Annotated in this window: 33 protein-coding genes and 1 pseudogene (1 of these 34 running past the window's edge); 28 read left to right on the forward strand and 6 right to left on the reverse strand. The window is 67.1% G+C overall.

Annotation, left to right across the window (positions count from 1 at the left end):
• Nucleotides 1-646 precede the first annotated feature (646 nt).
• Nucleotides 647-1,777, forward strand: a complete 1,131-nt coding sequence (locus ABZU25_RS26055; protein WP_355031992.1) for a LacI family DNA-binding transcriptional regulator — start codon at nt 647-649, stop codon at nt 1,775-1,777.
• A 480-nt stretch (nt 1,778-2,257) separates the two neighbouring features.
• Nucleotides 2,258-3,136, forward strand: a pseudogene (locus tag ABZU25_RS26060) (glycoside hydrolase family 76 protein); the annotation flags it as partial.
• Nucleotides 3,137-3,307: 171 nt separating this feature from the next.
• Here the strand turns inward: ABZU25_RS26060 and ABZU25_RS26065 are convergent.
• The 4 genes from ABZU25_RS26065 to ABZU25_RS26080 all read right to left on the reverse strand — a co-directional run bounded on the left by ABZU25_RS26065 (nt 3,308) and on the right by ABZU25_RS26080 (nt 12,637).
• Nucleotides 3,308-3,748: a hypothetical protein gene (locus tag ABZU25_RS26065; RefSeq protein ID WP_355031993.1), complete on the reverse strand. Its 441-nt coding sequence runs from the start codon at nt 3,746-3,748 to the stop codon at nt 3,308-3,310.
• Nucleotides 3,749-3,909: 161 nt separating this feature from the next.
• Nucleotides 3,910-6,057 (reverse strand): glycoside hydrolase family 97 catalytic domain-containing protein, encoded by a 2,148-nt coding sequence (locus tag ABZU25_RS26070; RefSeq protein ID WP_355031994.1) that lies wholly within the window; start codon nt 6,055-6,057, stop codon nt 3,910-3,912.
• Between the two features lie 526 nt (nt 6,058-6,583).
• Complete coding sequence (locus ABZU25_RS26075; RefSeq protein ID WP_355031995.1) at nt 6,584-7,717, reverse strand: glycoside hydrolase family 76 protein; 1,134 nt, start codon at nt 7,715-7,717, stop codon at nt 6,584-6,586.
• A gap of 423 nt (nt 7,718-8,140) precedes the next feature.
• Complete coding sequence (locus tag ABZU25_RS26080; RefSeq protein WP_355031996.1) at nt 8,141-12,637, reverse strand: glycoside hydrolase family 2 TIM barrel-domain containing protein; 4,497 nt, start codon at nt 12,635-12,637, stop codon at nt 8,141-8,143.
• Nucleotides 12,638-13,030: 393 nt separating this feature from the next.
• Here ABZU25_RS26080 and ABZU25_RS26085 point away from each other — a divergent pair, with 393 nt between their 5' ends.
• From ABZU25_RS26085 to ABZU25_RS26135, 11 genes are all read left to right on the forward strand, one after another.
• Nucleotides 13,031-15,943 carry a GH92 family glycosyl hydrolase gene (locus tag ABZU25_RS26085; protein ID WP_355031997.1) on the forward strand — a complete coding sequence of 971 codons (2,913 nt, stop codon included), beginning with the start codon at nt 13,031-13,033 and terminating at the stop codon, nt 15,941-15,943.
• Nucleotides 15,944-16,701: 758 nt separating this feature from the next.
• Nucleotides 16,702-17,529: a substrate-binding domain-containing protein gene (locus ABZU25_RS26090; RefSeq protein WP_355031998.1), complete on the forward strand. Its 828-nt coding sequence runs from the start codon at nt 16,702-16,704 to the stop codon at nt 17,527-17,529.
• A gap of 110 nt (nt 17,530-17,639) precedes the next feature.
• Entirely contained in the window at nt 17,640-18,668 is a 1,029-nt protein-coding gene (locus ABZU25_RS26095; RefSeq protein WP_355031999.1) for a LacI family DNA-binding transcriptional regulator, read from the forward strand.
• Nucleotides 18,669-18,811: 143 nt separating this feature from the next.
• Nucleotides 18,812-21,943, forward strand: a complete 3,132-nt coding sequence (locus ABZU25_RS26100) for a GH92 family glycosyl hydrolase (RefSeq protein WP_355032000.1) — start codon at nt 18,812-18,814, stop codon at nt 21,941-21,943.
• A 351-nt stretch (nt 21,944-22,294) separates the two neighbouring features.
• A complete protein-coding gene (locus ABZU25_RS26105; RefSeq protein ID WP_355032001.1) occupies nt 22,295-23,851 on the forward strand; it encodes a ricin-type beta-trefoil lectin domain protein in 1,557 nt (518 codons plus the stop codon).
• Between the two features lie 199 nt (nt 23,852-24,050).
• Entirely contained in the window at nt 24,051-26,402 is a 2,352-nt protein-coding gene (locus ABZU25_RS26110) for a ricin-type beta-trefoil lectin domain protein (RefSeq protein WP_355032002.1), read from the forward strand.
• Nucleotides 26,403-26,775: 373 nt separating this feature from the next.
• Nucleotides 26,776-28,098, forward strand: coding sequence for a glycoside hydrolase family 76 protein (locus ABZU25_RS26115; protein ID WP_355032003.1), 1,323 nt, complete (start codon nt 26,776-26,778; stop codon nt 28,096-28,098).
• 561 nt (nt 28,099-28,659) lie between these two features.
• Complete coding sequence (locus tag ABZU25_RS26120) at nt 28,660-29,922, forward strand: ABC transporter substrate-binding protein (RefSeq protein ID WP_355032004.1); 1,263 nt, start codon at nt 28,660-28,662, stop codon at nt 29,920-29,922.
• Nucleotides 29,923-29,985: 63 nt separating this feature from the next.
• Nucleotides 29,986-30,882, forward strand: a complete 897-nt coding sequence (locus ABZU25_RS26125) for a sugar ABC transporter permease (protein ID WP_354970760.1) — start codon at nt 29,986-29,988, stop codon at nt 30,880-30,882.
• An 86-nt stretch (nt 30,883-30,968) separates the two neighbouring features.
• The gene (locus ABZU25_RS26130) at nt 30,969-31,781 is read left to right on the forward strand and encodes a carbohydrate ABC transporter permease (protein ID WP_355032005.1); all 813 of its coding nucleotides are present in this window, start codon (nt 30,969-30,971) and stop codon (nt 31,779-31,781) included.
• Nucleotides 31,782-32,216: 435 nt separating this feature from the next.
• Nucleotides 32,217-35,651 carry a discoidin domain-containing protein gene (locus ABZU25_RS26135; RefSeq protein WP_355032006.1) on the forward strand — a complete coding sequence of 1,145 codons (3,435 nt, stop codon included), beginning with the start codon at nt 32,217-32,219 and terminating at the stop codon, nt 35,649-35,651.
• A 156-nt stretch (nt 35,652-35,807) separates the two neighbouring features.
• On the opposite strand, the gene ABZU25_RS26140 is transcribed toward ABZU25_RS26135, so the two are convergent.
• On the reverse strand, nt 35,808-36,743 hold the full coding sequence (locus ABZU25_RS26140; protein WP_355032007.1) for a BadF/BadG/BcrA/BcrD ATPase family protein: 936 nt from the start codon (nt 36,741-36,743) through the stop codon (nt 35,808-35,810).
• 96 nt (nt 36,744-36,839) lie between these two features.
• Here ABZU25_RS26140 and ABZU25_RS26145 point away from each other — a divergent pair, with 96 nt between their 5' ends.
• The 6 genes from ABZU25_RS26145 to ABZU25_RS26170 all read left to right on the forward strand — a co-directional run bounded on the left by ABZU25_RS26145 (nt 36,840) and on the right by ABZU25_RS26170 (nt 42,973).
• Nucleotides 36,840-37,757 (forward strand): MurR/RpiR family transcriptional regulator, encoded by a 918-nt coding sequence (locus tag ABZU25_RS26145; RefSeq protein ID WP_355032008.1) that lies wholly within the window; start codon nt 36,840-36,842, stop codon nt 37,755-37,757.
• A complete protein-coding gene (locus tag ABZU25_RS26150) occupies nt 37,754-38,503 on the forward strand; it encodes an SIS domain-containing protein (protein ID WP_355032009.1) in 750 nt (249 codons plus the stop codon). Before ABZU25_RS26145 ends, ABZU25_RS26150 begins: the two co-directional genes overlap by 4 nt.
• Before the next feature lie 61 nt (nt 38,504-38,564).
• Complete coding sequence (ngcE, locus tag ABZU25_RS26155) at nt 38,565-39,944, forward strand: N-acetylglucosamine/diacetylchitobiose ABC transporter substrate-binding protein (RefSeq protein WP_355032010.1); 1,380 nt, start codon at nt 38,565-38,567, stop codon at nt 39,942-39,944.
• Nucleotides 39,944-40,852, forward strand: a complete 909-nt coding sequence (locus ABZU25_RS26160) for a sugar ABC transporter permease (protein WP_355032011.1) — start codon at nt 39,944-39,946, stop codon at nt 40,850-40,852. Before ngcE ends, ABZU25_RS26160 begins: the two co-directional genes overlap by 1 nt.
• Nucleotides 40,849-41,733: a carbohydrate ABC transporter permease gene (locus tag ABZU25_RS26165; protein WP_355032012.1), complete on the forward strand. Its 885-nt coding sequence runs from the start codon at nt 40,849-40,851 to the stop codon at nt 41,731-41,733. The genes ABZU25_RS26160 and ABZU25_RS26165 overlap by 4 nt, the downstream gene beginning before the upstream one ends.
• A 37-nt stretch (nt 41,734-41,770) precedes the next feature.
• Nucleotides 41,771-42,973: a glycosyl hydrolase gene (locus ABZU25_RS26170; RefSeq protein WP_355032013.1), complete on the forward strand. Its 1,203-nt coding sequence runs from the start codon at nt 41,771-41,773 to the stop codon at nt 42,971-42,973.
• A gap of 287 nt (nt 42,974-43,260) precedes the next feature.
• Here the strand turns inward: ABZU25_RS26170 and ABZU25_RS26175 are convergent, their stop codons facing one another.
• Complete coding sequence (locus tag ABZU25_RS26175; protein WP_355032029.1) at nt 43,261-44,883, reverse strand: beta-1,3-glucanase family protein; 1,623 nt, start codon at nt 44,881-44,883, stop codon at nt 43,261-43,263.
• Nucleotides 44,884-45,652: 769 nt separating this feature from the next.
• Between ABZU25_RS26175 and ABZU25_RS26180 the strand changes: the two genes are divergently transcribed.
• The 9 genes from ABZU25_RS26180 to ABZU25_RS26220 form a co-directional block, all read left to right on the forward strand.
• A complete protein-coding gene (locus tag ABZU25_RS26180) occupies nt 45,653-47,626 on the forward strand; it encodes a PQQ-dependent sugar dehydrogenase (protein WP_355032014.1) in 1,974 nt (657 codons plus the stop codon).
• Between the two features lie 214 nt (nt 47,627-47,840).
• Nucleotides 47,841-50,534 (forward strand): glycoside hydrolase family 2 TIM barrel-domain containing protein, encoded by a 2,694-nt coding sequence (locus ABZU25_RS26185; RefSeq protein WP_355032015.1) that lies wholly within the window; start codon nt 47,841-47,843, stop codon nt 50,532-50,534.
• A gap of 155 nt (nt 50,535-50,689) precedes the next feature.
• The gene (locus ABZU25_RS26190; protein WP_355032016.1) at nt 50,690-51,679 is read left to right on the forward strand and encodes a LacI family DNA-binding transcriptional regulator; all 990 of its coding nucleotides are present in this window, start codon (nt 50,690-50,692) and stop codon (nt 51,677-51,679) included.
• A gap of 276 nt (nt 51,680-51,955) precedes the next feature.
• Entirely contained in the window at nt 51,956-53,026 is a 1,071-nt protein-coding gene (locus tag ABZU25_RS26195) for an extracellular solute-binding protein (RefSeq protein ID WP_355032017.1), read from the forward strand.
• Nucleotides 53,027-53,053: 27 nt separating this feature from the next.
• Nucleotides 53,054-54,172 carry an ABC transporter ATP-binding protein gene (locus ABZU25_RS26200; RefSeq protein WP_355032018.1) on the forward strand — a complete coding sequence of 373 codons (1,119 nt, stop codon included), beginning with the start codon at nt 53,054-53,056 and terminating at the stop codon, nt 54,170-54,172.
• Complete coding sequence (locus ABZU25_RS26205) at nt 54,169-55,092, forward strand: sugar ABC transporter permease (RefSeq protein WP_355032019.1); 924 nt, start codon at nt 54,169-54,171, stop codon at nt 55,090-55,092. Before ABZU25_RS26200 ends, ABZU25_RS26205 begins: the two co-directional genes overlap by 4 nt.
• The gene (locus ABZU25_RS26210) at nt 55,089-55,949 is read left to right on the forward strand and encodes an ABC transporter permease subunit (RefSeq protein ID WP_355032020.1); all 861 of its coding nucleotides are present in this window, start codon (nt 55,089-55,091) and stop codon (nt 55,947-55,949) included. Before ABZU25_RS26205 ends, ABZU25_RS26210 begins: the two co-directional genes overlap by 4 nt.
• A 61-nt stretch (nt 55,950-56,010) precedes the next feature.
• Nucleotides 56,011-57,435, forward strand: coding sequence for a glucuronate isomerase (gene uxaC / locus ABZU25_RS26215; RefSeq protein ID WP_355032021.1), 1,425 nt, complete (start codon nt 56,011-56,013; stop codon nt 57,433-57,435).
• Nucleotides 57,435-57,671, forward strand: the beginning of a protein-coding gene (locus ABZU25_RS26220; protein ID WP_355032022.1) for an enolase C-terminal domain-like protein. It continues 1,068 nt past the right edge of the window; 237 of the gene's 1,305 nt are visible here — the first part of the coding sequence; its start codon is at nt 57,435-57,437; its stop codon lies beyond the right edge, outside the window. The genes uxaC and ABZU25_RS26220 overlap by 1 nt, the downstream gene beginning before the upstream one ends.

A 57,671-nucleotide genomic window follows, 5' to 3' on the forward strand; every position in this document is an offset into this window, starting at 1 on the left:
AGAGCGCCACGGTCGCGGCCAGCCCTCTGGCCCACGCCGACAATCGGCCACCCCAGCGGACGTTCGTACGATGCACGGTTACCTCCTGTGACTCATCCGCCAGCTTCTGCAACACCGGTTCAGGGCACAGCCTCAAGGCCGACACTCGAATCGATTCGACAATCTGCCGGCGTCGCCGACCACCCGGGAAGGGTGGTTGCGGCCAGATACATAGATATATATGTATTAATGAGCATATCGAGCGTGAAGTCAAGGTTTCAGGACGGTTACTTCCTGCTCCTGACGCCTCGCAAGCTTCGAGTGGCCGCCGACAAGTACGACCCTTCCGGAGCACGAGGGCAGCACGCTCAGGCATTCCGTGTCGCCGGCCCACCGACGCGGCGCCGATCGGATAGCGAACCGATTCGCCTCTGCGGCGCCCGGCCGCGTGACACGCTGAAGGCGTGGACAGCAGCACTGTGGTCTTCGGTGAAGTCGGCGGGCGGCCCGGCCTGATTTGTTCGGTTCGAAACTGGAGTTAGGGTGCTGGTAGGGAACGTGCTTCGCCAGCGTCACGGGCGGGTTGCGGGCTCTTAACGGTGAGTGTCTGACTGCGTAGACATGACCGCGCAATCATACAGGACTATGGCCGGCGATGGGAGGTGCCGTGACGCGACTGGCGAGGCCGGGTGAAAGCCCTCCGACGCCGCGCAGCGTGGACGTCGCGCGGCTGGCCGGCGTCTCCCAGAAGACGGTGTCCAGGGTCCTCAACGACGAGCCGTATGTCTCGGCCGACGTGCGCCGGCGGGTCCTGGACGCCGCCGAGGAGCTCGGCTACCGGCGCAACCAGGCGGCCCGGGCGCTGGCCTCCGGGCGGACCCGGTCGATCGGCGTGGTGACGCTCGGCAGCGCCTTGTACGGGCCGGCGTCGTGGCTCATGGGCATCGAGCGGGCGGTCCGGGAGGTGGGCTACACGCTGCGGGTGGCCGCCACGATCGAGGGCGACCCGGGCGGCATCGCGAGCGCCCTGGCGTCGCTGCTGGGCCAGGGCGTGGACGGCGTCGTCATCTCCGAGCCGATCGACGAGGGCGTCGGCCTCATCAGCGTCGACGTGCCGGTCCTGGTCCTCGGCGCGCCGCCCACCTTCGCCGCGCCGCAGGTGGTGACCGCCAGGGTCGGCGCGGGCCGGCTCGCGCGGGCCGCGACCGAGCACCTGCTGGAGCTGGGGCACGCGACCGTCCATCACCTGGCCGGCCCGCAGCGGTGGTATTCGGCACGGGACCGTCTCGCCGGCTGGCGCGAGGCGCTGCGAGCCCACGGCGCGGACGAGCCGCCGGTCGTCGAGGGCGACTGGTCGGCCGCGTCCGGCTACGCGGCGGGCCGGGAACTGGCCGGCGACAGCACCGTGACCGCGGTGTTCGCCGCGAACGACGACATGGCGATCGGTCTCATCCGCGCGCAGCTCGAGGCCGGGCGCCGCGTGCCCGAGGACATCAGCGTCGTCGGGTTCGACGACATCCCGGTCGCCGCCTACGTCACTCCCCCGCTCACCACCGTGCGGCAGCCGTTCGACGAGGTCACGCGGCAGGGCCTCGCGCTGCTGGTACAGGTCATCGAGAAGCCGGACGTCGAGCTTCCACCGGCGACCGACCATCCGGTCGAGCTCGTCGTCCGCGCCTCGACGGCGCCACCACCGCCCCGGCCGATCCCGGGACGTGGCCGCCGAGCGATCCCCCATGCCCACGGTGGCCCGCACGGTCAGCCCGCCGACAGCGAAGTCCCATCCACCCAGCCCTGATCAGCGTCGATCCGTCCACCTACGGCGGCACGTCACCCGAGACGCGCACCGGCCGTCGCTGACGAGCGGCGTAGCACCCGCGTACGGGCGAAGTTTCGTTGCGACAGCGATCGCCGAGGCCCTGATGCGCGAGTTTCTTGCCCTCGCTGCTTCGGCCGATCGAGTGCGTACGCGACGTGGCATCGTTCGTCCCCACGTTCGACCCGGGCCACGATCTCGTCGGCAGGCGAGCGCCGACTCGCAGACAGCGGGGCAAAGTCCTGCGCCGCCGCCGCCGCCGCCGACGGCCGGCTCGGCCTGACCCCGATCCCCACCGGCGTACGCACCGGCCGCACCGCCATGTACAACGTGGACAATTGGGCCACCAACCGCGTCGGAGCATTGCGCGCCTGCGGCAAGGCCGCTGACCGGCCCGAGACAGCCCGCACCGCGTAGGCCCGCTCGACCTGGAACGCCAGCAACCGCCGAACCGCCGCCACCACCGGGCTGATGATGAGCTACAACCTCGACACCGGCCTGTTCGACACGACCGGCTGGTGGAACTCCGCGAACGCGCTCACCGCCGTGATCGAGAACATCCGGGTGAGCGGGATGGGCAGCTACCGGTACGCGATCGCCAACACCTACGACCGCAACGTCAACAAGTGGCTCGGTCAATTCCGCAACGAGTACCTCGACGACACTGGCTGGTGGGCCATGGCCTGGATCGCCGCCTACGACCTGACCGGCGAGACGCGCTACCTGGCCACCGCCCGCGCCGCCGCCGATCACATGAGCGCCTACTGGGACAACCGGTGCGGCGGCGGCATCTGGTGGAGCACCGCCCGGGCCTACAAGGCGGCCATCGCCAACAGCCTTTACCTACAGGTGACCGCAGCGCTGCACAATCGCATCCCCGGCGACACCGCCTATCTCCAGCGGGCGCAGCAGGAGTGGGCCTGGTTCCAGAACACTGGCATGATCAACAGCTCGAACCTGGTGAACGACGGGATCAGCCTGTCGACCTGCCGCAACAACGGCAGCGCCGTGTGGTCGTATAACCAGGGTGTGCTGTTGGCAGGGTTGACCGAGCTGCACCGCGCCACCGGCGGCATCCTGCGCGATCCCTGCGAGCCGAACAACAACTGCGGGGCCGATGGCGCGTCCTTCAAGGGCCCGCACGTCCGTGGGCTCGGCCAGCTCAACGCCGCCCTCAGCGACCATCCGTACACCGGTTATCTGCGGATGCAGGCCGACACCGCATTCGCCAACAACCGCACCCCGCTGGACACCTACGGCCTGCGCTGGGCCGGACCGGTCGACGCCACCGACGCGGCCCGCCAGCACATAGCGGTAGACCTGCTCAACGCCGCCCCGTAGCCGGACAGGCACGAGGAGACCGGTGCGGATCGCTTGCATCTGCGCCGGCTCCCTGCCACCCCGACCGCTAAGACCCGACACCCAGATTAGGCAGCTCGCCGCCGCGCTTTAGGAGGAAGCCGACGGCCGATCGGCTTGGTGAGCAAGCCAGCGCCGGAATTGCCCCCCGGGTCACTCGTCGGTCGTCGTACCCGCGGCGTTCCACACCAGTACCGCCTCGCAGGAGCCACCATCGGTACGCCGCGCGGCGCAGGTCACGGCCCGGTCGTCCCGCAGCAACCGGGCCTCGCCGAGGAACTGCTCGTCCACCAGCCTGACCCGCAATCTGTCCCCGGCGACCGTCCGGCCCTGTGCGGTGATCGCCGAGTCAACCACCGGCGAGCAGCCGCCCCGCAGCTCCAACGACCAGGTCACCCGAGTGTCCTCGGCATCGTCGAGCGCGAACCCGGTGGTGACCGAACCGCCGCCGGGAACCGCCCACACCATCTGCCGGGGCGGGCAGTGGGCGACGCCCTGCTGGACGCAGATCGGACGATTGTGCTCGCGGAATCGGTCACCGGACTGGTAGGTCAGCCCCGGCGTCGGATCCGTGCTCTCGTCGTGCCAGTACATGGCGGCAGCGCGACACTGCCGGTGATTCGCCGACCGCCACAGCCCAGGACGGGGTCCGCCAATCTCGCTCCGCGCGCACCGCCAGCGCAGCTGACGCCAGCAGATCCGTGACGACTGACCTGCCCACGGGTACGTGGGCAGGCCATCCGTTCCGTCAGGTGTCAGGACCGTGACCACCTCTGATTACCGCCGCCGTTGCAGGGCCAGATCTGCAGCAGAGTTCCGTTGGCCGTCTCCGCACCGGTCGCGTCCAGGCACTTTCCGCTGGCGACGCCGACGACGGTGCCGTCAGTGTTGACGTTCCACTGCTGATGGGCGCCGCCGTTGCAGTCGAAGATGGTGACCCCTGCCCCGTCGGCGGTACTCGCGCCGTCCACCTCCAGGCACTTCGTGCCGTACACCCTGAGCTCCCGCGACGCTGTCGCCGCCCACGCCTGGTTGGCACCGCCGTGGCAGTCGAAGAGTTCGACACGGGTCCGGTTGGTCTGGCTGTTGAACGGCACGTCGACGCACCGCCCGGACGCCTGCCCCCGCAGGACCGCGCCGGTGTCGGATCCGCAGGTGGTCAGGCCCGTGGTGTACGGGCAGACGACGGAGGCGAAGCCGCCGCGCTCCAGCATCGCCACGGACAGGCTGGCGGTGTTGGTGACGACTCTGGTCTCGCGGACCAGCGCCGAGTTGGACCCGTCTCGGACGGTCTCCAACAGCCACTGACCGCCACCGAGGAAGTTCAGTGGTGTCGAGTAGGTCCTGGCGGACTGGGCGGAGATGCCGCCGAGGTACCACCTCCCGCCGTTGCGGCGGGCGAAGTACGCATCCTGACCGGGCCGGCCGCCGAGCAACCGGGTTTCGTCCCAGGCGGTGGGGATCTGGTTGAGGATGCGCAGTGCCTCGGGCCGGGCTTCGTAGCTTTCGGGGTTGTCGCCGAGGTGCTGCCAGCCGGACTCGAAGACGATCGACGTGGCGAGTTCGTGTGCCGGCGTGGTGTCCCGGTTGTAGGGGCTGAACACGACCGGGGTGTAGTCCATGCTCGAGATGATGTTGCGGTTGAACGGCAGCATCGTGTTCTTCGACGCACGGAGGTACTGCTCCGCGCCGTGTACCGCTTCGGCCGTCAGGACATGCGGCCAGGTGCGCTGCATGCCGCGTGGGGTGGCAGAGCCATGGAAGTTGACCATGAGCTGCAATTCGGCGGTACGCGCCAGGATGGCGTCGTACCACTGCAGGGTCGGCTGGGTGAACTCGTAGCTGAAGTCGACCTTGATGCCGGCCACGCCCCAGCTCTTGATCCGCGGCAGCCACGTCTCACGCTGCGCCGCGGTCCAGAGGCTGGACGAGTTGAACCAGAGGATCACCTGCACCCCCCTGGACTGGGCGTAGGCCACCACTCCGGGTGCCCAGCTCTCCTGCCAGCCTTCGTCGATGAGCACGTAGCCCCAACCGTTGCGCGCGGCGAAGTCAATGTACTGACGCTGCCGGCTCTCGCTGGACGGGCTGGAGTGTTCGGTCAACCAGGACCAGGCCACGGTGTCGGGCCGGACCCACGACGGGTTGGCGACCCGCGACGGCGCCGAGAGGTCGTCGACGATCGTCGACTGCGTGACCGTGGCCAGGGTGCCGACGGCCGCGGTACGCCACGGCGTCGACAGCGGCAGGCTCGTGGTCACTGTCGAGCTGTCCAGCACGGTGCCGTAGGTCCCGGAGCCGGACGAGTGCGTGAGGCTCGCCGCCGCGTACCGACCGTCGAGGTTGGTCTCAGCGACCAGCGCGAAGGCTCCGCCGGCTTCGAACAGCGCGGGCACCCGGAAGGTGCCGGCGGCGGCGGTCGTCTGCACCGGATATCCCTGGTCCTCCCTGTGGGAGGGCAACAGCCAGGCGTTCGACGACGTCGGCACGGTCCAGGACGAAGCCTCACGCCGGACCGTGACCGATCCGCTGCCGGGCAGCACGTACCGGTAGGCGGCACCGGAGTTCGACGCGCGAACCACGACGTCCAGTCTCGCGCCGCCAGCACCGACGAACGACAGCGTCGTCTCGGTATAGACGGTCGACCGGCTGCGCTGCTTGCCGGTCGTCATCGTGTAAGCCTCGGTGACCGTGCGGTCGGCGCGGCCCGTGAACGTGAGGTTCCGGGTCAGGTCGGCGGCACCGGTCTCGATGCCGATGGCGGACGGGGACAGCACCGCGCGGCCCTGATGGGAAACGGCGAACGACAGCGTGCCGTTGTCGTTCAGAACGACCTGGGCCGCGATGGGCGACGCGGTGGACGGGCCGTTGATCGTCCAGGTGGTGGCGGCAGAGGCGGGCACGGGGGCGGCAGACAGGACCGCCGCTGACAGTACGAGCGCCAGGGCCGAGCCCAGCGACGCGCGTCGGCGCTTTCCTTCACGCATAGGGATGCCTTCCGAGACCGAGGGACGCCGTGAGGGGCGCACAGAGCCGGCAATCGCGAACGAAAGGCGGTCTTCCACCGAGAGGGCGGCAGCCCGGCGATGTTGAAACTCGTTCGTTGATGCTCGACTATGTTTACATAGAACAACGTCAGTCTGATTGTGTCAAGCGAAGGGGAATGCCTGGTCTCACCGTCGACTAACCGGCTGGCGACAAGAACAACACACCCGCTCCTAAACACATCGGACTCACAAGTCTGAAGCGCGGTGAGATGTCGTGATGACCCATGTGAGAATTTGTTGGAGGCGGCGGCAACACAGCGATGCGGATTTACAGCACCCCAGCCCCGACCAGCACCCGGATCTAGACCCTCATGCACGACCGCCTACCTTGGCCGCACCTCGCGAACCTGACAATGACCGTCACCTCCTCGCAGCCGTACCGCTAAGGTCTGGTCGCCGGGGTAACGGCTTGCATGATCACCGAGCCGATGATTTCGACCGTCCGGGTGTCGTCTCGGGGCGTCGGCGCATCCCAACGGTTCCAGGTGAGGTTGAGGTCGGTACGCCGGGCGTTCCAGGCCGCGTCGGCATTGCGCCTCATCCAATCGTAGTATTCGTCCCACAGATTGTTTTCGCGCACGAACTCGCCCATTCCTCGCGCGAACTCGGACTGCCACGTTCCCTCGCGTTGGGTACTCGTCATGATGCCGTTTGTCGTACGGTCGCGAATGACCCAGTCGGTCGTCCGCTTGGCATCATTGAAAATGCTTTGTCGCCTGTTGTTTCGATAGAGGGCTTGGGCGGCGCTGACAAAGGCGCCGGCCGAGTAAACGGTTTGCCCACCAGCGAGCCGGCCATCGGACCATATCGTCTCGTGCACGGCTCCGGTGCTGCGATTGAGCAGCGTCGCCCATACCCAATCAAAGATTGCCTGGGCTTTGTTCAGATATCCGCGGTCGTTGGTGGACTCGAAGATGAGGACGCCAAGAATGACCGCCGGACTGTTACTGAGAGCATTCTTGTCCCTCCTTCGAATGTCCCACCAGATGCCGCCGCCCAGGTTGGAATCCCACCCTCGGTCGTAGACCCGGTTGAAGGCGTACTGCGCCTGGTTCAGATAGGTTAGGTTGCCGGTGATCCGGTAGCCCCGGGCGAAGGCGAGTCCAGCCCAGAGCAGATCGTCGTTGTATTCGTTCCAGTTCCAGTCGTAGAGGCCACCACCACCCCTGTTCTGCTGCAGGAACGTGTCGAGAAGGCGGCTGATCAGATCGCGGGTCGCCGAGCTCCCCGTCCTGTCGTACACGTCCTGGACAGCCTGGATGTCTAGTGCCTGACGCCAGAAATAGTCCTTTTCGCCGTTGTTCAGGGAAGTTTTGTAATACCGCTGCGAACCGTTGCTGACGAGGAAAGCGTTGTTCATCGCCGCAAAAGCCGAGTCGAGGTTGACGGTCAGCACGGAGGCCGAATTCGGCTCCGGCGGCGCGCCGCTCGCCGTGCCGGCCGGCGTCAGCGTGGCGACCATGGTGACCGCCAGGGCCGCAGCCATTCCAGCGGACATGGAGGTGCGTCTGCTCATTGTGAAACCTTCCGGGTCGGACGGAGCCGCACATGCCGAGATCAGTGCCGAGCACTGTCTTCGAAATCGTGCGGACGAAGGAATCGCTGCCACCTTTCGGGGGGAAGAGGGCTGCAGGATGTATGTGATACTACACCTCGATTAACTCGCCATGTCAATCCCTTTACACATTGGCGTAAATTGATGTTGCAGCTCGTCCGAGCGCGCGAAGTAACGCAATCACAAAAACACAAAGATGGGCGGTGCCGGGAGCGCTCTGATGACCGCTCACGACACCGCCCACCAAGGCCGGCCCGCTATGCCGCTATAAACAAACCGTTCGCTACGAAATATTCGGTTGTGCGACCCGGACGTACGCTGGGGCATCCCACGCCTGCGTCCCGGGCAGTGCCATGACCACCGCGCCTGTGCCTCCTGCCGTGGTTACGCCGCGCAGTGCAGAACGGCGTCCGCCCAGTCGGCGTGATCGAGGGCGTTGCCGTCACTCGCATCGGTCACCCGCAGCTCGACCCGGTTCACCCCGGTCAACGGAACGTCCACCGCGACCGGGCCGTCGGTCCCGCTCACCCGCTGCCCGGCCCAGGCTCGGACGCCGTCCGCCCACACCTCGAAGACCACGCTGCCGCCATCGCCGACCTCGTCGTCGACGCCGGTCGCGGCGGTGAACGAGGTGCATCGACCGCCCAGGTGCACAACGACCGCCGAGTCGGCGTGCACACCCAGACCCCGGTCGTACGCCACTCCCCCGATCCGCAGGCCGGCGCCGTCCCCGGCGCCGTTCTCACCGTTGCTCGTGTTCTTCTCGACCGGACCCCATCCATTGCGGACGCGCACAAACTGGACGTCGGCAAGGGCGGTGTCACCGGCTGGCGGAGCCGGATTCGCCGCCACCATGCCCTCCGCAGTGCGGGCGTACACCCGGGCGTTGCCTGCCCCGGTCCCAGTGAGGCTCGCGTAAATCGGATACTCCCCGACGGCCGTGTTCGGACCACGGGTTACCCGCACCTCCCGGGTCGTAGACGCACCCGACGCCAAAGTGCCGACCTGTACCGGGCCGGCCGACCAGCCGGTGGGCAGCTCGACGGACGCGGTGAGATTGCGGATCGCCCCCGGGCAGGGATTGTGGATCGTCAGCTTGAGGGTGGTCGAGGTCTCCGGTTCCAGCGACGCCGCCGCCGGAAGGGTGGCGCGCGGCGCACAGGTCGCCGGTCCGTCCGGACGCCCGGAAACCGCCTCGGTCCGGGTCAATGGTCGCAGCAGCAGGGCGTAGGCGTATTCCCGGTCGGCTGGGACCTGATACTGCGGCAGCACCGAATGGAACGTCTCGGCGACTCCGCTGACCGCGTGGTCGGCACGTAGCGTGAACTCGCCCGGAGTCCGCTTCAGGGCGAACGGGTACTGCGCCCGGTCAATGCCGGTGAACGGCGTGACGCCGACCGACAGATCACCCGCCACGAGAAGTCCGGACGAGCGGCCGTCAGAGAGCGCCGCCCACCGGACATCCTCGTGATTGCCGTACTCCTGCGGAGCGCTGTAGGCGACGTACTCCTTCTCCACAGTCGAACGCCAGACGCCGACCGGGGAACCGTCGATCCGGTCCGGGTATGTCTCGCCCGGACCGCGACCGTTCCACACGAAAGTGCCGAGCTTCGACGGCAGCCGCATCTGCAGACCGATCCGGGGCAACATCGGCAGATCCCGCATCCTGCCGAACGGAGTCACCCGATGCGAGACCCGCACATCACCGTTCGCTGCGACCGCATACCGAAGTTCCTGATGGAACCCGGCGTCGGTCACGCCCGCGGCGGCCACGGTGCTCTGGATCGTGACGGTGGAGCCCGAGGTGCTCACCCCGGTGACCGTGGTGGCCAGGCGGTCAAGTCCGACCGACCGCCAGGCCCGGGCCTCGTCGACGTCGTTGCTGACCGGCGGCCGCCAGACGTCGAGCTCGGGCCCGCCGGTGAGCAGATCCGTCCCCCGAACCTTCATCGACGTCAGAGTCCCCGACCGCCGGTCGACGGTGTAGACGAAGTCGCGTCCGCTCAGCACGACGCCGTCGGCGGTCGTGCGCGTGGTCACGTCACCGGATGCCTCACGGGCGAACACTCCCGGAACCTGATCACCACCCAGCGGGAACTGCTCGACCGCCACCACGTGTCCGGCAGGCGCCCAGCCGGCGTCCTTCGCCAGAACTGCACGCGCAGTCAGGTGACGCTGGGCCTGCCGAGGATTGGCCGGCGGTGTGGGCAGATTGAGACGCGCGGTCGTCCCCGGCGCCACGACCACCGCGGCCGAGCCGGAGCGCAAGACCCTGTCACCCTCGACGTATTCCCAGCGCACCCGAACGTCTGCGGTGTCGGTGAAGGCACGCTCACTGGTCACTGCTAGCGCCCCGTCGGCGAGTGCGAACCGGACGGGAGCCTGCACGGCCCACAGCGCAGTCGCCTCCGGCTGCGGCTCGCGATCCGGGCTCACCATGCCGTCGTTGCCGGCTTCGCCCGCGCCGTACGACAGATAAGTTCCGCGGGTCCGGATGTTCTCGAAGTTCAGCGCAAGCACCGGGTCGTCCTGGACGGCAGGGTCGGCCAACTCGGTGGTGGTCAGGGCGCGGTGGTAAATCCGCACATCGTCAACCGCGCCGTGAGCCATCCGGGTGTTGTTGGTGTTTTCCCGCATAGACTCGGCGTTGCGGCCGATGTTCACCGGCCACGCGGACCGCTGGATTGTCCCTGTCCACCGGGTCTCGCCCACGACCACGCCGTCGATGTGCAGACGCAGCACGTCACCGTCGAAGGTTCCGGACACCCGGTGCCACTTGTCGTACCAGTCGGCGGGAACCGGGGCCTGCACGGTGTGATAGGCGCCCTCGCCGTACACGAAGAACTCGAGTTGATCCTCGGTCTTCATCTTGATCGCGTACTGGGTGTTGCCCTTCGCGACGATGGTCAGGTCACCGGTCCAGGGACGGGCGGGTTTGACCCAGGCATCCAGCGTCAGGCCACGTGACACCTCGTCCAACGTCGGATCCCGGTAGACCTCGACGAAGTCGTCCAAGCCGGAAAGCGCCAGCGCGTTACCGCCGTGCGGGCCCGGCACCGTGTCCGGCAACCCGTTGATCCACGCCTGGATGTCGTTGCCGGACCCGTCCGGAACAATGCGCAGTGGCTGCCGTAGCTGCTGGTCGACCCAGTCCCAAATGAAGCCGCCCTGCGCCGACGGATACTTGCGCATCACGTCCCAGAACTCCCGGAAGTTGCCGAGACTGTTGCCCTGGGCGTGGACGTACTCCCCCATCACGATCGGCTTCTGTGTCGTCCTCGCCTTGTCCTCCAGCGAAGCCGGTGACGGATACCGCGGCCCCCACACGTCGGCGAAGGGCGCGTCGCCGTCGGGACTGTTCGACTGGTGGTACAGCGGTCGGGTCGGCTCATTGCGGTCGGCCCACTCGGCCATCGCGAAATGTGCCGCGCCCAGCCCCGCCTCGTTGCCGGTGTCCCACATCAGCACACTGGGGTGGTTCTTGTCCCGCTGCACCATGCCGATGAACCGGTCGAGGAATGCGTCCTTCCATTCCGGTAGGTCGGCCAGGCAGTTGGATGGGCAGTTGTCATGGTGGTGGGTCTCCACCTCGACCTCGTCGTCGACCCAGAGCCCGTGCTTGTCCGCCAGTTCGTACAGGTACGGGTCGCTGGGATAGTGCGCGGTACGGATCGCGTTCACGTTGTGCTGCTTGAGGAGGTCGACGTCCTGCTCGAGCCGGGCCCGGGGAACGTGCCGGCCACCGTCGGGGTCGGCATCGGCATGGTTCACGCCCCGCACCAGGATCCGCTTACCGTTGACCAGGAGTTGCTTGTCGCGGACTTCGACGGTGCGGAACCCAACGGGCTGCCGCGTCACGTGGGTGACTCGTCCGGTGGGATCGAGTAACTCGACGACGAGTGCGTACAGATTGGGGGTTTCGTCCGTCCAGGGCAGCGGGTCGGCGACCGCTGCCTCCAGAGTGACCTTGCCCGGCTCGGTGCCGAGTTCGGCGGAGGCTGTCGCTGTGGTTACCGGCCGACCCTTGGGATCGTACAACCGGCCGCGCACGGTGTAGGCACCTGCCGGGCCGCCACGAGCGGCCAAGTCAACCACCGCCCGCAGCCCCGCATTCGCCGGGGTTGTCACGGTCACATCCCGCAGATACGTCTGCGGCGTCGAGTACAACCACGTGCTGCGGAAGATGCCGGAGAACCGCCACTGGTCGTACACCTCCAGGTGACTTCCGGCGCTCCACCTGTGGACCTGCACGGCGATCGTGTTGCGCCCCGGACGGGCCGCAGTGCTCAGGTCAAACTCTGCCGGCGTGTATCCACCCTGGTCGTAGCCGACATACTTCCCGTTGACCCACACCAGGTAGGCGCTCGTCACCCCCTCGAAGCGAAGGAACGTGCGGCGGCCATCCCAACTCTCCGGCAGGTCGACAGTGCGCACGTAAGCGCCGGTCGGGTTGATGTCGCGCGGCACCGTCGGCGGTGCGTCCGGGACCATCTCGGTGACCAGGTTGCGAAACAGCGGATGGTCCAGACCATCCGACTGCCAGGTGTGTGGCACCGAGACTGTCTGCCAGTCCGACACATCGAAACCCTCGCGGTAGAACTCGCGGGGTACGTCCGCCGGACGGTCGGCCATCGACAGCCGCCAGGCACCATCCAGAGATCGCATCCACGGCGAATCCTTGCCGCCGAGTCGCGCCGCCTCACCGTTGGCATAGGGACGCAACTCGGCGTGCGGCGCTTCCTGGTTCTCCTGCACCATCCGCGGATCGTCCAGGTAGCGGTAGATATCGGAGGGTGGATCGGCCGCCGGACTCGCGGCGGCGACTCCACCGAGCGAGGCCAGCAGAACACCGACGACCGACAGGTTGACGAACCGGCGCACCGGCGGCACCTCCTACTCGAGCGACGCTTCGGATTAGTGTCAACGTTGTCACTTGTTCGAAAAAGTGTCAACGTTGTGCATCAATGTCCGATGGTGACCGTCCTTGATGTTTCGTGGTCCAGTCCTGGGGATCACGCGCCGGCACTGCCGAGGATCCCGCCCGCCCGCCCGCCGACACGAGGTGTGTCACCGCGACATCCCGTTGGTCGGCGGCAACCGCACCGCCGTCGCGTACGAGCGCTCGGAGGATCGTCACAGCTCGCCGCCGTCACTGATCCTCCAACATCAGGCTCTCCCGGGATTGCCGAGATGACGCGGAGATATTGACTCCCTTAACCTTCTGTGACAACGATGTCGCCATCGTCTTCCGCCGTTGACCCGGAGGTAACCCCCGTGGCCTCGCGACTCCCCCGGCTGGCCGCCGCCGTGCTGCTGACAGCCGCCACCCTGGTCGTCGGTGGCAGCCCCGCCGACGCTGCCCCGGCGCCGGTCGACCTGGTGCGGCCATTCGTCGGCACCCAAAATTTTGGCAACACCTTCCCGGGTGCGAGCGCGCCGTTCGGGATGGTTCAGCTCAGTCCGGACACCGGCGGGCAGGGCGGGTACGACTATCAGCAGACGAGCATCTACGGCTTCAGCCAGACCCACCTGTCCGGGGTCGGCTGCGGCGTTGCCGGCGAGTTGCCGATGATGCCGACGACGGGTGCCGTCGGCAGCGTCGACCCCCAGGTCTACGGCTCCGCGTACAGCCATGCCGACGAACAGGCGACACCCGGCTACTACCGGGTCGGCCTGGCGAAATACGGCGTGAACGCCGAGCTGACCGCCACCGCGCGCACCGGCTGGCAGCGGTACACCTTCCCCGCGTCCGGTGCCGGGAACGTCCTGTTCAACACCGGCAAGGCCAACCAGAGCGTGTTGGATTCCGAAGTGCACATCGTCGGTGACCGCACGGTCGAGGGCCGGGTGCGCGCGGGCAACTTCTGCGCCGGCAAGGACGACCACACCGTCTACTTCTCGGCCAGCTTCGACCGGCCCTTCGCTTCCTTCGGCACCTGGCGCGGTTCGGCCCGCAGTGCAGGCGTCCGGGACGCGGCGGGCACCGGCGGGAACGGGGGCTGGGTCACCTTCGACCCGAGCGCCGACCGGGACGTCGTGGTGAAGGTCGCGCTCTCCTACACGGGACCGGATGGAGCGCGGAAGAATCTCGCGGCTGAGACCGGCGGCTCGTACGACTTCGATGCCACCCGCGCCGCCCTGCGCGCGAGTTGGGCGCAGCAACTCGACGCCGTGCGGATCACCGGCGGCTCGGCCGGCCGGCAGAGCGTTTTCTACACCGCGCTCTACCACTCGTTGCTGCACCCCAATCTCGCCGGGGACGTCGACGGGCGGTACATCGGATTCGACGACAAGGTGCACACGGCGAGTGGCTACACGCCGTACCAGAATTTCTCGCTGTGGGACACCTACCGACCGCAGAACCAGTTGCTCGAGATGCTGACGCCGCAGGTCGCCCGCGACGTGGCGCTGTCGGTGCTGGCGATCGGGCGCGACGGCGGCTGGTTGCCGCGCTGGGCATTGGCCAACAGCGAGACCAACATCATGACCGGCGACCCGGTCACACCGTTCCTGGTCGAAGCGTGGTCCAAGGGCCTGCTCGCCGGATACGAACAGGAGGCGTACGCGCTGCTACGGTCCAACGCCCTGGGGAGGCCGCCGGCCGGCTCGCAGTACAACGGACGCAGCGGCAACGGGTACTACAGCGACCGCGGCTTCATTCCGTCCGGACTGACGCTCGGCACGAACTGCGCGCACCAGGGCGGGGACAACGACTGTGCCCACCCCGCCTCGGCCACTCTCGAGTACGCCGCAGCGGACGCGTCGCTCGCCCTGATGGCCAGCGCGTTGGGCCGAACCGACGACGCCCGGACGTTCACCGAACGCGGTCAGTGGTACCGCAACCTGTGGGACAGCTCGATCAAACAGTTCCGGCCGCGGACCACCTCCGGGTCCTGGGTCACGCCGTACAACCCTGTCGACGCCGGCCACCAGTTCCACGAGGGCGGCGCCTACCAGTACCAGTGGCTGGTGCCGCAGGATCCGGCGGGTCTGCTGTCGCTGATGGGCGGCCGACAGCCGGGTGAGCAGCGACTCGACGACTTCTTCGCGTACCCGAAGCTGCTGACCGACCCGGCCGGCACCGCCCGCACCGACTGGATCGCCAGCCCGTACGACTACTACAGCAAGGCAACCTACAACCCGAACAACGAGCCGGACCTGCTGGCCCCATACGTCTACCACTGGGCCGGCGCCCCAGCGAAGACCGCCACCGTGGTCCGCGCGGCGATGACCCTGTTCACCACGGGTCCAGACGGCATGACCGGCAACGACGACCTCGGCACGATGAGCGCCTGGTACGTCTTCTCCTCCCTTGGCCTCTACCCGACCATGAGCGGCGCGAACTTCCTGACCGTGAACAGCCCGCAGTTCCCCTCAGCCACCGTGCGCATCGGCGGATACGCCGACCGGCAGGGCGGCACCCTGACGATCACCGCGCCGGATGTCAGTGACACCCGCCGGTACGTGCAGTCCGTCCAGGTCAACGGGCGGGCGCACACCCCGAACTGGCTCACCTGGCAGACCATCGCGCGAGGCGGCACCATCGCGCATACCGTCGGCACGTCACAGTCGAGTTGGGGCACCGCCGTGGCCGACCAGCCGCCTTCGGTCAACACCGCGGCGTCGCAGACCTGCGCCGTGACCTCCGGCGCACAGTGCGGGATCGATCTCTCCGCCGTCCGGACCACGGACGGCACCGCCACCGTGGCAGCGACCGGAGAGGGCAACTTCGACGGCGGCGGCTGGAGCTATGACGCCGCGCTCCTTCCGCCACCCGGCGCGGTGACCTGGGGCGGCGTGGTCTACAGCACGCCGCCGTCCGGGGGCACCGCCAAGAACTTCGTCCAAGCCGGCCGGCAAACCCTGCCGCTACCCACCGTCCGGCGCAGCACCCTGCGGCTCGTCGCCGCCGCCCACCACGGCCCGGTGACCGGCGCGGTAACCATCCGGTACACCGACGGCAGCACCGCCGCGGCCACGGCGACCGTCCCAGACTGGTGCGGCCCCGCCGGTGACAGCATGACGGTGCTCGCCATGCCGCACCGAATCAAGGCCGGTCAAGGCCTCGACGGGCCACCGGTCAACCTGTTCGGCGTCGCCGTCGCGCTGAACCCGGGCAAGGAACTGCGTTCGGTGACCCTCCCCGACGACCCACGGATCCAGCTGTACGCCCTCACTCTCCAATGACACCTGGAGCCTCCATGCGATCACGAGAGAGCCCCGAGCCCGAAAAGTGCCTCGACGAGGTTGGCCACGGCACCACTAACAGCACCGTACTGAACCTCTCAACCGGCAACGGCGGCACCACGCAAAGATGGTCCCGTAGCTGACCGACCGTCGGGTTCAACCGAACCACCGGGTGAGGAACGCCGTGCACCTCCGCCGGCGTTTCTCGCCCACCCGACCCGGCACCTGATCGACGCCGACTCGAGTCGCTCATCTCCGGGACGAGACGGGAGGGATCGGCTACCCGATGGAACCTCAAGCGGCTCGACCCGCCTCGGGCTCGCCCCGGCCACTGGCCTGGTAGTCGTCGGACAGAACCAAAGAAGTAGCCAATCCTTCGGCTCCGTCGTCCATACTTTCCGACCAACCCGGACTAGCGCCCGCAGTGTCACCATGTGATCACTGTGCGCGGTGGACTGCAAGGCAAGCGACAGCCGGGGCAGCCCTCAAGGGTGGGTCGGATCCCGGCGAGCAAGCCACCGCTGTAGCGCAGTGTGACGACGAAGTGACGCGCGACGTCCGCCTCGGACGTCGAATGCCAATGGTCACGCTCCCAGGCTCCTCGGCACGTCTTTGCTGGTCGGCAGCAGGAAGCCGATCAGGTACGTTGATTTCAACAATGCTTCGATCATCGCCTCTCGATGTTCTGGCCGCCGTGGTCGCTGCGCCGAAAGCGGCTAAAGATCAGACATTTCGCCCATCACCGAGGAGACTGCGAGATGCCAAGGCGACCCGACCAGGCCACCGCGACCATCGCACTGGTGATTGAGGATCCAGCGAATCCCTTCTGGTCGGCCATCACACGGGGCGTGGTGGAGATCGCCCGGCGGCATCAGCACGTACTGATCGTCGGCAGTACCGGGCTGAGCTTCGAGCAGGAACGCGACCTCCTGCGCGACCTGGTGCGCCGGCAGGTTGACGGACTACTGGTGACGCCGACCGCTGATGACCATGCCGAGCTGCACAGGGAGTTGGCTCACCGCGCACCGATGGTCTTCATCGACCGCGCCCCGGCCGGGATTCTGACGGACTCGGTGATTTTGGACAACGTCGGTGGCGCGCACCAGGCGGTACGTCACCTGTTGTCGCGCGGACACCGCCGGATCGGCTACATCGGCGGCGACCCGGCCGTGGGGACCGGGGCCGGACGCCGAGCCGGCTACCGTCGGGCGCTGGAGGAGGCCGGCCTGCCCTACGACCCAGCTCTGGTCAGTCTGAACGTCCACGGAGTAGCGGGGGCCCGGGACGCAGCAGCCAGATTGCTGGCCGGACCGGCGTCCGCGACCGCGATCTTCGCCGACAACAACCAGATCTGCCTCGGCGTCCTACAGATCGTCGACCAGCACGAGCCCGGGATCGACGTGGCCGGCTTCGACGATGTGGAGCTTGCCGACCTGCTGCCGCGCCCGGTGGCAATGGTCACCTACGACGGCGTCGAGCTGGGCCGGCGAGCGGCCGAGCTGCTCTTCCGGCGAATCCGTGGCAGCACCGAGCCCGTCGCCCAGGTGCTGCTGCCGACGACGCTGCGACTGCGCGGAGGACGATAGGCGCCCTCCCGCGCTTCGACCGCCCCGCGCTTGCCGCGCATGGCGCCGTGACTCCACCAGCCCCCGACGGACCGACCGCCAGGTGCGGCATCGGTGCGATAATCCCTGCCATGAACGACGATCGATCGCCCGCCAGGCCGAGCCTCATACAGGTTGCCGCGCTGTCGGGGGTTTCGGTAAAGACCGCGTCCAGGGCGTTGGGCGGTGAGCCTCGCGTGGCCGCCGAAACCCGCGCGCGGGTGCAGCAGGCCGCCGACCAGCTCGGCTACCGACTCAACGGCGTCGCCCGCGAATTGCGTCGCGGCGCCAACACCTCCACGCTGGTGGGTCTGCTCACCGGCGACCTGGCCAACCCGTTCTACTCCCGGTTGGCCAGCGGGCTGGAACGCGAACTGCGCATTCACAGCTTTCAGGTGATCACCGCCAGCACGGACGAGGACCCGGAGTGGGAAAGCCTGCTTGTCGACACCCTGCTCGAGCGGCGGGTCCGGGCACTCGTGATCGCTTCGGCCGCGGCCGAGCACGGTCACCTCGCCTCCGAACACCGCCACGGCATCCCGTTCATCTTCGTGGACCGTCCTCCGGTCAACCTGACCGCGGACGCGGTCCTGCTGGACAACCACGACGGCGCGCGGCAAGCCGGCGCGCACCTGGTAGCGGCCGGGCACCGGCGCATCGGCGTGGTCGGGGACCTGTCCCGGCTGAGCACCCACCGCGACCGCGTGGCAGGGTTCGCCGAGGCGATGACAACCGCAGGCATAACAAACTGGGTTGAATACCTGGTCGAGAACGCGCACGACATCACGGCAGCAGAACGGGCGGTACGCGAGCTGCTCGGCCGCACCCCTCCCCCGACCGCCTTGTTCACCACGAACAACCGGATCACCAACGGCGCGCTCCGGGCACTACGCGGCCACCCGGCACCGCCGGCGCTGATCGGCTTCGACGACCTGGATCTCGGCGAGCTGCTGGGGGTCAGCGTCATCGCGCACGACACGGAGCAGATGGGTCAGCGGGCGGCTCAGCTGCTGTTGGATCGGATCAACGGCGATGTCGGCCCGGCTCGGCGCGCGGTGATTCCGACCCAGCTGCTGGCGCGTGGTTCGGGTGAGCGTGCGCCGGCCGACCGGTTGGGCTGAGCAGCTTCGGCCGGCAGGGCGCGCATCTGAAAAACCCGCGACGCATTGACACACGCAGTCCGGAGGACTAGACATCAATTCGACGTTGTTCGATGACAACGTTGTCGCGGGAGTCGCATCGCGCCCCCAAGGAGGACCCCACCATGCTCCGACCAGGCCCGTCCCGTCTGCTCAGCCTGCTGGCCACCGCCGTCACCGGCACGTCCCTGCTCGTCGCCGTCGCCTCGCCCGCGACGGCCGCACCCCTCAACCTGACCGGCTACGTCAACCCGTTCGTCGGCACCGACGACAGCAACGCCCCCAACCCCGTCGGGGGCGGCGCCGGCGGCAGCACCGTCCCCGGCCCGGTGCAGCCCTTCGGCATGGTCCAGCTCAGCCCGGACACGCCCACCGCCTCACCCTCGGGATACCGGTTCAGCGACACACAGATCGAGGAGTTCAGCCTCACCCATTTCAACGGTGCCGGCTGCTCCAACAACGAGGACCTCGGCATCCTGCCGATCACCGGAGCTATCGGCGCCTCGCCGGGCACCTCGTGGACGTCCTACCGTGCCACCCAGAACAAGAGTCAGGAGCAGGCCCGACCCGGCTTCTACCAGGCCGTGCTCAGCAACTACGGCAACACCAGGGTCGAGGCGTCGGCCACCAAACGTACGGCTGCCCTGCGGTTGACCTACCCGTCCACCAACACGGCGCGCGTACTGCTCAACACCAGCCGCAGTGCGACCGGCAGCCGGAACGGCTCGATCTCGATCAACGGCTCCACCGTGACCGGCAGCGTCACCGGTGGTGGCTTCTGCGGCAACAGCAGGACCTACCAGATCTTCTATCGGATGGAGTTCGACCGCGCGCCCACCGGTGTCGGCACCTGGCTCGGCGGCACCGTCAGCGCAGGCTCCGCCAGTGCCAGCGGCACCAACTCCGGCGGATATCTGACCTTCGACACCGCCAGCAACCCAGTGGTGCAGGTCAAGGTCGGCATCTCGTTCGTCAGCCAGGCGGGCGCCCAGGCCAACCTCGCCAGCGAGCAGTCCGGCTTCGGGTTCGACACCGTCCGTGCCAACGCCGACGCGCAGTGGAACGCGATCCTCAACCGGGTGCAGGCCACCGGTGGCACCGCCACCGACCTGCAGAAGTTCTACACCGCGCTGTACCGCGTCTTCATCAACCCCAACGTGTCCAACGACGTCAACGGGCAGTACCGCGGCTTCGACAATGCCATCCACACGGCCAGCCACCCCGTGTACCAGAACTACTCCGGGTGGGACATCTACCGATCGTGGTCGGCGCTGATCGCGTTCATCGCACCCGTGGAGGCGGCCGACATCGCCAAGTCGATGGTGCTCGACGGCCAGCAGGGCGGCCTGCTGCCCAAGTGGTCACACAACACCAACGAGACCTTCGTGATGAACGGCGATCCCGGCCCGATCATCGTGGACAGCCTCTACCAGTTCGGCGCTCGTGACTTCGACACCGCGGCGGCGCTGGCCCTGATGGAGAAGGCCTCAAATGGCGGGACCACACAGGGCAACCCGATCCGCGGTCGGCAGAGTGGGTACGTGCAGCGGCAGTACATCGACGGTGATCCGTCCGATTCGCTGGAGTACTCGGCGAGTGACTTCGCCGTCGCCCAGTTTGCCCGGGCCCTGGGCGACACCGCGAAGTACAACACCCACATGACGCGTGCCCAGTGGTGGCGCAACGTCTTCAACACCGAGTCCGGCTACGTCCACCGGCGCAACGCCGACGGCACCTGGCCATGGCCGCTCGACCCGGCCAGTCAGTCCGGCTACACCGAGGGCAACGCGTCGCAGTACACCTGGATGGTCCCGTACAACTTCGCCGGCCTGATCAACCTGATGGGCGGCCGGCAGACCGCCCTCCAGCGGTTGGACCACCATTTCACGCAGACGAACGGCGGGCAGTCGCAGCCGTTCTTCTACATCGGCAACGAGCCGGAGCACGGCGTGCCGTGGGCCTACCACTTCGCGGCGGCGCCGGCCGGCACCAGTGCGGCGGTCCGCCGGGTGATGAACGAGTCGTTCACCACCGGCGCGGGCGGCCTGCCCGGCAACGACGACCTCGGCGCCACCTCCGCGTGGTACGTGTGGTCGGCGCTGGGCATGTATCCCCCCACCCCGGGGGCGGACACGCTCGCGCTGCACGGTCCGCTCTTTTCCTCGATCCTGGTGGATCGACCGACCGGCGACGTCCAGATCAACGGCACCAACGCCGGGCAGGGCAACCAGTACGTGCAAAGTGTGTCGGTCAACGGCACGTCGACGCAGCGCACCTGGCTGCGGTACGGCGACATTGCCGCAGGGGCCACCCTCTCGTACAGCATGGGCAACTCGCCGTCGTCGTGGGGCACGAACCCGGCCAACGTGCCGCCGTCATTCACCGACGGGTCCACCCCGCCACCCGCCGCGCCGGACTTGGGGGCCAACCTGGCCGCCGGCAAGTCGGCCACCGGATCGGCACCGTGCGGCGCGGCGGAGGGCCCGGAGAAGGCGTTCGACGGCAAGCTCGGCAGCACCAGCAAGTGGTGCTCCCTCGCGGCCGGCACCAAGTTCCTCCAGGTTGACCTGGGGTCCAACCAGAACATCGGGTCCTTTGTCGTGAAACACGCGGGGCTCGGCGGCGAGAACACCGGTTGGAACACCGGCGCGTTCACCATCCAGACCAGCACCGACGGCACCACCTGGACGACGCGGACCACGGTGTCCGGTAACCGCTCCAGTCGCACGTACCACCCGATCTCGGCGGTGGCCGCCCGCTACGTTCGGCTCAGCGCCACCACGCCGGCCAACGACGGGAACGGCGCGGCCCGAATCGACGAGTTCGAGGTGTACGGCGGTAGCGGCCCGACCAACCTGGCGCTCAACCGGCCGGCCACCGCCGACTCCCAGTGCTCCAGCACGGAGGGACCCGAGAAGGCCGTCAACGGCAGTGCCTCCGACAAATGGTGCTCGCTGGGCGGCACCAAGTTCCTCCGCATCGACCTGGGCGCCAGCCGCTCCATCCAGTCCGTCACGGTGCACCACGCGGGGGCGGGCGGCGAGGACAGCGCCTGGAACACCCGGGACTTCGATCTCCAGGTGTCCGCCGACGGCGCCGCCTGGACGACCGCGGCGCAGGTACGGGGCAACACGGCCAACGTCAGCAACCACCCGCTGGCCGTCATCGGCAGGTATGTGCGACTGAACGTCCTCACCCCGACGCAGACCACCGATCAGGCGGCCCGTGTCTACGAGATCGAGGTCTACGGCAGCTGACGCATCCGGGCGGCCGTCCGAGTCGGACGGCCGCCCAACCTCTCGCTTCGCCAGCGGGGGCCCGAATGCCGGCCGCAGACCGATCGACACGCTGGTGCCGTGGCCGTCCCGGCAGACGCCCGCTGTGCGGCATGTCCCCGCCTCGGCGCACGTCGCCGCACCCGGCTGTGCCCGGCTTCGCGAACCGCACGACGCGCAGCTCACCGCGCACGGTAAACCTTGTCATTAGATTGACATATTTCTATCACGAGTCCAGACTCTGGCGCAGAGAGCGCTCTCTCACCCGTCCCGAAACCCCTCGCCACCGCCGATCCGCTGTCGACGCGTGGCTGGGAGCATGGAAGGAATCCCATGAAACGTGCACCAAAGATGCTGGGCGTCGCCGCCGCAGCAATCACCCTGCTCGGTCTCACACCGACCATCGGCCACGCCGACGCGCGGCCGGCTCCGCCAACCGCGCCAAGCGCGACGCCCGCCCTGGACATGGCACCAGGAATGGTCGCCGCCATGCGGCGGGATCTACACCTCACCGACGCCCAGATCGCCAAGCGGGTGCGGACCGAGGCGGCAGCGCCGACGGTCGAGAGTGGGTTGCGCGAACGGCTCGGCTCGTCGTTCGCCGGCGCCTGGATCCCAGATGGCGGCGACCGCCTGACGGTCGCGGTCACCGACCCCTCGGCCATCGCCACGGTACGCGCCGCGGGCGCCGATGCCACGGTGGTCCCTCACGGCGAGCGGCAGCTCAACGCCACGATGAAGGCCCTCGACCGGCGTAGCGCCAAGGCCGGCAGGGATATTTACGGCTGGCGCGTCGACGTCATGAGCAACCGCGTCGTCGTGCTGGCGGAGCGCGGCGGCGCGCCGGCCGCCAGGGCATTCGCCAGAGACAGCGGCGTCGCTGTCGACGCCATCGCGGTCGTCGAGTCCCCCGAGGCGCCTCGGCCCCTGTACGACATTCGTGGCGGCGACCAGTACGTCATCAACGGCAACACGCTCTGCTCCGTCGGTTTCGCGGTCGTCGGCGGCTTCGTCAGCGCCGGGCACTGTGGTGGCACCGGCAGCCCAACGCTCGGCTACAACAACGTCTCGCAGGGCAGTTTCGCCGGCTCGTCCTTCCCCGGCAACGACTACGCGTGGATCCGGACCAACAGCTCGTGGACCCCGCAGCCGTGGGTCAACAACTACTCCGGCGGCAACGTCACCGTGGCGGGTTCGCAGGACGCCGCGATCGGCAGCTCGGTGTGTCGTTCGGGTCGTACCACCGGCTGGCGCTGCGGCACGATCCTGGGCCGCGACGAGACGATCAATTATGCACAGGGCGCTGTCTCCGGCCTGAGCCGCAGCAACGCCTGCGCCGAAGGCGGCGACTCGGGCGGCTCGTGGATCTCGGGGAACCAGGCTCAGGGGGTCACCTCGGGCGGTACCGGCAACTGCAGCTCGGGCGGCACGATGTGGTTCCAGCCGGTCAACGAGATTCTCAACGCGTACGGGCTCAACCTGGTCACCAGTGGCGGTGGCGGTGGCGGGAACACCCGGTTGATCAGTAACTGGAACAACAAGTGCATCGACGTACCCGGACTCAACTTCTCCGACGGTGTGCCGTTGCAGACCTGGTCCTGCAACGGGACCGCCGCGCAGGCCTGGACGTTCACCGGCGGAACGCTGCGGGCTCAGAACAACAAGTGCATGGACGTCAACGGCGGTTCCACCGCCAACGGTACGACGATCCAGCTCTGGTCCTGCAACGGAACCGGCGCCCAGCAGTTCGTACTCTCGGCCGCCGGTGATCTGGTGAACCCGCAGGCCAACAAGTGCGTCGACATCGACGGCTGGAACAGCAACGACGGGGCGCGGTTGATCCTCTGGGACTGCGCCGGCACCGCCAACCAGAAATGGCACGTCGGCTGAGCCGACCGGCGGCACCACCGTCGGCGGCCGGTCCTCACCCGTGCCCTGACACCCGAATCCGCAGGGAGCCCGCTTGTGCTCGGTGACAACGTTGACATCCCGCGCGGGCGGGCTCCCACCCACCACCACCCTGAAGGAGAAACACCTGATGTCCCCTGCGCAACACAGACCGAGACTCCGCCGTCTCAGCGTCCTGGCCGTGTCCCTGCTGCTCCTCACGATGGCCTACGCCGTAAGCGCGACACCGGCGAGCGCCGCCACCACGACGGTCAACGTGAACGGAAGCATCGTCGGCCGGACGTTCGACGGGGTCGGTGCGATCAGCGGCGGAGGCGGCAACTCCCGGCTGCTGATCGACTATCCGGAACCCCAGCGTTCGCAGATCCTCGACTACCTGTTCAAGCCGAACTACGGCGCCGCAGTGCAGCTGCTCAAGCTGGAGATCGGTGGCGATGCCAACTCCACCGACGGCGCGGAGCCGAGTCACCAGCACGTACGCGGTGACATCAACTGCAACGTCGGCTACGAGTTCTGGCTCGGCGAGCAGGCGGTCGCGCGTAACCCCAACATCAAACTGGTCGCGCTGCCGTGGACGGCACCCGGCTGGATCGGAAACCACAATTTCTGGTCCCAAGACATGATCGACTACGACATCTCGTGGCTGAACTGCGCCCGGCAGCACGGACTCAATATCAATTATCTCGGCGGCTGGAACGAGCGCGGCCACGACAGCGGCTGGTACAAGAACCTGCGCTCGTCGCTGAACGCGGCCGGGTACGGCTCGGTGCAGATCGTCGGGGACGACAGCGGCTGGGGTATGGCCGACGAGTTCGCGAACGACCCGACACTGCGCAACGCGGTGGGCGTGCTCGGTAACCACTACGTGTGCGGCTATCTGTCGCAGGCGGAGTCCTGCTCCACCACCCAGAACGCACGAAGTTCGGGGAAACCCCTGTGGGCCAGCGAGTTCGGCTCACAGGACGACAACGACGGAGTGGTCCCGTACATCCGCACGGTCAACCGCGGCTACCTGGACGCGGAAATCACCGGCTACATGAACTGGCCGCTGATCGCCGCCATCACCCCCAACCTGCCGTACGCGACAGTAGGTCTGATGGACGCCGGCTCACCGTGGTCCGGGTCGTACCGGGTGGGCAAGAACCTGTGGGCCAACGCCCACTACGCCCAGTTCACGCAGCCCGGCTGGCGGTATCTGAACAGCTCGGCCAGCGGCTACCTCGGCGGCAACCGGGCCAACGGCAGCTACGTGAGCTTGAAGTCACCGAACAACACCGACTACTCCACCATTTACGAGACCAGCGGCACGACGTCCACCCAGACGGTGAATGTGACCGTCTCCGGTGGCCTGAGCACCGGAACCGTGCGCGTGTGGTCCACCGACATGGGCTCGTCGAACCCGGCGACCCACTTCGCCAGGCAGGCCGACATCACCCCGTCGAACGGGTCCTACTCCCTCACCATGCAGCCCAACCGGATCTACACGCTCACCACCACCACCGGCCAGGGCAAGGGAACGGCTACCAGCCCGGCGACCAGGGCGCTGGCCCTGCCGTACACGGACAACTTCGACAGCTACCCCAACCGGGGCATGGCGAAGTACTTCCAAACCATGCAGGGCGCCTACGAGGTACGCGACTGCGCGGCCGGTCGCTCCGGCCGGTGCCTGCAGCAGGTGGCGCCGGTCCAGCCGATCAACTGGCAGGACGACAGTGACGCCTTCGGCCTGGTCGGCGACACGTCCTGGAGCAACTACACCGTCAGCACCGACGTCAACATGCAGCAGGCAGGCACCGTCACCCTGCTCGGACGGGCCAACACCCAACTCCGCCCGCAGAACCGGCAGGCGGCCTACCAGTTGCGGATCAGCAACACCGGCAGCTGGTCCATCGCCAAGCACACCACCAGCAACACGACGACCACGTTGGCCTCGGGCACCCGTAGCGCGTTGGGCCTGAACACCTGGCACAACATCAAGCTCCTCTTCTCCGGTACCCAAATCACCGCCACCCTCGACGGCGCCACCCTCGGCACCGTCAACGACGCCTCGTACGGCGCCGGACAGGTCGGCATCGGCGTTGTGGGTTACCAGACCAACCAGTTCGACAACCTGACGGTCACCCCCAACGGCCCCGGCGACGGCAACGTTGGCGGTGTCCTGCGGGGTCAGGAGTCGGGGCGGTGCGTCGACGTACCAGGCGCGAGCCAGACCAACGGCACCGTGGTCGCGCTCTGGGACTGCAACGGCGGCACCAACCAGTCCTGGACCGCCACCGCGTCCCGGCAACTGACCGTCTACGGCAACAAGTGCCTCGACGTCAACGGCGCAGGCACCACCGACGGCACCGCCGTGCAGATCTACGACTGCAGCGGCGGCACCAACCAACAATGGACCGTCAACCCCGACGGCACCATCGTGGGCGTCGGCTCCGGTAAATGCCTGGACGCCACCGCCCACGGCACCTCCAACGGCACCCCGCTCGCGATCTGGACCTGCACCGGCGGCCCCAACCAAAAATGGTCACGCACCTGACCAACCCCGAATAACAACCGCACCACCCAACGGGGCTGGTCCGCTACCCACCCACCCGCAACACCCAACGGACCAGCCCCACACTCACCCCCGGCCACGATCCTGGACCGCGATCCCGTGAACGTCCCGTCACGGCATGACAGCGACAGATCAGCTTCGGTCTCGTGACCGGCGGGTCAACCAACAGTCACATCGCAACCACCTCCCGACGATCAAAGGAAACGAGATGGGCAATTCGTTCTTCACACGTTGTCTGAGCGGCGCGGCAGCCACAGTCATCGGGCTGGGATTGTTGGTAGGAGTAGCGGACCGGACGCCGGCAGCGGCCGCAGCCGCTGCCCCGACCCCTGCATCCGCCAGCATCGCGACCCTGATGAAGTCCTACGACACCAATTCCGGGCGCATCGGCGGTGGCTGGTGGACCGGCGCGGTGGCGCTGAGCACGGTGATGACGTACCGGCAGGCGACCGGCGACTCGTCGTACGACTACGCGATCTCCGAAGGGTTCAACAAGAACAGGTCCGGGAACTTCATCAACGAATACCTGGACGACATCGGATGGTGGGCGCTGGCCTGGATTCAGGCCTACGACATCACCGGGAACACCGCCTACCTGCAGATGGCGCAGACCGACGCCAACTTCATGCACACCTACTGGGATTCCAGATGTGGTGGCGGCATCTACTGGAGCACCCAGAAGGCCTACAAGGCCTCGATCGCCAACGAACTCTTCCTCCAGGTCACGGCTGCTCTGCACAATCGGATACCCGGTGACGCCACCTACCTCGGCTGGGCGAACGCCACGTGGAACTGGTTCAACGGCAGCGGTCTCATCAACGGCTCCCGTCTGGTCATCGACGGGATCAACGTCAACAACTGCAGCTACAACAGTTCGACGTTCACCTACAACCAGGGCGTGGTACTGGCCGGACTGTCCGAGCTGTCCCGCGCGACCGGCAACACCGGCCTGCTCACTACCGCCCGGTCGATCGCCGACGCGGCGACCACCCGCATGGTCAGGAACGGCATCCTGACCGAGAACTGTGAGCCGGGCAACTGCGGGGCCGACGGGCCCGCGTTCAAGGGCATCTTCATGCGCGGGCTGCGGACGCTGGCCGCCGCAGCGAACACCACCGCCTACGACGGGTTCATCCGGACCCAGGCCGACTCGATCATCACCCGCAATACCAACAGCGCGGGACAACACGGATTGGTGTGGGCCGGGCCCGTCCAAGGGGTCAACTACAACACGCAGGCGAGCGCCGGGGCAGCCCTGGTTGCCGCCCTGGGCGGCAGCCCGCCGCCGACGCAGTCGGGTGTGCTGCGGGGTCAGGAGTCGGGGCGGTGCGTCGACGTGCCAGGCGCGAGCCAGACCAACGGCACCGTGGTCGCGCTCTGGGACTGCAACGGCGGCACCAACCAGTCCTGGACCGCCACCGCGTCCCGGCAACTGACCGTCTACGGCAACAAGTGCCTCGACGTCAACGGCGCAGGCACCACCGACGGCACCGCCGTGCAGATCTACGACTGCAGCGGCGGCACCAACCAACAATGGACCGTCAACCCCGACGGCACCATCGTGGGCGTCGGCTCCGGTAAATGCCTGGACGCCACCGCCCACGGCACCTCCAACGGCACCCCGCTCGCGATCTGGACCTGCACCGGCGGCCCCAACCAAAAATGGTCACGCACCTGACCAACCCCGAATAACAACCGCACCACCCAACGGGGCTGGTCCGCTACCCACCCACCCGCAACACCCAACGGACCAGCCCCACACTCACCCCCGGCCACGATCCTGGACCGGCGTCTGGGGCCTCCCCCCGAACCTCGACGGCGGTCTCGGTCACCTATCGGCTGAACGCGTTCGGGTTTCTGATCTATCCGTCATTCGACGTCGGCGGCGCGGGCGGATCTGTCGATGATGGTTTGCGGACCAGTAGCCGGCGCTGCGGCGGATGCGCTCCAACATTGCCCGCCTTGGCGGAGACCCGGCACGGTCACGATCGCCGGGGAGGCGGCCGGCTCGGGCAGCACCTGCGCCCTGGGTTACCAGTGTGGCTTCCAGACGTCCCGACCGGCCTCCCGACGCGAAGCTAAGCGATCCATCGTGGAACGACATTCGTCAGGCAGGGAGTCCCACCGACGTTACGACAGGGACACAGAAAGCGAGGCTTCATTGACACCCGCACATCCACGTAGGAGGGTCTGCCGGCAGGTGCGACAACGATGTCATTGACTCATACCTGGAGGAACCATGAGCTTTACGCGACGGGCTGCGGTGGCCTTTGTCGGCGTCGCGGCCCTGCTGTCGGCAGCAGCCTGCGGCGGTGACGACGGCGGCGGCGCTGATTCGAAGAACGTCGAGGTGTTCACCTGGTGGTCCGACGGCGGCGAGAAGGCCGGGCTGGACGGGCTGGTGAGCCGGTTCAACACCGACTGTGCGGGTCAGACGTTCCAGAACGGTGCCGTCGCCGGCGGTGCCGGCGCCAACGCGAAGTCGGTTCTCGCCTCGCGGCTGCAGCAGGGCGATCCGCCGGACACCTTCCAGGCGCACGCCGGTGCGGAACTGCTCGACTACATCGACGCTGGGCAGATCGAGGACATCAGTGCCAACTACGACACGTGGGGCCTCAAGGCGGCCTTCCCGCCCGGCCTGATCAGCAACCTCACCGTCGACGGCAAGATCTACTCGGTGCCAGCGAATATTCACCGAGCCAACGTGGTGTGGTCCAACAAGAAGGTCCTCGCCGAAGCCGGCGTTACCACCGACCCCAAGACCCTGGTCGAGTTCTTCGCCGCTCTGGACAAGGTCAGAGCCGCTGGCGTCAAGGCGCCGCTCGCCGTTGGTAAGGACTGGACTCAGCTCATGCTCTTCGAGTCGGTTCTGATCAGCAATCTGGGCGCGGAAAAGTTCACCGGGCTGTGGAATGGCAGCACCGACTGGAACGGCGCCGACGTCACCACGTCGATCAACGACTTCAAGCGGCTGCTGACCTATACCAATTCCGACCGCGACGCCCTCGACTGGACCGACGCGGAAAAGCTGGTCATGGACGGCAAAGCTGCCTACCAGTTGATGGGTGACTGGGAGGCCGCCGACCTCGACGCCAAGGGATTCACCGACTACGGCTACCTCACCTTCCCCGGCAACGGCAGCACGTTCCAGTGGCTGGCCGACTCGTTCGTACTGCCCAAGGGCGCCAAGAACGCGGGCGGCACCGAGTGCTGGCTCAAGACGGTCGGCAGCGCTGAGGGACAGAAGGCTTTCAACACCAAGAAGGGGTCCATCCCGGCGCGTACGGACGCCGTGCCTGCCGACTACCCGAAGTACCAGCAGTCCGCCATGGCCGACTGGAAGTCGGCCACCCAGGTTCCGTCCTGCGCCCATGGCGCGGCCTGCTCCCAGGGTTGGCAGGGTGCGGCCAACTCCGCTCTCGGTGCGTTCTCCACGAAGCAGGACGTCGCCAGCCTCCAGAAGGCTCTGGCATCCGCCGCTGGTCAGTTCACCAAGAAGTAAGCCATCGCTCAAGGGCGGGACGACTGAGGTCGTCCCGCCCTTGAGCTCGCGCCGCGGAAGGATCTGATGCGTAAAATCCGGCAATGGGGACCAGGCCTGCTGCTGATCTCCCCTTCATTGATCCTGCTCGCCGTCTTCGTCTACGGGTTGATCGCCTGGACCATCAAGGTGTCGGTCTCCGACGAGCACAACGCCCGTGGGTCGAAGGGTTTCGTCGGGCTGCAGAATTACACGGACCTGTTCACCAATGACATCAACGGCCGGTTCATGCACTCACTGAAGAACCTGCTGATTTTCACCGCAGTGTTCATGGTCGGAACGATGCTGCTTGGTCTGCTGTGGGCGTTCCTGCTGGAGCGCGGCGTCCGCGGTGAGGGATTCTTCCGGACCGTCTATCTGTTCCCCATGGCGGTCTCGTTCATCGCCTCCGGGGTGGTGTGGCGCTGGCTGATGAACCCCGGCACCGGTGACAACGCAGGCGGCCTCAACCGTGTCTTCGGCGGGCTGCACCTGAGCTTCCTGGAGAACACCTGGTGGACCAACCCGGACTGGGGCATGGCGGCGATGGCCCTGCCGGCCATCTGGCAGCTCTCCGGGTATGTGATGGCGCTGTTCCTGGCCGGCTTCCGCGGCATCCCCCAGGAGCTGCGGGAGGCCGCAGCAATGGACGGCGCAAGTACCTACCGGCTCTACCGCAATGTGATCTTCCCGCAGCTCACCCCGGTAGCGCTGTCCGCGCTGATCATCGTCGGGCACATGTCGATGAAGATGTTCGACCTGATCATGAGCGTGTCCGGCGCGCAATGGCTCACCGAGGTGCCCGCCGTCTACGTCTGGCAAGCACTACTGACCAGCGACTACGCCAAGAGCGCGGCGATCTCCGTGATCCTGCTGGTGCTCGTGGCGCTGGTCATTGTCCCGTACCTCATCTACACCAACCGGGTGGAGCGCCGAGCGTGACCACGACTCGTATTCCCGCATCACCGGCAACGATCGGCCGAGTCTCCCCACCGCCTGCGCGGCGGCGGCCCAACACGCGCGGCTCCATGGCGGGCCGTCTGATCAAGTACTCTCTGGCATTCTTCTTCCTGGCGGTCGTGCTGATGCCGGCCTACGTACTGATCGTTACGAGCTTCAAGTCCGGCTCGGAGATCGGTGTGACCGGCCAGTGGAATCTGCCGGAGCACTGGACGGTCGCGTCCTGGGGAAAGGCATGGACGGCGTTGCGACCGTCGTTCATCCGAACACTGGAGCTGGCCATCCCCGTCGCGGTGATCTCGTCGATCGTTGGAGCGGCCAACGGGTTCGTGCTGTCCCGCTGGCGATTCCCGGGCGCCGACGTCATCTTCACCTTCATCCTGTTCGGAATGTTCATTCCGTACCAGGCGGTCATGATCCCGCTGCGCGAGATCGTCACGACGATCGGCATCCAGCCGGGCATCCCGACCCTGATCTTCGTGCACTGCGTCTACGGCATCCCGATCTGCACGCTGATTTTTCGGAACTACTACGCCACCACGGTCCCGGAGGAGCTCATCGAGGCCGGGAGGGTGGACGGCGCCGACCTGCTGCGCACGTTCTGGTCGATCATCCTCCCGATCTCGATCCCCGGCTTCGTGGTGACGGTCATCTGGCAGTTCACCTCGGCGTGGAACGACTACCTCTTCGCGATCTTCCTGTCCAACACCCGCAACGGCCCGATCACCATCGCGTTGAACGCGCTGGCCGGAGCCCAGTCACCGGACTACGCCGCCTCGATGGCCGGTGCCCTCATCACGTCGCTGCCCACCCTGCTGGTCTACGTCCTGCTCGGCCGATGGTTCATCAGTGGCCTGATGGCGGGCTCCGTCAAGAGCTGAGAACCAGCTCCCGGCGCGGTGGCACGGGACCGAGACAGGCGGTGCGGACCAGTTCACTCAGGGGCTGTGCGATGACGACGTTGCCAACGCGTTTCTCACCCGCTCCTTCGTACGGGATCTTGCCGTGCCTGTTGAACGGCTCGCCGCGCTCTGGGCCCAGCCGAACCAGCGGCGCGGGTCCGCCATGGCCGAACTTTTGCTCGATGGAGCAGAAGTTGACTCCGTTTCCCCAAAACATCTAGACATCTGGATGAAACAAACATAGATTTGCCTGCGCCAGGCAGCGGCGTGCCAGGCCAACTACCCCAAGGTGACATCGTTGTCATCGGTTGCCCTGACACGTCGTTGGCGGATGCCGTGTCGGCGATCGTGCGTCGTTGTCCCGCGTCCACTGGAGGCAAAGTGTTCGCACCGTCCCGACGAGCGCGCCTACCCATGGCGGGTGCGCTCATCGCTGCACTCGCCAGTGCCAGCCTGTGGTTGCCCACTGCGGCCACGGCCGCACCCGCAGCTCCACCACCACAGGAGCCCGGCGTCACACTTCGGATCTTCGACCTGCAGACCTCTCTGAGCAGCCTCTGCACGCTGAAGGCGGCACAGACGCCGAACATCGACAAGCTCATGTCAACGGTCAACTGGACGACGGCAGCCGAGTTCGGACTGGAGGACAACTTCCTGGCCCAGGTCCTCGGCAACGTCAACATCCCACAGGCCGGTAGCTACACGTTCCGGTTGACCAGCGACGACGGCTCACGTCTGCTGATCGACGACACGCTGGTGATCAACCACGACGGCCTGCACGGACCGACTCCGAAAGACGGATCCATCAACCTGACCACCGGCTATCACTCGTTGCGCATCGAGCACTTCGAGGCGACCGCCGGACAGCAACTGACCCTGCAGTGGCAGACACCCGGCTCGACGTCGTTCGTGAACGTGCCCAGCTCGGTGCTGAGCACCGACGCCGGCGTCGTGCGGGTGACCGCTCCGGGCCGCAAGGAGTGCGAAGCCGCCGGTGACTCACCGGGCGACGGACTCCCATTGACCTCGGTGCACCCAAATTTCTCGCTGACCAACCTTCGACCCAACGGCTTCCAACCGAAGGTCACCGGGATGGACTGGCTGCCCGACGGCCGCCTGGTCATCTCCACCTGGGGCGGCAGCGACCAGTCTGGCTCCTCGCAGGCCGGTGAGGTCTACATCCTCTCCAACACTGGTGGCAACACCTCACCCGGGAACGTGACGACCAAGCGGATCGGCAGCAACCTCAAGGAGCCGATGGGGCTCAAGGTCGTTGATGGCGTCGTCTACGTCACGGAGAAGGCGCGGCTGACCAGGCTGGTCGACTCCAACGGCGACGAGGTCGCCGACCAGTACCAGACGGTCGCCACCTGGCCCTACGGCGGCGGCTTCCACGAGTTCGCCTTCGGCCTGCTCTACCAGGCTGGGTTCTTCTACGTGAACCTGTCGGTGGGCATCGACTACGGGGGCAACACCACGAATCCGCAGACGGTCGCCAACCGTGGCACCACGATCAAGGTGAACAAGGACACCGGCGCACTGTCGTACGTGGCGGGTGGACTGCGGACGCCGCACGGCATCGGCTGGGGGCCGGAGAACGGCATCTTCGTCACCGACAACCAGGGTGGCTGGCAGCCGGCGTCCAAGTTGGTGCACATCAAGCAGGGCCGCTTCTTCAACCACTATCTCAACCCGGCGGGTCCGTTCGACAACGCGCCGGTGACCCAGCCTGTGTTGTGGATGCCGCAGAACGAGATCGGCAACTCGCCGAGCACGCCGCTGCTGATGCCGACCGGCACCTACGCCGGGCAGTTCGTGATCGGTGACGTCACCTACGGCGGGCTGCAGCGGGGCTTCGTCGAGAAGGTCAACGGCGAGTACCAGGGTGCGCTGTTCCGGCTCACCCAGGGCCTGGAGGCCGGTGTCTCGGAGGTCAACCTCGGACCGGACGGTGCCATCTACGTCGGCGGGCTCGGGGCCGGCGGTAACTGGGGCCAGTCCGGCAAGTTGAACTACGGGTTGCAGAAGCTGACCCCGAACGGCGGTAACGCCTTCGACATGCTGGCCATGCGAGCCCTGCCCAACGGGTTCGAGATCGAGTACACCCAGCCGCTGTCCGCGGCGACCGCCACCGCCCTAGCCACCAAGTACCGGGTAAAGCAGTGGCGCTACGTCCCGACGGCGGCCTACGGTGGGCCGAAGATCGACGAGGAGACCCTGTCGGTGTCCTCGGCGACCCTGTCGGCCGACGGTAAGAAGGTCACACTCGCGATCAACGGCCTGAAGCCCGGCCGGGTGGTGCACATCCGCTCACCGAAGCCGTTCGCGGCGAGCAACGGCCAGTCGCTCTGGAGCACCGAGGTCTGGTACACGCTGAACGCGATCCCCGGTCAAGCCGTCGCCACCAACCTCGCCCTCGGCAAGCCGGCAACCGCCGACAGCTCCTGCGCCACCGCAGAGGGCCCGGCCAAGGCGGTCAACGGCACCATCAACGCCGGCAACACCGACAAATGGTGTTCGCTCGGCACCAACAAGTGGCTGCAGGTGGACCTCGGCTCCACGCAGAACATCAACAGGTTGGTGGTCCAGCACGCCGGCGCTGGCGGTGAAGACGCGGCCTGGAACACCCGCGACTTCAACCTCCAGGTCAGCACCAACGGCACCTCCTGGACAACTGTCGCGAACGTCACCGGCAACACGGCCAACACCACCACGCACACCATCGCCGCCACCCAGGCCCGCTACGTCCGGATCAACGTCACCAACGGTGGCACCTCCGGCAACGGCGCGGCCCGGATCTACGAGTTCGAGGTCTACGGGGGTTCCGCCCCACCGGCCGGCAACATCGCCCTGAACAAGCCGGCAACCGCGGACAGCTCCTGCTCGGCCGCCGAGGGCCCTGCCCAGGCGGTCAACGGCAGCGTCAGCGGGGGCAACACCGACAAGTGGTGTTCCCTGGGCGCCACCAAGTGGCTGCAGGTCGACCTCGGCGCCAGCCAGAGTGTGAGCCGCTTCGTCGTCAAGCACGCCGGCGCTGGCGGTGAGGACGCCGCCTGGAACACCCGCGACTTCAACCTCCAGGTCAGCACCAACGGCACCTCCTGGACGACTGTCGCGAACGTCGCCGGCAACACGGCCAGCACCACCACCCACGACATCGCCACCACGCAGGCCAGGTACGCCCGGATCAACGTCACGGCGGGCACGAGCACCACTGACACCGCCGCGCGAATCTACGAGTTCGAGGTGTATGGCGCCGCCGGCCGGGTGACATTGTTCGACGGGTCCAACCTGAACAACTTTCAGCAGGCCAACGGCAGCCCGGCCACCTGGCCGCTCGCCGGTGGCGGCATGGAGGTCCTGGGTGGCGACATCAAGAGCAAGCAGGCGTTCGGCGACTTCAAGCTGCACATTGAGTTCTGGCTGCCGAACCTGCCGCCGGAGATAACCGGCCAGGCCCGCGCCAACAGCGGGATCTATTTGCAGGACCGCTACGAGCTGCAGGTCCTGGACTCCTTCGGAGACACCACCCCCGCCAACAACGAGGGCGGTTCCATCTACGAGAAACTGGCACCGTCGGTGAACGCCGCCACCGCCCCGCAGACCTGGCAGACCTACGACGTCACCTTCCGCGCCGCCCGGTTCAACGCCTCCGGAGCCAAGACGGAGAACGCCCGAGTCACGGTCGTGTGGAACGGCGTCACCATCCACAACAACGCCCAGATCAACGGGTCCACCGGCAACGGCGCGGCGGAGGGCCCCTCCGCGGGACCGATCCGTCTGCAGGACCACGGTGACCCTGGCGCCAACATCGTCTACCGCAACATCTGGGTTGAACCGATCATCTGATCCATCGAGGGCGGGAGGAGCGGGGCGGCGCCCCTCCTCCCGCCCGCTAGTCCGGATGCGGCCCGGGCAGGGCGAGCGTGGTCGCCGAGGATCCTTGCCCTCATCCCGAACGGCGACGGACGGCGTGATCTGCGGTCCTGGTCAACGGCTGACCGGCTACGGTCCAAGACCGCGCCGAAGCATGCGGTGGTGCAGGCGCACCGCCTCCTCCTGGTCGGTGATCTGACGCAATGCGAGCCAGGCGGCCCCGACCGCCGGGTCTCTGGCGGTCGCAATCGGGCCGGCGAGGGTGGCCAGGACCTCCGCTCGCACCGACGTGGTCTCTGTCAGGATGCTGCCGGCGAGCACGACGGGGCCGTCCGGCGGGCCCAACTCGCCGAGAGTGGCGACCAGTCGAGCGGCGGCCTCGGCGGTCAGACGCTCGGCGAGGGCGTCGCCGGCCGTGGCTCGCGCGCACACCAGGGGTGCCAGCGCGGCGAATGCGGCCGGCTGTTGGCGGCCGGCCCAGCGCACAAGCTCGTCGCAGCTGGTCACACCGGCCTGCGCCGCGATCGTGGCCGCCAGCCCGGCGTCCACCGTGGGTCCCGACCAGGCCCTGGCGACCGAGCGAACCGCCTGCAGGCCCAGCCACATGCCCGAGCCCTCGTCGCCCAGCAGCCAGCCGAGGCCGTCGGCGGTGCGGGTGACGCGCCAGTCGTCGATGCGGGCGGCGACCGCGCCGGTGCCGGCGATGAGCACTGCTCCCGAGGGCGCCGATGTGCCTGCCGCGAAGGCTGTCACCGCGTCTCCGACCACGGTGACCGGGCAGGTCAATCCACGTTGGGCCCACTCATGCGTAAAGGCCGCGGTGATCTCTGGGTCCGCCATGATGCTCGCGCCGGCGATGCCTGCGACGCTGCTGAGCACCGATGCTGGGTCGTGCTTCCCCAGGGCATCGCGCACCGCCGCACCGATGGAGCGAGCGGCCGCTGGCCCCGCTGCCGTCGGGTTGCCCGGACCAGCCGAGCCACGGCCCACCACGGTGCCATCCCGGGTCGCCACGACCGCCCGGGACGCCGTGCCACCGGCGTCAACACCCAATACCAGCACCATGACGCTGATCGAAGCATAGAAACTTTTTGTTGACTAGACGTCATTGCGGTCGTAATTTTCATGGCCACAGCTTCTCGATGAAAAGGACGATCACTGGTGACGGGTGAGAGTGGCGGGCTGCTGGTGCGGCTGCGCATGGAGGGGCCGACCATGCCGGAGGCCCTGGCAAAGATCGCCGAGGCCATCCTCGACGATCCGGAGACGGCAGCGCACGCCAGCATCGTCGACTTGGCCGAACGATCCGGGACCTCCACCGCGACGGTCACCCGCTTCAGCCGGGCACTCGGCTTCAAGGGGTACGCCAACCTACGCGTCGCCGTAGCGACCGAAACCGGCCGGGCCGAGCAGGCACGCTGGGAGACCGACATCTCCGGAGATATCGCACCGGAGGATCCGATCAGCAGCGTCCTCGACGTGATCACCGCCGCGGACACCCGGGCCATCCAGGCGACCGCGTCCGGCCTGGACACCTCCGCGGTCGAACGGGTGGCCGCCGCGATCGCCACCGCCGGCCGGGTGGAGATCTTCGGGCTGGGCAGCAGCGGCACCGCGGGCAGTGAAATGGCGTTCCGACTCGAACGCATCCGCATCCCGGTGCGGTACCGCGCAGACACACACACCGCCCTCACCAACGCCGCGCTGCTCGGACCGGGCGACGTCGCAATCAGCCTGTCGCACTCCGGCCGGACCCGTGAGGCGATCGAAATGCTCGCCGAGGCCGCCGATCACGGCGCGCTGACCGTGGCGGTCACGTCGTTCGCCCGCTCACCGCTGGCCGAGGTCGCCGACCTCGTCTTCACCACCTCGGTGCACGAAACCACGTTCCGGCTCGCGGCCCTCTCCGCGCTGCACTCGCAGCTACTGATCCTCGACCTCATCTACGTCGCCGTCGCACAGCGCACCTACGAACGGACCGCCGAAGCGCTCGAACTCACCGTGCGGGCCGTCGACGCACACCGGATGCCGGACACCAATGCGAACCGCAAGCGAGCACGGAGGGAGAAGCCGCTGTGACGATCACAAGCGCAGACTATGTCGAGGTCATCACCAAGGCCATCGAACGCGTCGGCACCACCCAGGGCGACCGGGTGGCGCAAGCCGCCGACCTGCTGACCGCGACGCTGCAGGCCGGCGGGGTGATCCAGGCGTTCGGCTGCGGACACTCCGAGGCACTCGCCATGGAGATCGCCGGCCGGGCCGGCGGCCTCGTCCCGACCAACAAGATCGCCCTACGCGACATCGTCCTCTACGGTGGCGAGCCGACGAGCGTGCTCAGCGACCCGCAACTCGAGCGCACGCCCGACGTCGCGCACCGCCTCTACGCACTCGCCCCGATCAAGCCCGACGACGCGTTCGTCATCGCCTCCAACTCCGGCGTCAATGGCGCCGTGGTGGAGATGGCACACCTGGTGAAACAGCGAGGGCACCCGCTGATCGCGATCACCTCGATCGCGCACTCCGCCCGGGTCGAATCACGGCACGACAGCGGGCTCAAGCTCGCCGACCTCGCCGACATCGTGCTCGACAACGGCGCGCCGTACGGCGACGCGTCCCTCGACTACGGCGACGGCGCGGTCGGGGCCGTCTCGTCGATCACCGCAGCACTGCTGGCCCAGCAGATCGTCACCGAGGTGGTGGCACGGCTGCTGGCGCTCAACGTCACCCCGCCGGTCTACCTGTCCGACAACGTGCCGGGCGGGCGGGAGCACAACAAACACATCGAAGAGCGGTACGCCGGTCGCATCCGGCGTACCGCATAGGGAAAAGGCCCAGCTGATGAACCGTTCACTCCTGTCAGGACCGTACCCCACGAGACGAACCATGCTGCGCGCGGCGGTGACGGCCGGTGTCGCGCTACCCCTGCTGAGCGGCTGCGTGACCGGCGGCGACGACGACGAGGATCCGGCCGCCGGCAACACCGGCGTCAAAAGCGCCGACAACCCGCTGGGCGTCAAGGCGGACGCCCCGCTCGAGGTCGTGATCTTCAAGGGCGGGTACGGCGACGACTACGCCAAGCACGCCGGAACGCTGTACACCCAGAAGTACGCGGGCGCGAAGATCGACCATCAGGGCATCCAGAAGATCGGTGAGGCTCTGCAGCCCCGGTTCGTCGCGAACACCCCACCGGACGTCGTGGACAACACCGGCGCCAGCCGCCTGGACATCGCCACGCTGGTTTCCGCCAAACAGGTAAGCGATCTGAGCCAGCTGCTCGATGCTCCCGCGTACGACGACCCGGGCAAGACGGTGCGCGACACACTGCTGCCCGGCGTGGTCGACGACGGCACGTTCGACACGGTGCCGTTGACACTCAACTTCACCTACACCGCCTGGGGCCTCTGGTACTCCAGACCACTCTTCGCCGCCAGGGGCTGGAGCTACCCGAAGAACTGGGACGAGATGCTCACGCTCTGCGCGACCATCAAGGCGGCCGGCATCGCGCCCTGGACGTACCAGGGCAAGTACCCGGAGTACATCAACGATCCGCTGCTCAGCATGGCCGCCAAGACCGGCGGACCGTCGCTGGTCAAGGCCGTGGACAACCTCGAGCCGAACGCGTGGAAGGCGCCGGGTCTGATCGGCGCGGCCGAGGCTTTCGCGGAACTGGCCGGCAAGGGCTACATCATGTCCGGCTCCGAGGCACTGTCCCACACCGAGGCGCAGGCGGCCTGGTCGCAGGGCAAGGCCGCGTTCATCCCATGCGGCTCGTGGCTGGAGAGCGAGCAGAAGGGCGTCACCGCACCGAGCTTCGACATGGTGATGGGTCCGGTGCCGTCGCGGACCTCGGCGGACGTGCTGAAGCACACCGCACTGCAGGCAGCCAGCAGCGAATCGTTCCTGGTGCCGGCGAAGGCGACGAACCCCGCCGGCGGTATGGAGTACCTACGGATCCTGTTCTCCAAGCAGTCAGCGAAGGCGTTCGCCGAGACCGCCGGCACGCTGCCCGCGGTGGCCGGAGCCACCGACGGTCTCACGCTGAGCAGCGGCCTCGGCTCGGTCCGCGACGCGGTCCAGGCGGCCGGCACGGAAACCTTCACCTACCGGTTCCGCACCTGGTACGCGCCGCTCGCCAAGGCTGTTGACGACGCCACCGGTGAACTGGTGAACAGGCGCAGCACCGCCGCGCAGTGGTCGGACCGGATCCAGAAGGCGGCCGACTCGCTGGCCAAGGACTCGTCGGTGAAGAAGTACACCCGCTGATGAAACACGGTCGGTGGCGGTTCCTGGTCGGCGCGCTGGTACCCGCGCTCGTGCTGCACGCGGTCTTCGTGCTGTCACCGTACGCGCAGGCCTTCTACCTGTCGCTGACCGACTGGACCGGCGTTGCCGGCGCGGCGCAGTTCGTCGGGGCGGGCAACTATGCCCGCCTCGGCGGCGACGCCCTGTTCCTGCACGCGGTCCGTAACAACGCGGTGATGCTGGTCGTGGTGCCACTGGTGACCATCGGCATCGGGCTGTTCCTGGCGAGCATGATGCACCTGGGTGGCCGCGGTGGAAGACGGGGGATCGCGGGCTCGGGTGCGTACCAGATCGTCTATTTCTTTCCGCAGCTCTTGTCCCTCGTGGTCATCGCGGTGCTGTGGGGCTTCGTCTACAACCCGAACACCGGCCTGCTGAACGGGGCGTTGCGGTCGGTCGGTCTGGACGGATTGACCCGGAGTTGGCTCGCGTCGCCGTCCCTGGCGCTGATCGCGGTGATGGCGGTACTGGTCTGGTCGTCGGTGGGCTTTTACGTGGTGCTGTTCAGCGCGGCGATCGACAGTATCCCGCAAGAACTGTTCGAGGCGGCGTTACTCGACGGGGCCGGCGGCTGGGCGACCTTCCGCACTGTGACGTTTCCACTGGTTCGCGAAAGCGTGCAGGTCGCGTTCGTGTATCTCGGCATAGCGGCGCTGGATGCCTTCGCCGTCGTTCAGGTGATGACCGTTGGCCCCGGTGGCCCAGACGGCGCGACCGAGGTGATCGGGCTCTCGCTCTACCGCAACGCCTTTCAGTACGGGAAGTTCGGCTACGCGTCGGCCATGGGTGTCGCCCTGTTCTTCGCCACGCTGACGCTCGCCGTGCTCGCGCTGCGGACGGGCCGCAAGGAAAGGCTGGAGTTGGCATGACCGTGACACGTGAGCGAGCGGTCGTGGCCGCTCGGCCTGCCCCTGCACGTCGCGCCCGACGCTCCGGAGCCGCCTTTCCGGTGCACCTCGCCATGCTGGCCTGGGCCGTCGTCACCGCGATGCCACTGCTGTGGGCGGTGGTCAGTTCCTTCAAGACCGACAACGAGATCCTCAACGAACCGTGGTCCCTGCCGGCCTCGCCGCAATTCGACAACTGGTCACGAGCGTGGACCCAGGCCAGCATCGGCCGCTACTTTCTCAACAGTGTCATCGTGGTGGGTGGCGCGCTGCTGCTGACCATGCTGCTGGGGTCGCTGGCCGCCTATGCCCTGGCGCGCTACGAGTTCCGGGGTAACCGGCTCATTTACTACACCTTCGTCGCGGCGATGTTCTTCCCGGTGTTCCTGGCGCTGGTGCCACTCTTCTTCGTCGTCCAACAGTTGGGACTGCTGGGCACGTACCCCGGTCTGATCCTGGTCTATGCGGCTTACGCCGTGCCCTTCACGGTCTTCTTCCTGCACGCGTTCTTCCGCACGCTGCCCGGCGAGGTGGCGGAGGCGGCATTCATCGACGGCTGTTCGCACGGCGCGGTCTTCTTCCGCGTGATGCTGCCGATGGCCCGGCCGGGCCTGGTGGCCGTCGGCATCTTCAATTTCCTCGGGCTCTGGAACCAGTACCTGCTGCCACTGGTTCTCAATCCCGACCCAGACCGGTACGTCCTGGCGCAGGGTCTGGCCGCCCTGTCGGTCAGCCAGGGGTATCGCAGCGACTGGAGCGGTCTGTTCGCCGGCTTGACCATCGCGATGCTGCCGGTGCTCATCGCCTACGTCGCGTTCCAACGACACATCCGCGCCGGAATGACCGCCGGCGCGGTCAAGTAGGTCCCTCTCCATCCCCCACCATTGGAGGACCCCGCTCATGCACATCGACAGACGTAGATCAATGGGGCTCGCGGGAACCATCGCCCTGCTCGGCACGCTCGCGGTCTTCGCCAGCGCCCCGAGTGCCTCCGCCGCCGAATGCGGCTACCTGTTCGACGATTTCTCCTACACCTCGTCGAGCGACAGCGCCCTGACCGCGCACGGCTGGACGCCGCGCAGCTACTCCGGCGGCCCGGGCGTGCCCGGGGCCACCTGGTCCCCGAACAGCATCACCTTCCCCACCGCCAACGGCCAGAAGGTCATGCAGCTCAGCGCCTCGACTGACGGCACCGGCGCCGGCACCAACCAGGCGGAGCTCTACAGCACCCAGAAGCGCTACCTCGAGGGCACGTACGCCAGCCGGGTGCGTTTCACCGACACCCCGACCAGCGGGAACGACGGCGACCACATCAACCAGACCTTCTTCACGATCAGCCCGCTCAACGGTGACCTCGATCCGACCTACAGCGAGCTGGACATCTCCGAGTACCTACCCAATGGCGGGTGGGGCGAGACCGGCCCGATCAACTACCAGACCACCTGGTACACCTACCGCAACGAACCCTGGTACGCGGACAACCTGCACTCCGAGCAGCGCAGCAGCCTCAACGGCTGGCACGACCTGGTGGCGACGGTGGCGAACGGCCATGTCATCTACTACATCGACGGTGTGCAGGTGGGCGACCACTCGGGCAAGTTCTACCCCCGGCAGACGATGACGATCAACTGGAACCTCTGGTTCATCGACACGGCGGCCCACTCGGGTGGGCTGAGCACCTACATCCAGCAGGTCGACTGGGTGTTGTTCGCCAAGAACCAGGCGCTGACCCCGGCGCAGGTGACGTCGAAGACGGCCGCGTACCGATCGGCGGGCAGCACGTTCGCGGACACGGTGGCCACGACGGGTGGCTGCTCGAACCCGACGAATCCGCCAACCACGCCGCCGACGAACCCGACAACCGCGCCACCGACGACGTCGCCCACCACACCGCCGCCAGCCGGCAACTGTTCGACCGCACCGGAGTGGGCCTTCGGCACGGCCTACACCGGAGGCCAGACGGTGAAGCACGAGAAGAGCAGGTACGGCGACCCGAGCGGTCCGCCGTCGGGCGACGGCAAGCACCTGTGGCGGGCGCGGTACTGGACGCAGGGATCCGAGCCGGGCTGGACCCAGCAGTGGGAGGATCTCGGCCGTTGCTGAGCGGCAGCTGACCACATACCCGGACAATAGGTACGGGCGGCCGCTCGCGATTCACGGCGAGCGGCCGCCCGGCGGGCGGTTCTCGTTGTCCTGCAGGACCTGCCAATGGCGAGTCAAGGCGGATGTGGAGACGCCGTCCAGGACGGTGCCGCACGACCCCCCCGCGGCCCAGAGACGGCTCAGACCCGCGTCGAGCAGCGGGATGGGAAACTATTTCCCCGGTCGTAGATCCCTGGAGACGGGTGCCTCGGTACGTGCTCCTCCGGGCACCCGCCCCAGCGGGTTGGTCAGCCCCGTCGCCATTTCTGGTTGGCACCGCCGTTGCAGGTCCACAGCTGCAGGACGGCGTCGTTGTTCGGGTTCCAGTCCTTGATGTCGACGCACTTGTTGGCCTGTGGATTGACCAGGTCACCGGCGCCGTTGAGGACGAACTGCTGAGCGGAATTGCCGGAGCAGGTAGCGATCTGGATGGCGGCGCCGTCGGCAGTGGAGCCCCAGGCGACGTCCATGCACTTGTTGTTCTGAGTACGCAGGGTGCCGTCGACGAACTCCCAGCGCTGGTTGGTGCCGCCGGTGCAGTTCCAGACGATCAGGCGTTGGCCGTCGTTGAAGTTCAGGTTCGGCACGTCGATGCACTTGCTGTGCCAGTTGCTGACGATGGCACTGCCGACCGTCGGGGGCGGGTTGGTCGGCGGCGGGTTGCCACCGGTGAACGGTGAGAGGATGATCGCCGCCGAGCGGGGGTCACCGTGGTGCACCAGCGACTCGAAGCCGCCGACGTCGTCGTAGGCGAAGCCGTACGCCTTGCCGTCGGCCATGTTGGCGTGGACGATCCGCGAGTAGTGGTTGGGTGCGCTGTTGCGGTAGAACTGGTTCGCGTCCAGCACCGGTTCCTGCGACGAGGTGCCCAGGGTGCCTCGGTTCAGCGCGGTGCACAGCGTGCGTTTGATCTCCGGCTCGATGAACGGCGGTGTGTTCGGTGCGTTGAACACGCCGTCGCAGCCCCAGACGTTGGCGGTGCTGGGCTTGGCGACCGTGGCGACCTGGGCGCCTGCCGAGTCGGTGAAGACCATGGTGTTGCCGTTGGTTCGGCCGAAGAACCGTCGGTTCGGCTCGTTGACCCGGGGCACGACGGTGAGCGTTCGGCCTGTGTAGGCGTTCCACGCTGAGGTGATGTACCCGTCGAGGTAGTTCGGGCTCATCAGGCCGGCGTCCATCGCCTTGCCGGGCGCGAGGACCCGCAGGACGGTTCCGTCGGAGCGGGTGTACACGGAGCGGGCGAAGTCCGGGTTGGCCCGGATCTGGTTGATCACGTTCTCCCGGCCGTTGGCGACCGGGTCACCGCTGCGGATCGTTTGTCCGTCGGCACCGGTGACGCTCACCGCGTGCGGGACGGCGAACATGTCCACCTGGGAACTGTTGAGCCACAGGCCTGAGTCGTTGTAGGTGAACTCCGACCAGTCGAACAGAATGTCCCGGTTCGGGTCACCGCCGGCCCACGGCGCGGGTTGGACAAGGCCATCGGGGCTGAGGCGGAAGTCCAGCTTCCGGCCGAAGGAGAAGTACATCCGGGCCGAGATGAACCGCGGGAAGCGTACGGTGACGCTGCTTCCGTTGCCAGGGCCGGGGATCGCCACGTCCGGGGCCGGAGTCGGCGGCAGACCACCGGCCGGCCAGGCCGAGAACTGTCCGGCAGCGTTGACGTAGCCGAGTCGGCCACCGGGGCGGATGTCCTGTCCAAGGATGTAGAGGAACACCGCCTCGCCGCGGCCGGAGTTGTTGGTGACGGTGACGGGCAGTAGGTCGGGCCCGACCGCATGGGCCGGCTGCGGCATGGCGGTGAGCATCGGAACAGCGGTGACAAGGACCGCCGCGGTAGTGACGAGAGCCACCCTGAGGCGGCCTAGCATCAACAAACTCTTCTTCACCGAAACCTCCTGACATCGGCTTGGCCATCCTGACGGATCAATCAGGACGAGGTCGAGAGAGCGCTCTCACAGCGTGATAGCCGTCGATGGCAAAGTCAACGACAATCGTTAACCTTGTTTCCTGATGTTGCGGCCACGGTGAGGATCACGTCAGACGCGCACCGACGTCCGCCAGGTGCAGCTGATCGCGGACGTGGGCGCCAGCCAGCCGCTTGCGGCGGTCGAGCACCACCTGGTCGTCCGCGGCCAGGGACGGGGGCCTTGATCCCCTACCTCGGTCGCGGCGGCTGGGGTCGAGCGGGAAACATTGCCGTAGCACCCTTGACACATAGGTCAAGAGCGATCCATGCTGATCGCGGTACGCAATGACAACGTTGACACAAACTAAGCAACGGCTCCTCGCAGGAGTTCCGGGGAGCTGAACGCGCCTGCCGCCGACGTCGGAGTTCGTGACGGCCCCGGCAAACGTCACTCAGGATCCGGCGGGACCGCTGCGTCGCGCTGACTCCCGCCGCAACGAGGACATGCACTTCTAGCTGCGAAAGCTCTGGCGGAGTCGGCCGCTCCCAGCAATCGATTTCACCATCCCCGCAATCGGCGGCGGGGTAGTCCATTGACGACCGATCTGGAGGGTTACATGTTCATGTCGACCAATCGAAAGCGGCCGCGCTCACGCACGGTCGCTCTTCTGGCCGTGGCTGGCGTGGTGGCTGCTTTGACATCGTTGCCGGCAGGACCCGCTTCGGCGGCGGTGTCCACCGTCGTCGGGGTCGGTTCCGGCCGTTGCCTGGACGTGGTCGGGAACAGTGACGCGCTCGGCGCCACCGTCAACATCTACGACTGCAACGGCCAGGCCAACCAGGCATGGAACTTCACCCCGGCCGGTGAGTTCCGGATCTTCAACGACACCCGCTGCCTGGACGTCAAGGGTCAGGACACCACCGCCCCTGCCGCGCTGCAGATCTACACCTGCAACGGCGGCCCCAACCAGAAATGGCGAATCAACGCCGACGGCACGATCGTCGGCACCCAATCGAACCTGTGCCTGGACGTCACCGGTGGCGGCACGGCCAACGGCACCCTTGTCGACCTGTGGACCTGCAACGGGCAGAGCAACCAGCGCTGGACGACGTCCGCCGGCAGCTCCGACACCCAGCCGCCGACGGTGCCCGGCAACGCGCGGGTCAGCAACCTGCTCTGTGACTCGGTGACCTTCGCCTGGAACGCCTCGACCGACAACGTGGGCGTCGCGTTCTACGATATCTACCACGACGGCCAGCAGATGAAGACGGTCAGCGGCAGCACGCTGTCGACAAGCCTCACCGTCGTGCCGGGCGCCACCTGGGGCCTGTACGTGAACGCGCGGGACGCCGCCGGCAACGTCTCGCAGGCCAGCACCACCGTGTCGATCACCCCGCCGCAGTGCCAGGTCGACACGACGCCGCCGACCACGCCGCAGCAGCTCGCCGGCTCGGCGTCGGGCACCACCGTCTCGTTGACCTGGACAGCGTCGACGGACAACATCGGTGTCCGTAGCTACGACATCTTCCGTAACGGATCCAAGGTGGGCACGGTCAGCGGAACCGGCGCCGTGCCGCCCGCCACCAGCTTCATCGACAGCGGGCTGTCGGCGAGCACCAGCTACCAGTACTACGTCCGCGCGCAGGACGGTCAGGCGAACGTGTCGCCGGCCAGCAACACCGTGACGGTGACCACCGGTGCGTCCTGCGGCAGTTCGGTATGCACAGTGCGGCAGGTCGCGACCGACAACGACATCCCGTGGGGCATGGTTACGCTCCCGGACGGCGCCATCCTCTACGGCCGTCGCGACGCGAAGGACATCATCCGGCTCAACCCCACCACCGGCGCGAAGGCCACCGTCGGCACGGTGCCGAACGTGCAGAGCACCGACGGTGAGGGCGGCCTGCTCGGCCTGGCGATCTCGCCCAACTACGCCAGCGACCAGTGGCTGTACATCATGCACACCTCACCTACCGACAACCGGATCGTACGGATCAAGGTGCAGAACAACGTCCTCAACACCAGCACGGAGCAGGTGCTGGTCAGCGGGATCCTGCGCAACAAGTTCCACGACGGCGGCCGGCTGCGGTTCGGTCCGGACGGCAAGCTCTACGCCAGCACCGGCGACGCGCAGAACGGCGACAACGCGCAGAACATCAACAACCTCGCCGGCAAGATCCTCCGGCTGAACGCCGACGGGAGCGTGCCCTCGGACAACCCGTTCGGCAACTACGTGTGGAGCTACGGCCACCGCAACCCGCAGGGCCTGGCCTTCGACTCACAGGGGCGGCTCTGGGAGCAGGAGTTCGGCAACGGGATCATGGACGAGACGAACCTCATCACCAGGGGTGGCAACTACGGCTGGCCGGCCTGTGAAGGCACTTCTGGCAGCTGCGGCACCTCCGGCCTCATCGCGCCCAAACGGACCTACCCCACCTCGGACGGCTCCTGCTCCGGCATCGCCATCGTTCGGGACGTGCTCTACGTCGCCTGCCTGCGGGGAACCCGCATGTACCGCGCGGTGATCAGCGGCGGCAACCTGACAAACGTGCAGACGTATTTCAACGGCACCTACGGCCGGCTGCGCACCGTGGAGCCGGCGCCGGACGGCGGTCTGTGGCTGACCACCTCCAACAACGGCGACAAGGACAGCACCCCCAACAACAGCAACGAGAAGATCTTCCACGTCACCCTGGGCAGCTAACGGCCAGCCGCGACGGCTACGAACCTTCCTTCGTAGCCGTCGCGGCCACAGGCACATCCAGCAATAGGCAGCAATCACAAGGACGGGAGGCGCGCACATGAGGATCAAACGTCGCGATCTGCTGGCGATGGGAGCCGCCAGCGCCGGAGCAGCGGGACTGTCAGCTGTCGGTCTGGGAACTGCCGTGCCGGCACACGCGGCACTCGCAGGTCCGGTGACCGAGACGATGGTCCTGACCGGCACCGATGCTGACAACACAGTCAACTGGGACTTTCAAGTAACGAGTGGACGCCGCAGCGGGGTGTGGAGCACGATCCCCACTCCCTCGAACTGGGAGTTTCACGGCTTCGGCAGTTACAACTACGGCCAGAACCTCGTTCCCAACGAGCGGGGCAACTACCGCCACACCTTCACCCCGCCGAGCTCATGGGCCGGCCGACGGATCTACCTGGTCTTCGAGGCCGCGATGACGGACGCGGAGGTGTGGGTCAACGGCATTTCGGCCGGACCACGGCACCGGGGTGGCTTCTACGAATTCCGGTATGACGTAACCGCTTTGGTGCGCTTGGGACAGCCCAACCTCCTTGAGGCCACGGTCAGCAAGGAGTCGTCTGACAACTCGGTCAACGATGCCGAACGCCGGGGCGACTACTGGAACTTCGGCGGGATCTTCCGGCCGGTTTCGCTACGCGCCTTCCCCGCCGTACACATCGATCGGGTCGCGGTGAACGCGCAGGCCAGCGGCGCCTTCGCCGTCGACGTGATGTTGGCCGGCGTCAGCGCCGCCGGGCGGGTGACCGGGCAGCTAAGGCGCCTGGACGGCACCGCCGTCGGTGGGGCCTTCTCGGTGGCGATCCCGGCCAGCGCGACCAAGGCGACATTGACCACGACCGTGCCGTCGCCCCAGCAGTGGACCGCCGAAACCCCGAACCTGTACCAGGTGGAGATGTCGGTCACGACCAGCTCCGGAACGCTGCTACACAGCACCGTCACCAGATTCGGATTCCGCACGATCGAGGTCCGCCCTGGCGACGGCATCTACGTTAACGGCACGAAGATCGTGGTCAAGGGGGCCAACCGGCACACCTTCTGGCCGACCCTGGGCCGCGCCTCCAGCCCGCGGATGGCACGGCAGGACATCGCGCTGATGAAAGACATGAATATGAACGCCGTCCGGATGTCCCACTATCCGCCGGACGCGTACTTCCTGGATCTGTGCGACGAGCTGGGGCTCTACGTCATCGACGAGTTGGCCGGCTGGCAGAAGCGCTACGACGAGGGTGTCGGCGCGCCCTTGGTCGCGGCGATGGTCAGCCGTGATGTCAACCACCCGTCCGTCCTGTTCTGGGCCAACGGCAACGAGGGCGGCTGGAATACCGGCCTCGACGATGACTACGCGCAGTACGACATCCAGAAGCGCAAGGTCCTGCACCCGTGGAGCACATTCAGCAACATCGACACCAGCCACTATCAGACGTACAGCAGCACGGTCAGTAAAGCGGCAGGGGGCACGGTGTTCATGCCCACCGAGTTCCTGCACGGGCTCTACGACGGCGGCGCAGGCGCAGGGCTCAACGACTACTGGAAGGTCATGGGTGGCGGGCAGCGTGCCGCCGGCGGTTTCATCTGGGCGCTGGTCGACGAGACCGTCGTCCGCGACGACCGGGGTGGCGCCCTCGACACCGCCGGCAATCTGGCCCCCGACGGCATCGTCGGCCCGTTCCGGGAGAAGGAGGGCAGCTTTTTCACGATCCGCGACATCTGGTCGCCGATCCAGCTCAGCAGCCCTTCCTACTACGCCACGACCTTTCCCGCCTCATTCGACAAGACAGTGAAGGTTGTCAACCAGTACAACTTCACCAACCTCAACCAGTGTCGTTTCGACTGGCAGCTGGTGCGCTTCGCAGCGCCCGGGGCCGGCACGGGACACACGGCTACCGCGCAGGGCACTCTCATCGGCCCCGCCATCGCCCCCGGCGCCGTCGGTGGGTTGCCACTCGACCTGCCCGCCAACTGGCTGGACTCCGACGCGCTGGCGCTGACCGCGACGGATCCGAGCGGACGCGTCGTCACCAGCTGGATGTGGCGGATCAAGAAGGCCACGGACTTCACCAGGCGGCTGGTGGTCCCGATCCCTGGCAGCGTCACCGCCACCGAGACCTCGACGAGCATCACGATGACGGCCGGCACGACCAAGGTCACCATCGGCAAGTCGAACGGCCGGCTGACCGGCGTGACGCGTGCCGGGGCGACGGTGTCATTGTCCAACGGCCCGGCGCCGGCCGACGGCACGGCGACCTTCACCGGCCTCAGCCACTTCCGCGACGGCACCGGATGGGTGGTGCAGGCCAACTACACCGGCGATCTGACCTCGGCGCGGTGGCGGCTGGATTCCAACGGCTGGTTGCAGCTGGAATACACCTACCGTCGCACCGGCAACCACGACTATTTCGGGGTGGGCTTCGACTACCCCGAGGCAAACGTGCGCGGCCTGACCTGGCTCGGAGACGGACCTCACCGGGTCTACAAGAACCGTCTGCGGGGTGTGTCGACAGATGTCTGGACGAAGCAGTACAACAACACGGCCACCGGCGCCAGCGGCTTTCAGTACCCGGAGTTCAAGGGTTACCACGCCCGCACCTACTGGGCGGCGCTGAGCACCACCGAGGGCACGATCACGATGGTAGCCGCCGAGGAAAACCTTTTCCTGCGCTTGTTCACTCCCGCCGTCGGCGTGGACCCGAAGAACGCCACGGCACCCTACCCCTCCAAGAGTTTGTCATTCCTCGATGGCATCCCGCCGATCGGGAACAAGTTCCACAGTGTCGGCGCGCTCGGACCTGAGAGCCAGCCGAACGTCGGCGCGGGCGACTACCACCGCAGCATCTACTTCCGCTTCGGTACCTGAAATACATCACATCGTCATTAACGGATGCACAAAGAGTCGACTCTAACTGCACTGCGCCATCAGCGCGCTCCAAGCTGCCTTAACGACCGTGTAGAAGCATGTCAAGAGGTCGCCTCGCCGACCTCTTGACAGGTTCGAATTGTCAGAGGAGTGCCATGCCGGTCACCATCCACGACGTTGCCCGGCGAGCGGCGGTGTCGACCTCCACGGTGTCGCGCGCGTTGAGCGCATCGCACCTGGTGCGCCCGGATACTCGTGAACGGGTACTGGCTGCCGCCAAGGAACTCAGCTACCAACCGAATCCGGCCGCCCGGAGCCTCATCACGGGGCGCACCGGAAACCTGGGCATTGTCGTGTCCGACCTGAGTAACCCTTTCTACACAGGCGTGCTACGGGGAGTTCAGGCCAGAGCCCGGCGGAGCGGCTATGCGGTCTTCTTCGTCGACGCAGAGGAGGACTCGGCTTCCGAGCAGGCCCTGGTTCGAACCATGGCCCGTCAGGTGGACGGCGTGATCATGTGCGCCCCGATCGCGTCGGATCCGCAGTTGTACGCGCTGGCCGAAGTAACGTCGCTGGTGCTGCTCAACCGTCGGCTAGGTGACATCCCCGCGGTCCTGATGGCCAGTGCGAACGGCATCCGTCAGGTGCTGGACCACCTGGGCGCGCTTGGTCACCGGCGCTGCGCATACCTCAACGGGCCGAGCAAGTCGTGGTCAAACCGGGAGCGTCGGCGGGGCATGCGCTCCGCCGCCGCGCGAAACAACATCGACGTTATCCAGTTCGGTCCGTTCGAGCCGACTTTCGACGGTGGCATACAGGCCGCTGACCTCGCGGTGGCCGGTGGCGTCACGGCCATCATGGCCTACAACGATCTCATGGCCTTGGGCGTTCTGTCCCGGCTGGCACACCGAGGCGTCCGGGTGCCCGAGGACATGAGCGTCGTGGGTTTCGACGACCTGCTCTTCGCGGCGGTGTGCTCTCCACCGCTGACCACGGTGGCGATGCCCATGGAGGCCGGTGGCCGAGCGGCCGTCGACCTCCTACTGGCGGGAATCGACGGCGCCGACGACGACGCCGACGTCCATCGCGAACTCAGCACCAACCTGATCGTGCGGGCGACGACCACTGTCCCTCCGATCCGCTAACGCCTGACGACCTCCCGTCTGCATCCACGGTGACGCGCCCGCGCCGCCGCTGATCCCGCAAAGGGGCTACCCATGAGTACCTTCACCAGATTCAGATCCGGCTTCTCTTATGGCACGTCGTGTCCACGACCGTCCGTCGGAGCCGGCCGGCGGCTCGGCCTGGGGCTGGTAGCCGTCGTCACACTTACCGCGCTCGCGACGGCCTGTGGCGCACCAACCGCCGATACGACCGCGCCCACCTCCGCAGATGCCGTTCCCGACAAACCGTCCCGCCCGGTGACGCTCAACATTCTTGACGTCGCCGGCAACCTGCAGCTGACCCAGGGCATGCTGGACAACTTCGTCAAGGAACACCCGGACATCGTCAGCAGGATCACCACGTCGACCGGTAAGGCGCCGGACATGGCGGGGAAACTCAAGGCCCAGCAGGACGCGGGCCGACTCGACATCGACCTGGTGCTCACCGGCACCGACGGGCTGTCGGCCGGCATCTCCCAGAACCTGTTCACGAGGATGACGCCGGACTTCGATTCGCGGCTGTCCAACATGAAGAACTACACCGACCCGGCCATGAAGATGCAGGAGCTGGCCCAGGGGTACGGCGTGGAGTTGGTGCAGTATCCGTCGGGCCCACTTCTCGCGTACAACCCGGCCAAGGTGCCCAACCCGCCGACGACAGCTGAGGAGCTGCTGGCCTGGGCCAAGGCGAATCCCGGCCGATTCCAGTACGCGGTGCCGAAGAACTCCGGCCCCGGCCGCACGCTCCTGATGGGCCTGCCTTACATCCTGGGTGACGTCGACCCGAAGAGCCCGACCACCGGTTGGGACAAGACATGGGCGTACCTCAAAGAGCTGGGCCAGTACACCGGGCCGTACGAGGCAGGAACGACGAACACCATGACCAACCTCGGCAAGGGCACCGTCGACATGGTCGCCAGCACCACGGGCTGGGACATCAACCCTCGGGTGCTCGGTACCGTGCCGAACACCACGAAGATCACCACCCTGAAGGGCTTCCACTGGGTCACCGATGCCCAGTACGCGGTGGTCCCCAAGGGTGTCAACAGCGACAAGCTTTCGGCGATCCTGAGCCTTCTACAGGACATGCTGACCCCGCAGCAGCAGGCGATCGCGTTCGACAAGGGCTACTTCTACCCGGGCCCAGCCGTCAAGGGCGTCACCCTGGACATGGCCCCCCAGGCCAGCCAGGACGCCATCGCCAGATTCGGCCGCCCTGAGTACGACGCCCTCATCGCCAACAATCCGCAGGAGTCGTCGCTGCCCGCGGAGCAGCAGGTGATCGCGTTCTCCAAGTGGGACCTGGAGATCGGCGCGGCCAAGAAGTGAGGTCGTGGCGCTTGGGTGAGGTATCTGATGACTGAGCAACGGTTCGACCAGTTGCGGCTGGAACAGGTCAGCCGGCGGTTCGGCGAGAAGACCGTGCTGGACACGCTGAACCTGACCATCACCGGCGGCGAGTTCGTGGCGCTGCTCGGCCCGTCCGGCTGCGGGAAGTCGACGGCGTTGAACTGCCTGGCCGGGCTGCTTCCGTTGACCCAGGGCAGTATCTGGTTAGACGACCAGCGGGTCGACACACTTCCGCCGGAGCGCCGTGGATTCGGCATGGTCTTCCAGAACTACGCCTTGTTTCCGCACCTGACAGTCCGGGGCAACGTCGGGTTCGGGCTGCAGATGCGCCGCGTCGGTCGCGTGGAGAGCCACCGCCGGGTTGACGAGGCGCTGCGGTTGGTGCAGTTGACCGACTACGCCGATCGACTGCCCGGCCAGCTCTCCGGCGGCCAGCAGCAACGGGTCGCCATCGCCCGGGCCATCGTGATCGAGCCGCGGCTCGTGCTGATGGACGAGCCGCTGTCTAACCTGGATGCCGCGCTGCGGTTGGACATGCGGACCGAGATCCGGCGACTGCACCAGTCGCTGGGCCTTACCACCGTGTACGTGACGCACGACCAGGAGGAGGCCCTGTCGCTGGCCGACCGCCTGGTCGTACTCCGCGAGGGCGTGGTTCAGCAGGTGGGCACGCCCCAGCAGCTCTACGGATCGCCGGCCAACGCCTACGTGGCCGGGTTCATGGGCTACCGCAACCTGCTGTCGATGACGGTGACCGCTGGCGTCGGCGCCTCCGTCACCGCCAGCGGTCACGGCGTCGAACTGACCGGGCTCGCGGTGGGTGATCTCAGCCCGGGTCCGGCCATTGTCGCGATCCGGCCGGACGACATCCTGGTTGGGGAACCGCCTGCCGGACCCAGTGGGAACCGGATCGAGGTCAGCGTCGAGGTCACCGAGTACCACGGCCGTGAGATCTCCGTCCAAGCCCGGCTGCCGCACGGCCAGGCGCTACAACTGCGCACCGACGTCCCCGTCGAACGCGGCGAGGTTGTGCCGGTCTGGATTCCTACCGAGCAGGTTCTGGTCTTTCCCGACTCCCAAGCAGCTGGCAGTGAGCAGGCCGACCGACTGGAGGTTGTGGTGTGACGACCCCCGCCTCTGCCACCGACGACCGCCACCGGGTGGCTCTGTCTCACCGGCTGGCCGAACGCGGCGTCGACCGGTCGTTGCTGCTGCTGTTGCCCGGCGCGCTGTTCCTGATCGCGTTCTTCATCTATCCGTTCCTCTACGGCCTGAACCTGTCGCTACACCCCCTGCCCAAGCACGGCACCGGTGTTCTGGCCAACTACGTCAACTTCTTCACCGACCCGTACCAGCGCGCCACGATCTGGATCACCCTCAAGATCGGGCTGCCTGCTGCGTTGATCAACGTACTGGCGTCGGTGCCCATCGCGTATCGACTACGCGGCAAGGTGCGCGGCAAAAGGCTGCTCACCACCGCCCTGGTCATCCCGATCACGCTTGGAACCGTCCTGACCGCGGCCGGGATGATTGAATATTTCAGCGGAACGGGATGGCTCAACCGCGTCCTCATGGTCGCAGGTCTGACCGACGTCGACCACCCGGTCCCGCTGCTGCACAACTACTGGGGCGTCATGCTCTCCCTGGTCGTGAGCGGTTTCCCGTTCGCGTTCCTGCTGACTCTGTCCTACCTGTCGGGGATCGACCCGAGCCTCGAAGCGGCCGCCGCGACCCTTGGCGCAGGCTGGTGGCAGCGCTTCCGGTCGATCAGTTTCCCGCTGCTGGTACCCGGCCTGGCCATGACGTTCTGCCTCAACTTCGTGCTCGCGTTCTCGGTGTTCCCGTCAGCCGTAATGCTCGGCGACCCTCAAGACACCACCCACGTTATTTCAATCGCCGCCTACGACGCCGCATACCAGGAATACGACTATTCCAAGGCATCTGCCATCGCCATGGTCATGGCAGTCGTCATGCTGGTGGTCATCTCCACTGTGCTGCTTGGCCGCGGACGGCTCTATCGCGGATCCTCGGGAGGTAAGGGATGACGGATCTGTCGCCGGCCCCACCGCGACGCCGGCTGACCGGCAGGCCGGCCTCCTGGCTCGTCTGGGGCGTGATCGCTTTCTTCTTCGTGAACCTGGCCGGGATCGTCGGCTCCGTCGTGGTCAAATCGTTCTCCACCCAGTGGTTCGACACCTGGTTGCCCACGGGATTGACAACGCAGTACTGGGTCGAGTCGTGGCGCGACTTCGATCTCGCCAATGTGCTGCTGGTAACCCTCAAGGCATCCCTGGCCGTAGTCGTGATCGCAGCCGCGATCGGAGTGCCAGCGGCCTTCGTGCTTGCCCGTCGGCACTTTCCCTTCAAGCGCCTCGTCATGCTCGTCTTCCTGCTGCCGGTGATCGTCCCCCCGATCGCCTACGGCATCCCCTTGGCCACCGTCCTCTACAAATACGACCTCGCCAACTCCCTCACCGGCGTCATCCTGGCAAACCTCGTGCCCTCGATTCCGTTCGTCGTGCTCACCATGACGCCTTTCATTGAACAAATCGATCCCAAAATCGAATCGGCGGCCCGAATGTGCGGCGCCGGGACCTGGAGCGTCTTCCGACGCATTCTGCTGCCGCTGCTCGTCCCCGGTGTCCTCGCCGCCTCCGTCCTGGTCCTCGTACGAACCGTCGGCATGTTCGAACTGACCTACCTGACCGCCGGCGTCGACAGCCAAACGCTCGTCGTCGTCCTCTACAACTCGTCCTACGGTGCCGGCATCCGAGCGCCGCAGGCCAGCCACGCGATGGCTGTCATCTACATGCTCACCATGCTGACCCTCCTCGTCATCGCGCTGCGGTTCGTCAACCCCACCCAGTTGGTCACCCGGGTCGCGGACGAACGTGGCCGCTGACACCTGGTCCGATCCACCCCACCGCTCGACCTCATCCCCTGACAATTCCGGAGGAGCCCTGGTGTTCGCACCGGCGTCGGACACACTGTTGTTCCCGACAGAGCCCACGGTCCGACAGCTCGCACGCGAGCTGTATACACACGTCCGCGACCTGCCGCTGATAAGCCCACACGGCCACGTCGATCCTCGTTTGCTGGCCGAGGACCAGCCGTTCCCGGACCCGGCCCGGCTGCTCATCGTGCCCGACCACTACCTCACCCGGATGCTGCTGAGCCAGGGCATCACGCCAGACCGTCTGGGGGTGCCCAGAGTCGACGGCGGCCCATCCGAGACCGACGGACGCGCGATCTGGCGGCTCTTCGCTGATCACTGGCACCTTTTCCGCGGGACGCCAACGAGGCTGTGGTTCGAGCAGACCCTCACCGAGGTGTTTGGCGTCGACACCCCGTTCGGTCCGCCAACCGCCGACGCGGTATACGACACCCTGGCGGAGCGGCTGGGACGGACCGACTTCCGGCCCCGTTCACTGTTCGCACAGTTCAACATCGAGGTGCTGGCGACGACCGAATCACCTCTGGACGACCTGGCCGCGCACGCGAAGCTGGCCGCCGACGGGTGGGGTGGGCCCGGAGGCCGGGTGATCACGACGTTCCGGCCGGACGATGTCGTCGACCAGGATCGGCCGGACTGGCCGGACCGGGTCATCCGACTCGGCAGCGTGACCGGCGAGGACACCACCACCTATTCCGGATTCATTCGGGCACTCGAGCGCCGTCGGGCCGACTTCCGCGCGGCCGGCGCCACCAGCACCGATCACGGCCACCCCACCGCCCTCACCCTCGACCTCACACCTGCGCAGGCCTCGACGCTGTACGAGCGAGGACTGCGCGGTAAGGCCACGCCGGCGGATGCGGAGCGATTCCGGGCTCACATGCTGGTCGAGTTCGCCAGGATGTCGGTCGAGGACGGGCTTGTCATGCAGCTGCACCCGGGTGCTGTCCGCAATCACAACACCTGGCTGCACGACCGGCATGGGCGGGACGTCGGCGGTGATGTGCCGCAGACGACCTCCTACGTGGATGCGTTGTCCCCGATGTTGAACCGCTTCGGCAACGACCCACGGCTGCGGTTGGTGGTCTTCACCCTTGACGAGTCGACCTTCAGTCGCGAACTCGCACCGCTGGCCGGTGGCTACCCCGCGGTGTACCTCGGCGCTCCCTGGTGGTTCCTCGACAGCCCGGAAGGACTGCGCCGTTTCCGGGAGGCCGTGACCGAGACCGCCGGCTTCTACAACACGGCCGGCTTCGTCGACGACACCCGCGCGTTCTGCTCCATCCCGGTACGTCACGACGTGGCCCGGAGGGTCGATGCCGCGTTCCTCGCCGCTCTGGTCGCCCAGCGGCGACTGCGGCTGGACGAGGCCGCGGAGACGATCGCCGACCTCGCCTACCACCTGCCCAAACGAGTATTCCGGCTGGAGAGTTAATGACTACCACGATCGTCGGCCTTGACGTGCACGACGTCCGCTTCCCGACCGCCGCCGCCGGTGACGGCTCGGACGCCATCAATCGTGGTGACTACTCCGCCACCTACGTGGAGCTGCGCACCGACGGTCCCCATGTCGGGGCCGGATTGACTTTCACCAACGGGCGCGGCAATGAGATCACCTGCGCCGCCGCGGGGGCGCTGTCGCACCACGTCGTGGGACGGACGGTCGAGGAC

The organism is Micromonospora sp. NPDC005215 (assembly GCF_040607915.1).
GTDB lineage: Bacteria > Actinomycetota > Actinomycetes > Mycobacteriales > Micromonosporaceae > Micromonospora.

Excerpts from the sequence above, each read along its gene's own strand:
- ABZU25_RS26160 (WP_355032011.1), top strand. The coding sequence starts at position 39,944 with ATGAAACACGGTCGGTGGCGGTTCCTGGTCGGCGCGCTGGTACCCGCG.
- ABZU25_RS26190 (WP_355032016.1), top strand. The coding sequence starts at position 50,690 with ATGCCGGTCACCATCCACGACGTTGCCCGGCGAGCGGCGGTGTCGACC.
- ABZU25_RS26170 (WP_355032013.1), top strand. The coding sequence starts at position 41,771 with ATGCACATCGACAGACGTAGATCAATGGGGCTCGCGGGAACCATCGCC.
- ABZU25_RS26095 (WP_355031999.1), top strand. The coding sequence starts at position 17,640 with ATGAACGACGATCGATCGCCCGCCAGGCCGAGCCTCATACAGGTTGCC.
- ngcE (WP_355032010.1), top strand. The coding sequence starts at position 38,565 with ATGCTGCGCGCGGCGGTGACGGCCGGTGTCGCGCTACCCCTGCTGAGC.
- ABZU25_RS26135 (WP_355032006.1), top strand. The coding sequence starts at position 32,217 with ATGGCGGGTGCGCTCATCGCTGCACTCGCCAGTGCCAGCCTGTGGTTG.
- ABZU25_RS26175 (WP_355032029.1), bottom strand. The coding sequence starts at position 44,883 with ATGCTAGGCCGCCTCAGGGTGGCTCTCGTCACTACCGCGGCGGTCCTT.
- ABZU25_RS26065 (WP_355031993.1), bottom strand. The coding sequence starts at position 3,748 with ATGTACTGGCACGACGAGAGCACGGATCCGACGCCGGGGCTGACCTAC.
- ABZU25_RS26090 (WP_355031998.1), top strand. The coding sequence starts at position 16,702 with ATGCCAAGGCGACCCGACCAGGCCACCGCGACCATCGCACTGGTGATT.
- ABZU25_RS26100 (WP_355032000.1), top strand. The coding sequence starts at position 18,812 with ATGCTCCGACCAGGCCCGTCCCGTCTGCTCAGCCTGCTGGCCACCGCC.
- ABZU25_RS26115 (WP_355032003.1), top strand. The coding sequence starts at position 26,776 with ATGAAGTCCTACGACACCAATTCCGGGCGCATCGGCGGTGGCTGGTGG.
- ABZU25_RS26140 (WP_355032007.1), bottom strand. The coding sequence starts at position 36,743 with ATGGTGCTGGTATTGGGTGTTGACGCCGGTGGCACGGCGTCCCGGGCG.
- ABZU25_RS26200 (WP_355032018.1), top strand. The coding sequence starts at position 53,054 with ATGACTGAGCAACGGTTCGACCAGTTGCGGCTGGAACAGGTCAGCCGG.
- ABZU25_RS26120 (WP_355032004.1), top strand. The coding sequence starts at position 28,660 with ATGAGCTTTACGCGACGGGCTGCGGTGGCCTTTGTCGGCGTCGCGGCC.
- ABZU25_RS26210 (WP_355032020.1), top strand. The coding sequence starts at position 55,089 with ATGACGGATCTGTCGCCGGCCCCACCGCGACGCCGGCTGACCGGCAGG.
- ABZU25_RS26165 (WP_355032012.1), top strand. The coding sequence starts at position 40,849 with ATGACCGTGACACGTGAGCGAGCGGTCGTGGCCGCTCGGCCTGCCCCT.
- ABZU25_RS26075 (WP_355031995.1), bottom strand. The coding sequence starts at position 7,717 with ATGAGCAGACGCACCTCCATGTCCGCTGGAATGGCTGCGGCCCTGGCG.
- ABZU25_RS26130 (WP_355032005.1), top strand. The coding sequence starts at position 30,969 with ATGGCGGGCCGTCTGATCAAGTACTCTCTGGCATTCTTCTTCCTGGCG.
- ABZU25_RS26105 (WP_355032001.1), top strand. The coding sequence starts at position 22,295 with ATGAAACGTGCACCAAAGATGCTGGGCGTCGCCGCCGCAGCAATCACC.